Annotated in this window: 45 protein-coding genes (1 of these 45 cut by a window edge); 24 read left to right on the top strand and 21 right to left on the bottom strand. The window is 41.2% G+C overall.

What is annotated here, in order from left to right:
• The first annotated feature begins 304 nt into the window (after positions 1-304).
• The 3 genes from C7Y70_RS04315 (at position 305) to C7Y70_RS04305 (ending at position 2,338) form a co-directional block, all read left to right on the top strand.
• On the top strand, positions 305-664 hold the full coding sequence (locus tag C7Y70_RS04315; RefSeq protein WP_099293180.1) for a MerR family DNA-binding transcriptional regulator: 360 nt from the start codon (positions 305-307) through the stop codon (positions 662-664).
• Between the two features lie 62 nt (positions 665-726).
• Positions 727-1,299, top strand: a complete 573-nt coding sequence (locus tag C7Y70_RS04310) for an NAD(P)H-dependent oxidoreductase (protein ID WP_135473504.1) — start codon at positions 727-729, stop codon at positions 1,297-1,299.
• 46 nt (positions 1,300-1,345) lie between these two features.
• Positions 1,346-2,338, top strand: coding sequence for a hypothetical protein (locus C7Y70_RS04305; RefSeq protein WP_135473503.1), 993 nt, complete (start codon positions 1,346-1,348; stop codon positions 2,336-2,338).
• Positions 2,339-2,507: 169 nt separating this feature from the next.
• Here the strand turns inward: C7Y70_RS04305 and C7Y70_RS04300 are convergent, their stop codons facing one another.
• From C7Y70_RS04300 to C7Y70_RS04290, 3 genes are all read right to left on the bottom strand, one after another.
• Complete coding sequence (locus tag C7Y70_RS04300) at positions 2,508-3,245, bottom strand: 5-oxoprolinase subunit PxpA (RefSeq protein ID WP_135473502.1); 738 nt, start codon at positions 3,243-3,245, stop codon at positions 2,508-2,510.
• Positions 3,246-3,327: 82 nt separating this feature from the next.
• Positions 3,328-4,125, bottom strand: coding sequence for a putative hydro-lyase (locus tag C7Y70_RS04295; RefSeq protein WP_135473501.1), 798 nt, complete (start codon positions 4,123-4,125; stop codon positions 3,328-3,330).
• Between the two features lie 8 nt (positions 4,126-4,133).
• The gene (locus C7Y70_RS04290; RefSeq protein WP_135473667.1) at positions 4,134-5,945 is read right to left on the bottom strand and encodes a glycoside hydrolase family 3 protein; all 1,812 of its coding nucleotides are present in this window, start codon (positions 5,943-5,945) and stop codon (positions 4,134-4,136) included.
• 496 nt (positions 5,946-6,441) lie between these two features.
• Here C7Y70_RS04290 and C7Y70_RS04285 point away from each other — a divergent pair, with 496 nt between their 5' ends.
• The 3 genes from C7Y70_RS04285 (at position 6,442) to C7Y70_RS04275 (ending at position 9,309) form a co-directional block, all read left to right on the top strand.
• On the top strand, positions 6,442-7,944 hold the full coding sequence (locus tag C7Y70_RS04285) for a diguanylate cyclase (RefSeq protein ID WP_348631084.1): 1,503 nt from the start codon (positions 6,442-6,444) through the stop codon (positions 7,942-7,944).
• A gap of 279 nt (positions 7,945-8,223) precedes the next feature.
• Entirely contained in the window at positions 8,224-8,433 is a 210-nt protein-coding gene (locus C7Y70_RS04280; RefSeq protein ID WP_058559473.1) for a cold-shock protein, read from the top strand.
• Between the two features lie 108 nt (positions 8,434-8,541).
• Positions 8,542-9,309 carry an ABC transporter substrate-binding protein gene (locus tag C7Y70_RS04275; RefSeq protein ID WP_245321356.1) on the top strand — a complete coding sequence of 256 codons (768 nt, stop codon included), beginning with the start codon at positions 8,542-8,544 and terminating at the stop codon, positions 9,307-9,309.
• A gap of 206 nt (positions 9,310-9,515) precedes the next feature.
• Here the strand turns inward: C7Y70_RS04275 and C7Y70_RS04270 are convergent, their stop codons facing one another.
• The 3 genes from C7Y70_RS04270 to udk all read right to left on the bottom strand — a co-directional run bounded on the left by C7Y70_RS04270 (position 9,516) and on the right by udk (position 12,294).
• Complete coding sequence (locus C7Y70_RS04270; protein ID WP_135473500.1) at positions 9,516-10,235, bottom strand: transporter substrate-binding domain-containing protein; 720 nt, start codon at positions 10,233-10,235, stop codon at positions 9,516-9,518.
• A gap of 186 nt (positions 10,236-10,421) precedes the next feature.
• Positions 10,422-11,645: a NupC/NupG family nucleoside CNT transporter gene (locus tag C7Y70_RS04265; protein WP_099293156.1), complete on the bottom strand. Its 1,224-nt coding sequence runs from the start codon at positions 11,643-11,645 to the stop codon at positions 10,422-10,424.
• Positions 11,646-11,664: 19 nt separating this feature from the next.
• Positions 11,665-12,294: a uridine kinase gene (gene udk, locus C7Y70_RS04260; RefSeq protein WP_099293154.1), complete on the bottom strand. Its 630-nt coding sequence runs from the start codon at positions 12,292-12,294 to the stop codon at positions 11,665-11,667.
• A 191-nt stretch (positions 12,295-12,485) separates the two neighbouring features.
• Between udk and C7Y70_RS04255 the strand changes: the two genes are divergently transcribed.
• A complete protein-coding gene (locus tag C7Y70_RS04255; protein WP_135473499.1) occupies positions 12,486-13,718 on the top strand; it encodes a phosphopentomutase in 1,233 nt (410 codons plus the stop codon).
• Entirely contained in the window at positions 13,718-14,425 is a 708-nt protein-coding gene (deoD, locus tag C7Y70_RS04250; RefSeq protein ID WP_058559480.1) for a purine-nucleoside phosphorylase, read from the top strand. The genes C7Y70_RS04255 and deoD overlap by 1 nt, the downstream gene beginning before the upstream one ends.
• A gap of 293 nt (positions 14,426-14,718) precedes the next feature.
• On the opposite strand, the gene C7Y70_RS04245 is transcribed toward deoD, so the two are convergent.
• Positions 14,719-16,272 carry a hypothetical protein gene (locus C7Y70_RS04245; RefSeq protein ID WP_135473498.1) on the bottom strand — a complete coding sequence of 518 codons (1,554 nt, stop codon included), beginning with the start codon at positions 16,270-16,272 and terminating at the stop codon, positions 14,719-14,721.
• A 169-nt stretch (positions 16,273-16,441) separates the two neighbouring features.
• The gene (gene dgt / locus C7Y70_RS04240) at positions 16,442-17,908 is read right to left on the bottom strand and encodes a dGTPase (protein ID WP_210114658.1); all 1,467 of its coding nucleotides are present in this window, start codon (positions 17,906-17,908) and stop codon (positions 16,442-16,444) included.
• 119 nt (positions 17,909-18,027) lie between these two features.
• Between dgt and C7Y70_RS04235 the strand changes: the two genes are divergently transcribed.
• Positions 18,028-19,230 (top strand): ectonucleotide pyrophosphatase/phosphodiesterase, encoded by a 1,203-nt coding sequence (locus C7Y70_RS04235; RefSeq protein ID WP_135473496.1) that lies wholly within the window; start codon positions 18,028-18,030, stop codon positions 19,228-19,230.
• 372 nt (positions 19,231-19,602) lie between these two features.
• The gene (locus C7Y70_RS04225; protein ID WP_099293144.1) at positions 19,603-20,760 is read left to right on the top strand and encodes a benzoate/H(+) symporter BenE family transporter; all 1,158 of its coding nucleotides are present in this window, start codon (positions 19,603-19,605) and stop codon (positions 20,758-20,760) included.
• Positions 20,761-20,813: 53 nt separating this feature from the next.
• On the opposite strand, the gene C7Y70_RS04220 is transcribed toward C7Y70_RS04225, so the two are convergent.
• The 8 genes from C7Y70_RS04220 to C7Y70_RS04185 all read right to left on the bottom strand — a co-directional run bounded on the left by C7Y70_RS04220 (position 20,814) and on the right by C7Y70_RS04185 (position 30,765).
• Positions 20,814-22,175 carry a DUF3526 domain-containing protein gene (locus tag C7Y70_RS04220; RefSeq protein WP_135473495.1) on the bottom strand — a complete coding sequence of 454 codons (1,362 nt, stop codon included), beginning with the start codon at positions 22,173-22,175 and terminating at the stop codon, positions 20,814-20,816.
• Positions 22,168-23,610 (bottom strand): DUF3526 domain-containing protein, encoded by a 1,443-nt coding sequence (locus C7Y70_RS04215; RefSeq protein ID WP_135473494.1) that lies wholly within the window; start codon positions 23,608-23,610, stop codon positions 22,168-22,170. The genes C7Y70_RS04220 and C7Y70_RS04215 overlap by 8 nt, the downstream gene beginning before the upstream one ends.
• A gap of 12 nt (positions 23,611-23,622) precedes the next feature.
• Positions 23,623-25,623 (bottom strand): TonB-dependent receptor, encoded by a 2,001-nt coding sequence (locus C7Y70_RS04210; RefSeq protein ID WP_167850790.1) that lies wholly within the window; start codon positions 25,621-25,623, stop codon positions 23,623-23,625.
• 17 nt (positions 25,624-25,640) lie between these two features.
• Positions 25,641-26,402, bottom strand: coding sequence for an ABC transporter ATP-binding protein (locus C7Y70_RS04205; protein ID WP_135473492.1), 762 nt, complete (start codon positions 26,400-26,402; stop codon positions 25,641-25,643).
• Positions 26,403-26,617: 215 nt separating this feature from the next.
• On the bottom strand, positions 26,618-28,138 hold the full coding sequence (locus C7Y70_RS04200; protein ID WP_135473491.1) for an ABC transporter permease subunit: 1,521 nt from the start codon (positions 28,136-28,138) through the stop codon (positions 26,618-26,620).
• Positions 28,138-29,040: an ABC transporter ATP-binding protein gene (locus tag C7Y70_RS04195; protein ID WP_135473490.1), complete on the bottom strand. Its 903-nt coding sequence runs from the start codon at positions 29,038-29,040 to the stop codon at positions 28,138-28,140. Before C7Y70_RS04195 ends, C7Y70_RS04200 begins: the two co-directional genes overlap by 1 nt.
• 218 nt (positions 29,041-29,258) lie before the next feature.
• A complete protein-coding gene (locus tag C7Y70_RS04190) occupies positions 29,259-30,152 on the bottom strand; it encodes a fused MFS/spermidine synthase (RefSeq protein ID WP_135473489.1) in 894 nt (297 codons plus the stop codon).
• On the bottom strand, positions 30,145-30,765 hold the full coding sequence (locus C7Y70_RS04185) for a fused MFS/spermidine synthase (protein ID WP_099293128.1): 621 nt from the start codon (positions 30,763-30,765) through the stop codon (positions 30,145-30,147). Before C7Y70_RS04185 ends, C7Y70_RS04190 begins: the two co-directional genes overlap by 8 nt.
• 221 nt (positions 30,766-30,986) lie before the next feature.
• On the opposite strand from C7Y70_RS04185, the gene C7Y70_RS04180 reads away from it, so the two are divergent.
• The 3 genes from C7Y70_RS04180 to C7Y70_RS04170 all read left to right on the top strand — a co-directional run bounded on the left by C7Y70_RS04180 (position 30,987) and on the right by C7Y70_RS04170 (position 32,865).
• Positions 30,987-31,349, top strand: coding sequence for a VOC family protein (locus C7Y70_RS04180; protein ID WP_135473488.1), 363 nt, complete (start codon positions 30,987-30,989; stop codon positions 31,347-31,349).
• A 176-nt stretch (positions 31,350-31,525) separates the two neighbouring features.
• Positions 31,526-32,116 carry a uracil-DNA glycosylase family protein gene (locus C7Y70_RS04175; protein ID WP_099293124.1) on the top strand — a complete coding sequence of 197 codons (591 nt, stop codon included), beginning with the start codon at positions 31,526-31,528 and terminating at the stop codon, positions 32,114-32,116.
• The gene (locus C7Y70_RS04170) at positions 32,113-32,865 is read left to right on the top strand and encodes a phytanoyl-CoA dioxygenase family protein (protein WP_099293122.1); all 753 of its coding nucleotides are present in this window, start codon (positions 32,113-32,115) and stop codon (positions 32,863-32,865) included. Before C7Y70_RS04175 ends, C7Y70_RS04170 begins: the two co-directional genes overlap by 4 nt.
• 3 nt (positions 32,866-32,868) lie before the next feature.
• Here C7Y70_RS04170 and C7Y70_RS04165 read toward each other — a convergent pair whose 3' ends face one another.
• Together C7Y70_RS04165 and C7Y70_RS04160 are read right to left on the bottom strand one after the other, a co-directional pair.
• Positions 32,869-36,912, bottom strand: coding sequence for a DEAD/DEAH box helicase (locus C7Y70_RS04165; protein ID WP_135473487.1), 4,044 nt, complete (start codon positions 36,910-36,912; stop codon positions 32,869-32,871).
• A 105-nt stretch (positions 36,913-37,017) separates the two neighbouring features.
• Positions 37,018-37,578, bottom strand: a complete 561-nt coding sequence (locus C7Y70_RS04160; protein WP_099293118.1) for a short-chain dehydrogenase — start codon at positions 37,576-37,578, stop codon at positions 37,018-37,020.
• Between the two features lie 107 nt (positions 37,579-37,685).
• Here C7Y70_RS04160 and arfB point away from each other — a divergent pair, with 107 nt between their 5' ends.
• Positions 37,686-38,099, top strand: coding sequence for an alternative ribosome rescue aminoacyl-tRNA hydrolase ArfB (gene arfB, locus C7Y70_RS04155; protein ID WP_099293116.1), 414 nt, complete (start codon positions 37,686-37,688; stop codon positions 38,097-38,099).
• Positions 38,100-38,174: 75 nt separating this feature from the next.
• Here arfB and hemH read toward each other — a convergent pair whose 3' ends face one another.
• Positions 38,175-39,194, bottom strand: a complete 1,020-nt coding sequence (gene hemH, locus C7Y70_RS04150; protein WP_135473486.1) for a ferrochelatase — start codon at positions 39,192-39,194, stop codon at positions 38,175-38,177.
• Between the two features lie 80 nt (positions 39,195-39,274).
• A complete protein-coding gene (locus C7Y70_RS04145) occupies positions 39,275-40,552 on the bottom strand; it encodes an HD domain-containing phosphohydrolase (protein WP_135473663.1) in 1,278 nt (425 codons plus the stop codon).
• A 301-nt stretch (positions 40,553-40,853) separates the two neighbouring features.
• On the opposite strand from C7Y70_RS04145, the gene C7Y70_RS04140 reads away from it, so the two are divergent.
• From C7Y70_RS04140 to C7Y70_RS04100, 9 genes are all read left to right on the top strand, one after another.
• Positions 40,854-41,414 (top strand): heme NO-binding domain-containing protein, encoded by a 561-nt coding sequence (locus C7Y70_RS04140; protein ID WP_135473485.1) that lies wholly within the window; start codon positions 40,854-40,856, stop codon positions 41,412-41,414.
• Positions 41,404-42,372, top strand: coding sequence for an ATP-binding protein (locus C7Y70_RS04135; protein ID WP_135473484.1), 969 nt, complete (start codon positions 41,404-41,406; stop codon positions 42,370-42,372). The genes C7Y70_RS04140 and C7Y70_RS04135 overlap by 11 nt, the downstream gene beginning before the upstream one ends.
• Before the next feature lie 108 nt (positions 42,373-42,480).
• Positions 42,481-43,131, top strand: a complete 651-nt coding sequence (locus tag C7Y70_RS04130; protein ID WP_099293108.1) for a UPF0149 family protein — start codon at positions 42,481-42,483, stop codon at positions 43,129-43,131.
• A 288-nt stretch (positions 43,132-43,419) separates the two neighbouring features.
• Positions 43,420-45,957, top strand: coding sequence for a TonB-dependent receptor (locus C7Y70_RS04125; RefSeq protein ID WP_135473483.1), 2,538 nt, complete (start codon positions 43,420-43,422; stop codon positions 45,955-45,957).
• 165 nt (positions 45,958-46,122) lie between these two features.
• Complete coding sequence (locus C7Y70_RS04120; protein ID WP_135473482.1) at positions 46,123-46,311, top strand: ribosome alternative rescue factor ArfA; 189 nt, start codon at positions 46,123-46,125, stop codon at positions 46,309-46,311.
• A 424-nt stretch (positions 46,312-46,735) separates the two neighbouring features.
• Entirely contained in the window at positions 46,736-49,912 is a 3,177-nt protein-coding gene (locus tag C7Y70_RS04115; protein ID WP_135473481.1) for a glycosyl hydrolase family 18 protein, read from the top strand.
• Positions 49,913-49,978: 66 nt separating this feature from the next.
• Positions 49,979-51,592: a lytic polysaccharide monooxygenase gene (locus C7Y70_RS04110; RefSeq protein ID WP_135473480.1), complete on the top strand. Its 1,614-nt coding sequence runs from the start codon at positions 49,979-49,981 to the stop codon at positions 51,590-51,592.
• Between the two features lie 65 nt (positions 51,593-51,657).
• Positions 51,658-54,291: a glycosyl hydrolase family 18 protein gene (locus C7Y70_RS04105; RefSeq protein ID WP_135473479.1), complete on the top strand. Its 2,634-nt coding sequence runs from the start codon at positions 51,658-51,660 to the stop codon at positions 54,289-54,291.
• Between the two features lie 141 nt (positions 54,292-54,432).
• Positions 54,433-55,176 carry a transporter substrate-binding domain-containing protein gene (locus C7Y70_RS04100; RefSeq protein WP_135473478.1) on the top strand — a complete coding sequence of 248 codons (744 nt, stop codon included), beginning with the start codon at positions 54,433-54,435 and terminating at the stop codon, positions 55,174-55,176.
• Between the two features lie 4 nt (positions 55,177-55,180).
• On the opposite strand, the gene C7Y70_RS04095 is transcribed toward C7Y70_RS04100, so the two are convergent.
• Complete coding sequence (locus C7Y70_RS04095) at positions 55,181-56,686, bottom strand: DUF2235 domain-containing protein (RefSeq protein WP_135473477.1); 1,506 nt, start codon at positions 56,684-56,686, stop codon at positions 55,181-55,183.
• Positions 56,687-57,238: 552 nt separating this feature from the next.
• On the opposite strand from C7Y70_RS04095, the gene C7Y70_RS04090 reads away from it, so the two are divergent.
• Positions 57,239-57,279 carry the 5' end (the start) of a TetR/AcrR family transcriptional regulator gene (locus C7Y70_RS04090; protein WP_167850788.1) on the top strand. Its footprint extends 517 nt past the window's final position, so the window shows 41 of its 558 coding nt (coding positions 1-41); the start codon lies at positions 57,239-57,241; its stop codon lies beyond the right edge, outside the window.

Genomic DNA, 57,279 nt, shown 5'->3' with positions numbered 1-57,279 from the left:
CCAGAGTTCAGGTTAAATAATTACACTGTTAAACGGGTGATACGCGAAGTGCTCACTGCAAATATGTTTTAAACACTTGATGGCAATTAAAGAGCGTTTTGTTCTGTGGGTAGCATCAGGTTTGACTAAGCAACAAGTAATAGAGTGTATTAAAACGTTTTTGTAAAAGTACAGCTGATATTCCTCTCTTTTAAGGCGTAGATGCTGAGCATTTGAGTCATGACTCACGCGCAGTTATTAGCTACATATAAAACTAGTGTACTGATTTTTAAATCAATATTTTGGAAAAACAAAGGAGTGAAGTGTGTATATTGGTGAGATCGCAACCCGTTGTGGTGTATCCGTAAAAACCGTTCGGCATTATGAAGCGATTGGTTTGTTAAGTGACATTAAGCGACTAGGTAGTTACCGTATTTATGAAAACGCTGATGTAGAGTTTGTCACACTAATAAAACGAGCGCAGTTATTGGGGTTGAGCTTAGCTCAACTTAAACAGCTTAAAATTGGTCGACATGATTTGGATTGGCCTGCCGTAATGGCTTTACTCGAGGAAAAGAAGCAGCAAGTATTGATCGATATTACTGCGCTTGAGCAACAAAAAGAGCTGCTAGATTTTTATCATCGCGATATAAAGATTTGTCTGGATAACCAAGTATTAGGCTAACGGTGCTTGACTCTACCCTTTAGGGTAGGGTGTATGCTGCTACTTTTAATGGAGTAGTTAGTATGAAAAAACGTATTTTAGTGATTGATGCAAATCCAAAACAAGCTAGCTTTTGCGACGCTTTAGCAAAGAGCTATAGTCAAAGTTGTAATAGTGAGTGTGAGGTACATACGCTCTCTCTTAGTGCTATGACATTTGATCCCAATTTAACTAATGGCTATGAAAATGAGCAACGGCTAGAAGCTGACTTAGTTGATTTTCAAACACAGTTACAAAGGGCTGAACACATCGTGTTGTTTATACCCGTCTGGTGGGGTGGCCTGCCTGCAAAGTTCAAAGGTTTGATTGATCGAACGTTTTTACCTGGATTTGCTTTTCAATATCAGCCAAATAAAACAATTCCCGACAAGCTGCTGAAGGGGCGTACTGCAGAGATCATTTTAACCCTGGACACACCAGCTTGGTATTATCGCTTTATCCAAGGCAGCCCGGTTAAAAAGCAGCTCAAACACACTATTTTAGGATTTTGTGGTATCAATGTGCGTTCAACAGATTATATTGGGCCTATTGTAACGTCATCCCCTGAGCAACGTAAAAAGTGGCTTAAGCAGATAGCAAAAAAGGCAATGAAATGAGAATATTGCTTTAGATAAATGAATAAAAATAAAAAAGAGGATCAGCGTGCAGTTACGTATTGCAAAACTAATTTTCGCAGGCAGCTTACTAACACTTGCAGCCTGTTCAGGCGAAGCTGTTTTTGAATCTCCACCTATATCACAGTTTCAACATACAGACGAAACCGTAAAATCCGCAGCTGTGTCTAGTGATGGGCAGCTGAGTGTTGTATCAGAGCACGGCAAAGTGTGTGTATGGGATAATACCAACAATACACTTATCTTTGAATGTATCACTGGTGATGACGCTAATTATGTTGAGTTAGTCGGGTTGAGTGACGACAAAACCACATTCTATATCTCAAATAGAATGGCGATACATGTTTTTTCAGTGCAAACAGGGCAGTTAATTGGCAGTTGGTCTACAGGTCAAAATATAGCGCGCGACATTGCTATATCTGCTGATGGGCATTTATTACTCGTTGGCTATCGCACTGGCGAAGCGGATGTGATCAATACACAAACTAAACACAATACGGTATTTAAAATCCATCGACTTGATATTAATTCTGTAGCCCTATCAGCTGATGGGGGCACTGCGTTAAGTGGCTCAAGTGATAAACATGCTTATTTGTGGTCAACCGCCAATGGTAAAATTTTGCAAGAATATAAACTTGCGACACGCGTTAACCATGTCAGTATGAATGAACAAGGTAGCATAGGTTTTGCGATTGACTCTGTGGATGATCGCATTTTTCTTGATTTAAAGTCAGGTGAAGAACTAGCGGAACTAAATATCTTTGCTAACTTTATTGAGTTTAACGACTCACAGTTCATTAATAATGATAAATGGTTTTTAACTGGCTCGCCTAAAAGCAAAATTTATTTATGGCAGGTTGCCAGTGGTAATTTATTGGCTGAATACGGTGCGGCGGAAAAAGGCCAACGTAGCTCAATTTTAGCCGTCGGGTTTGATGAAGTCACTCAGCGAATCTTCACACATAACAGCAATGGTACGCTTGAAGTATGGCCTTATCAAAGTCAAAGCAAAAAAGACTAATGTGGTCTTGAGGTATAACCATTTTAATATCATGAGGGTGTGGTGCTATTTGCTTTTTTAGTGCTGCACATTTATTTTCAAAAATGAAAAGCGGTTTTTGTTTGTTTTACTAAGTTGTAAAGGGGGTTTCCAACGGCTAAACAGGGGGTATGAAAAACCCGTTAACTGATTAACGTTTCGCGTTTATACACAGTGCTTTAATTTCGTGTATTAAAGCGATGCCATTTGCATTATCGCCATGAACACACAAACTATCTGCGTTTAAGGTTACTTTTTTACCGCTATTCGTTGTGACCGTTCTCTCACTAAGCAGCTGATTTACTTGAGCCAGCATGGCGGCTTTATTATGTACGCTACCTGCCACATTTCGCGATACTAGGCGGCCTTCGTCTGTGTATTGTCTATCTGCAAAGGCTTCTAAAATTAGCGTGATGCCATATTGTTGTGCTAGCTGTTTATGCTGTTTTGCTTCGTTGGTTGCTAAAATCATTAACTTTAATGAAGTCGAGTAACGAGCTATAGCCTCCATGACTGTGTTTAAAATAGCGTCATCAATCATCATATCATTATAAAGTGCGCCATGAGGCTTAACATAACCCAGTGTTAGACCATGTACTTTCGCCATACCTTCTAAGGCTGCGATTTGATAGTGTAGGCAGTTGGTTAACTCATCTTTTGAAAGTCTCATTGAGCGTCTACCAAACCCTTGTTTATCTGGGTAACTTGGGTGCGCGCCAATCTCTACAGCGTTCTGCTTTGCAAGTATTAATGTTTTTGCAATCACGTCACTATCACCCGCATGAAAGCCGCAGGCTATATTGGCCATATCAATGTGTGGCATTACTTGATCATCAAGCCCCATTTGCCATGCACCAAAACTTTCACCTAAATCACAATTGAGCTTCATAACTTTTCGCTTAACGTTTATAAATTTAATAAAACATAACTAATGTTCACATGCAGCAGGGCGGCTCTTTACTGCTGTGCCACTAAAAGGAGGCTATATGTGCATTTTGAATATCAGTAATTAACATATGTCCTGGGCTATGCGTAATGCAGAAATCTGGTGCAGCTTTAGCTATTGCAACTTGCGCTGTAACACCACATGCCCAAAAAACAGGTACTTCATCCTCTTTTATGCTAACAGACTCACCATAGTTCGGCCGATTTATATTTTTAATACCAATAGCGGCAGGGTCACCAAAGTGAATGGGGGCGCCATGAAAATCAGTAAATCGGCTGCAAATTTGGATTGCACGAATAGCATCGGCAGGTTTCATTGGTCGCATACTAACCACCATATTACCGTGAAAAATACCGGCACTTTCGCTTGGAATGTTGGTGATATACATAGGTACGCTTTTATGTTCAGTCACATTGCGTATTTCAATGCCAGCGTCTTTTAAAGAGTCTTCAAATGAAAATGAACTGCCTATCAAAAAGCTAACTAAATCATCTTGCCAGTACTCTTTGATATTCGTAACTTCATCAACAAGCTGACCTTTTTTATAAATCCGGTAGCGAGGAAGATCTGTTCTGATATCTAAATCATGTGCAACATTAGGAATGTTAACTGCACCAGGGTGTTGGCTACTCGCAATGATAGGGCATGCTTTTTTATTGGCTTGGCAGAATTGTAAAAAATCAAATGCGTAACGCTTAGGTAAAATCACTAAACTTGCCTGCACGAAGCCGGGTACAAAGCCTGATGTACTGCCTGTATAATCTTCATTACGGATCATGTTGCGGATAGCGTAAGGGGTTGTCAGTGAAGCGTTATGTTGCATAGAGTCCTCTAATTACGGTTAAAGCCGTTTACCGTGACAGGTAATTTACCTGTTGCAATGTGTTTTCCAACTAATACTTTAGCAAGAGCCGTAAAAGCAGGTCCTGCTACTTTAACATTATTATCTACATCTATGTTATACGCATAAGTTGCTAGAATTGCATCAGCATATTGGCTGAATTTTGCAATATCGTAAGGAGCACGAAGACTAATAAACACCGTTTTTTTATTCGCCAGCTGTGATTGCTTTAACAGCTTTTCTAGCACAGCGCCTTGCTCCGATTTAGCAACCTTAAATTCAGGGTCATCAGCTAAATCATCTATACCGCCAATTTCAACAGCACTTTGCGCAGGCGATGCATTTGCAGCAATGATGACATCTGCTTGATTGATTGCTTTAAGTGTCGTGTTAGGATCAAAGCCCTGAAGGCTTGTGCAAGAGAAATCATAACTGTTATCGGCATGCTCTTTGATAGCCTGCTCAAGAGCTATACACTTTCGCGTGTCAGGCATAATAAGGTGTATTTTTAGATTGTTAGCTAGTTTTAAAGGAAGTGTTTGGTTTTCATTTTTAACCTCAGTGATAGCCGCTAAGGCTAGTTGAGCTTCAACCGCACGATGCGTTGGCTTACCTAAAGTACGTTGCGCTGCTTTAATGGCACTAGACTCATCGAGCACAGTGGTTAGTTTAAACTTTTCTTTTAGGTGTAAAATCCTTTGTGCTGATAAAGCGACTTCCTGAGCATCTAAGTTACCCTTTTCTACCTCTTTAACAAGGCGTTCTATTAGTTCTTTCAGCTCGATTAAGTCATCAGGTTGGCGAATTTCGATTGGCATTAGAGCGATATCAACACCTGCCGAAAATGTATTCACGACGGCTTCAACGGGTTCAAAAAAGTGGCTGATCCCGGCCATATCAAGCGCATCAGTTATAACAACTCCTTGGTAGTTTAATTCACCCCGTAAAAGGTCAGTTATGATCTTACGTGACATTGTGGCCGGCTTTATCATGGTTTTGCCGTCTTTACTTACAAAAGTGCTGTCATCAAGCGCGGGATATTGAATATGAGCTGTCATGATCATGCCAGGATTTTGGCTTTTAATAATATCTTTAAATGGTGGTAAATCTTGCTGCCAAATTGTATTTTTATCGTGCTTGACTCTAGGCAGACCAGTATGACTGTCCACGTTTGTATCCCCGTGGCCTGGAAAATGTTTAAGCGACGTGATTACACCGTTATCTTCAAAAGCAGCTACTTGTGCGCCACCAAGTATACCAACTAAAGTTGGATCTTCGCTGTATGAACGCACATTGATAACAGGATTATCAGGATTAATATTCACATCAATTGTAGGCGCGTAATTGACGTTGACACCAATTGCTTTGAGCTCATCAGCAATTACGTGCGCTGATTGTGACGCAAACTTTGTACCGTGCGAAGGGTAAGTAGCGCCGATAGACATGTTACCGGTAAATGAAGTGCCTATATGACGCGGTATCCTAGCAACACGTCCACCCTCTTGATCTATTGATATAAATAACGGGGCACGTAAAGTTGATTTGGCTGCGGCTTGTTGCATTTGATTATTGAGCTTTACAATTTGTGCAACATTTTCAATGTTTTCAGCAAAAAGAATAACGCCACCAATATTATGTTGGGTGATCGTTTGCGCTAAATCTTGAGGAAGTTCAGTCATTGGCTGGCGACATCTATTTTTACTGCCTTTCTCACAGTAATAACGAAAATCAAGCATCAGCTTTTGGCCAATTTGTTGTTCAAGCGTTAAGTTTGTTGCTGCGATAGTCGATTTCATTGAAATAATGCACCCTAATCCAAAGGTAATTGATGTAATGGCAAGCTTAGTTAACACTATTAGCTCCAAAGCTGTCTTGTTTAAAGCTACGTGACAGAGAGACTTTAAACTTTAAAAAAATTGAATGATTTACGCTGCTAAAACTTTAGTTGCTTCGATAATCAGCTGTAAATGAATAAAGCAATATCTTATTAATTCTATCCTAAAACCTAGCTTAAAAACTAACGGATCATAGCGTAGAGTACGATTAAAATATCAAAAAAGTATATGTTGAACAAAGTGGGAGTAATTACTTGAGTTTTTGTTCTAAATCAACTGTAGGTATGCTTGTCATAGCTTTTATTAATACATTTTGCTAGTATTTGTACACTTTGTAGCCAAGGAATGTTAAGGCGAATTACTGTAAAAGTTGAGTATTATTTTGCATCGCTTCAAGAAACATTTAACAGTTAAATTAGACTTAAAAAAGTTAATCCTTTTTTTAGCTATCTCTGCCACCATTGTGACATTTTTGAATGGCTTTTATTCTAGCTATCAAGTGCAAAAGCAACAGTTGCAGCTACAAACTCTTAAAAGCCAAAGTGCTTATGCCGCAAAGTTGGGGCTAGCAACGGATCGATTTTTACAAGCTGCACAACAACAACTTGCCTACTCAGCCAAGGTTATTGCTGATGATTTCTATAATGTTACAACCTACCAGCAAGAGGTCGAGCGTTTAAGGCTACAAACTAACAGTTTTAATTCGACGGTGATTGTTGAGGCAAAAGGCAAAGTGCTTGACGTATCACCAGCGAGTTTGCAGTTAAAGGGTCATCAACTGCAAAGCCAAGGAGCAAAACAAGCGCGGTTAGTCAAAAAGCCCATGATAAGCGAACCTTATATTTCTGCGGCCAATAACTTAATTATCTTTATTTCACACCCAATTTTTAACAAAGACAATGAATACCTTGGGTATGTTGGTGGCAGTATTTATTTAAAAGAAGCCAGTATTTTGCATAGTTTGCTACAAATTCACTTTCATGAAGATGGTTCATATTTGTATGTCGTTGATAAAAACAGACGATTACTTTATCACCCTGATAAGTCGCGTATAGGTGAACATGTGTACGATAATAATGTCATCGAAGCGGTGCTAAAGGGCCAAAGCGGCACGCAAGAGTTAACAAATAGCCAAGGCTTAACAGTGTTGGCCGGTTATGCTCCTTTAACACAAGCTCATTGGGGGATTATAACTCAGCGTCCGTTAGCTAAAACACTCGAGCCACTTGATGGGTTAATGGTTAGCGTACTTTACCGCACGATACCAATAGGTTTAGCCACTTTTATTTTCATTTTGCTGCTTGCCCGTTTTATAGCACACCCTCTACGCGATTTAGCACACACTGCTAATATGTTAGATGATCCCGCTGCATCTTCAGCGCTTAAAAATGTGAAATCATGGTACTTTGAAAGTGCTGAATTACGTAAAGCAATGCTCAAAGGTGTTGCTGTGTTGCACAATCGAATTGGTGCATTACATCAAGAGGCCAGTACCGACCCTCTAACAGGACTCAATAATCGACGCAGCCTGGATACTATTTTGGCGCAATTAATAGATACTAATACCTCTTTTGCAGTATTAGCGCTCGATATTGATTACTTTAAACGCGTCAATGATCAGTATGGCCATGACATTGGGGATATTGTTCTTCAATCGTTGGCGGGAATTGTTTCTGATGTAACTCGCAGTAGTGATTTTGTTGCGCGCACAGGTGGAGAAGAGTTTATTGTTATTTCACCTAATGCTGATGCAAATACAGCCTATGCCTTGGCTGAGCGCATCCGTTTAAGTGTTGCACAAACAGAGATACCCCCAGTGGGATATATTAATATATCAATCGGTATAGCGGGCTGGCCTGCTGATGAATTACCGATAGAATCTATATTGAAACATGCCGACCAAGCACTCTACGAAGCTAAGAATATTGGGCGCAACCGATGTGTGCTTGCCCCTGGATATGAATAGTATTGATACATAAGTCGCTTAAAAATAGGGGGCTCTTCAGTTTTTTATAACTGAAGTAGTTATTTATCTGCACAAATACAAAGATAACATTTGACTAATCTCTATAACTCTATATAGTAGGCCGCAGCTAGAAAGAAAGCATGTAATTTATAAATCTCCATTTCGTTGTTGTATAAGTAATACTTGTAGTACCGTCCTGAAGTTTTTTTAAGTACCATCTCATTTTTTGCTACACCCGCCCACATGGGCAATTTTTTATTTTTATATCAGGATATTACTATGTCTAACATCGTATCAGGTACAGTTAAGTGGTTCAACGAGTCTAAAGGTTTTGGTTTCATCGAGCAAGAAAATGGTCCAGACGTTTTCGCACATTTCTCAGCAATCAAAAGCGAAGGTTTTAAAACTCTTGCTGAAGGCCAACGTGTAGAGTTCACTCTTTCACAAGGTCAAAAAGGTCCTCAAGCAGAGAACATCACTGCTGTATAATTTTACCTTCTAGGTAGAATTCAAAAAGCAAGCTAAGGCTTGCTTTTTTTGTGCTTAAAAATTGACGATATCACGCTCACTGCCTATTATTAATAATTAAATGTGTGTTTGTCGGAGCAAATTATCCGTAACGTTTTTGTATTTCTTTGTTGCTTATTTTTTCCGGCTATAGGCTATGCCAAGCCTTTAATTACTATATATACAGAGCATTTCCCACCGTATAATTTTTCCAATAAAGGTCAGCTGCAAGGTATTAACCTTGATATCACTCGTGCCTTATGTAAACGCGTTAACGTTGATTGCCAGTTTGAGTTATTACCGTGGACACGGGCTTATTATTTGGCTCAAAAAAATCAAGCATCAGGACTAGTTTCGACAGCACGCTCACCTGAGCGGGAGTCATTATTTCAATGGGTCGGTCCTTTAGCCTCTTCACGTACATTTTTTTATCGACTTGCAAGTAGCGACCACATAAACCCGACTGAGCTGAGTCAATTAAGTGCTTACACGTTAGGATTGGCACGTGGTGATGTGTATGAGCCATTAGTGCATAACATTGGTTTTGTAAAAGATAAAAACCTCTTAAACTTTGCCCATCATTACGAGTACATTAATTTATTTTTTAAAAATAAAATAGATTTGATTCTCGGTTCAGAATCTTTGCTTGATTATCAATTACAGCAATATGGCCACAATAGCGCTGACGTAGTTAAGTTGATTGAATTACCCGTAGATAAACTAAAAGGGAACTACCTGGCGTTTAATAAATCGGTGCCCAAAGAGATTGTGGATAAATTTAATCACGAGTTGGCAGCATTAAAAGAGATTGATGGCCTTGAGCAATTTAGGCTGCCTTATTTAAAAAAGCATGATTAAAATAAACTAATTAGCCTGAATCTTTGATAATAAACCCACCTTAAGCGGCTACTTTAAGCGCTACCTGCGTTGAATTAACTTGTAATAGCCTAGCTATTGACGCATAAACTAGCCTTGTTATGGCTAAAAGTCTTCGGTTGGAGATAGATAAATACATTTGTTATTTAATATCAATATGATGGTACACCTCTTAACCAGGGCTTAGGTTAATTATTGTTTATTAATTTTTTATATTCGATTGTTTCTTTCACTTCACTGAATGCCTTTCTTAATGATTCCACTATTTCATTTTGGGTATTTATATTTGCGGCTAAAAAACCTCTGACCTCAAGCTCATCAATTGGGTATGTGAAGTTGAGTTTATTGTGATCGATAGCTAAGTGATCAGCCATATCCTGTATGAAGTTTTCATCATCGATGATTAGATCTACTTTGTTCGCAAGTAATAAGTGATAAGATTTCTTGATATCTGAAGTTATCAGTAAATCAAAGCCATGCCTTGATAAAAATTGAAAAGCCAAGTCATGCCGTTGAACCGCTACTTTGTATTTTTTTGCCTGTTCTAGATTCGTTATTTTAATACTCTTTCGCTCTGAGAGCTTCACAAAACCTAATTTAAATTGCGCCACAGGGCCAATCCAGTGAAATAGCTTTTCTCTCTCAGGGGTTCTAGCTAGGCTGTATATGAGCGTGTTATTTACCTGGCTGGCAAGCTTGTATGCACGGGCCCAAGGATAAATAGAGAAGGAAGCGTCTACAGTAGCTGTCTCTAATATCATTTTTACAATGTTGGTGCTGGTACCTGCAACTTCATCATTTATTCGAGTTTGATTAGGCGGTGAAAGTTCAGTCACCACTTGGACTTGGGGCTGGCATAGGCTTAATACTGGAAACAGCATTAGCAATGAGTAAAACAGTACTCGCATTAATTAACCTTAATTTGCCGTGATGGGATCAGTATAGTAACAAAGGTGAGAATATGAAAAGTTATAGGTATTAAAACGATAAAAGGGCCTTGCGGCCCTTGGTGAAGTATCGTTCAAGTCAGATAATGCTTTAACCCCTTAAAGCGTTATCCTATTGTTTTGCAACTAAGGCTCATCTCAAAGTTTCTAAGCTAGCGAGAGGAAAAAACCTGCAATTGCGGCGCTCATAAGGTTAGCCATAGATCCTGCTAACACTGCTCTGAGCCCTAAGCGTGCGATATCCTTTCGCCGACTAGGCGCCATACCGCCTAATCCACCTAGTAAAATAGCTATCGATGATAAGTTAGCAAACCCACATAACGCGAATGTGACAATCGCTTGTGTGTGCGCACTTAACGTATCGCGATAATTTATAAAGTCTAAGTAAGCAACAAACTCGTTCACTACTAACTTTTGACCAATAAAACTGCCGGCTATAATTGCTTCACTCCACGGTACACCAAGTAACCAAGCAACTGGAGCAAATATATAACCTAAAATTTCTTGCAGTGTCAGTGTCGGGTAATCAAACCAGCCACCAATACCACCTAATAAACCGTTTAAAAGCGCGATTAAAGCAACGAATGCTAATAACATGGCACCAACATTAAGTGCTAAATGCATACCGTTTGCTGCGCCTGATGCAGCTGCATCAATCACATTTACTGGCTTATCTTCATTATCATCAAGATCGGCCAATGTGTCTTTTGGGGTTTCGGTCTCTGGCACAATCATCTTGGCCATTAAGAACCCACCCGGTGCGGCCATAAAGCTGGCAGCAATTAAATACTTAAGTTCTACGCCAATAATAACGTAACCGGCCATCACAGAGCCTGCTACAGTGGCTAGGCCACCCACCATCACTGCAAACAATTCCGACTTAGTCATGGTTGCAATAAATGGCTTTACTATTAACGGTGCTTCAGTTTGACCAACAAAAATGTTGGCGGTCGCTGAAAGCGATTCTGTACGCGATGTTTTTAATAGTTTTTGTAAACCACCGCCGAGGATTCTTATAATCCAGTCCATAATGCCAATGTGATAAAGCACTGCAACAAGCGCAGAGAAAAACACAATAACCGGCAAAACTTGTACCGCAAAAATAAACCCTAAGGTATCTTGGCTGGCAAGAGGACCGAATAAGAATGATATTCCGTCATTGGCAAAACCAATTACCGATGATACGGCTTTTGACATGCTTACTAAGGCGTTTTTACCTGCTTCGAAAAACAGCACAAACCCGCCAATAATGAACTGCATGGCAAACGCAATACCCACCGTTCTTAAACTAATCGCTTTGCGGTTGGTTGATGCCGCAAAAGCAATGCCTAGCAGCACACACATGCCGACTAAGCTCATAAATGTTGTCATGTTTAGTTATTTCCCGTTGTTATTTTTGCAGTAAATATTTTATTTTACTTTTAATTATATCAATCGCAACACGATTCATGCCGCCACGTGTGACCACTAAATCAGCCTTGTGCTTTGAGGGCTCAATAAACTGATAAAACATCGGTCTCACCGTCGCTTGATATTGTTCAACAACGGACTGTAATGTTCTGCCTCGTTGCTCCATATCACGTTGCATACGGCGCATTAGGCAAATATCAAGCGGTGTATCAATAAACACTTTGATATCAAATTCTTTATTTAGCGCGTTATCGCTAAGCAATAAAATCCCTTCAACTATGAGAATTTCTGCTGGCATCACGGTGCGTGTTTTGTCGCTACGCGTGTGCTGGGCGTAATCATAAGTCGGAACTTCGACTGCTTCTCCATTGCGTAATTGAGTTAGGTGTTTACACATCAACTCATGTTCAAACGCATCTGGGTGGTCGTAGTTCGTTTGCGTTCGATGGTCAAACGGCAAATGCGATTGATCATTGTAATACGCATCTTCTTCGATCACGGCGATAGCGCCTGGTTCAAGCTCATTAACCAATTCATTGTAAATAGTTTGGCTAAAAAGAGATTTGCCCGACGCAGAAGCGCCAGCAATAGCTATTATTGTTCGTGTCACTAAAGTTCTCATCCACACATAAGGATACATTGTTGGTAGATCACAATAGCAAAAAAGACACGATTAATCTCTCTTGCTTCGCTCTAAGATGTGAAATTTATAATGTTTAGGTTTTATGAAACAGGACTTATGTCCTGTACGGTAAAAAGCAACAGCGGATAAAGTAGCCACATTGGATAAACGAGGTGAGTATGGCAAGAGCAATTATATTAATGGCTGATAGCTTAGGCATAGGCGCTGCTCCTGACGCTGATAAATTCGGTGATTTAGGCGCAAACACATTTGCACATCTGCTGAAAGCTTACTCAGAAGAAACGGGCGAACAACTTTCACTGCCTAACTTATCGCTATTAGGATTGGTTGATGCGTGTGAAGCCGCAGGCAAAGAGCCTTGCTTAATTAGCGACCGTCAAACACCCATTGCAGCATGGGGTTATGCTAAAGAACTCTCAAGCGGTAAAGATACACCATCAGGTCATTGGGAAATGGCGGGTGTACCTGTGTTATTTGATTGGGGTTACTTCCCGAATACACAGCCTTGTTTTCCACAAGAATTTATTGACGAGTTAATTGCTCGTACCGGTATTCCTGGCATTTTAGGTAACTGCCATGCATCAGGAACCACTATTTTAGAACAGCTAGGTGAAGAGCATATCAAAACAGGTATGCCAATTTGTTACACCTCAGCTGATAGCGTGTTTCAAATAGCCGCGCATGAACAAACTTTCGGTCTAGAAAAACTTTATCAGGTCTGCGAAATCACACGGGCGCTGCTTGATGAAATGAACATAGGACGAGTGATTGCGCGGCCATTTTTGGGTTCAAATAGTCAAGACTTTGCTAGAACGGGCAATCGTCGTGATTATTCAGTATTACCGCCAGCACCAACATTGCTAGATAAATTAGCAGATGACGGCGGCGAAGTAATTAGCATTGGTAAAATTGCAGACATTTATGCACACCAAGGTATTACCCAAAAACATAAAGCCCCAGGCTTACAAAATTTACTTGAAAAAACGACAGAGGTAATGGCCACTGCGCCAGATCATAGTTTGATTTTTACAAACCTCGTTGATTTTGACGAAAAGTTTGGTCACCGTCGCAACCCTGTAGGGTATGCCAAAGCACTTAAAGAGTTTGATGACTTTTTACCGACTATACTTAATCAGCTAAATGATGATGATATTTTAATAATTACAGCGGATCACGGTTGTGACCCAACATTCCCGGGCAGTGAGCACACCCGAGAATATGTGCCTGTAATTGCGTACCAACCAGGTCTTGAAAATACGGCCCTTGGTGAACGTGCTAGTTTTGCAGACATAGGTCAAACCCTTGCCCAGTGGTTTAACTTACCTGCACTTGACTATGGTGAAGGCTTTATCGACAAGCTAAAAGCGCCAATTGTAAAAGGAAACGAATAATGAGTACTCCGCATATCGAAGCGAACAACGGTGATTTCGCAAAAACGGTTTTAATGCCAGGCGATCCACTACGCGCGCAATATATTGCAGAAAACTTTCTTGATAACGCAGTTAAAGTAACAGGCGTTCGTAATATGTATGGCTTTACCGGTACCTACAAAGGTAAGCCTGTAAGTATTATGGGGTCTGGGATGGGTATTCCATCTATGTCAATTTATGCCCGTGAATTGATTGTTAGTTACGGCGTTGAAAACCTTATTCGTATCGGCACATGTGGCGGTATTGGTAGCGACATTAAAATTCGTGATGTTATCTTTGCACAAGGTGCCAGCACAGATTCAAACGTAAACCGTGCTCGCGTACGTGGTTATGACTTCTCGGCTATTGCAGATTTTGACTTACTTTTAAACGGTGTAAATGCTGCTAAAGAGTTAGGTATCAAAGCGAAAGTAGGTAACGTTTTTACCACTGACACCTTCTATCAAGCTGACAATACTTTTTATCAAGAGCTTGATAAGTTAGGTATGTTAGCTGTCGATATGGAAACAGCAGGTATGTATGGCGTTGCAGCTGAATACGGTGCAAAAGCCATGGCGTTATTCACCGTCAGTGACCACGTGATCACTGGTGAAGCTACACCGAGCGATGAGCGTCAAAGTACATTTAATGAAATGGTTAAGATTGCGCTTGAGTCAGTAGAGGCGTAATCAACAAAGTTCCTTGGTAACGTATTCACTCGTTTGGAGACACGCCCAAACACAGTGAGACTAACCTCCCAAAGCCGCATTTATGCGGTTTTTTTTATGCCTCAGTTAGCGCAAAAAAGGCTCACCTCGTTTTATACCAATTCGCTTAATTAAGTGATCTATTTTGAGAGTAGAAAAACGTGTGATAACCCGGCAAAAAATTCACTATTTAGTTGTTCTAAATAAGAGTTTTTTAACGCAGGTAGCGACACGTTTAGCCCCGCAAAATGATTAAGTATTATTGCGTATTGGTCTTATTCATCGGTCTTCAACTGCTTAGCACGTTCTTCTGCTGCAATGAGTTCAGCTGACTTTGGAACCGCTTTTTTGGGCTCGATAGTTGGTTTTTCCTTTGTGTTAGGATCCCATGTTGGGTCTAACGATAGGTTTGCAAATGGATTGGCTTTAACTTGTTTTTCAGGTGTTTCATCTGCACTTGTTGAAGAACTGTCTTGCTCAGCAATTTGTGTATTTAATGTATTGAGCGCTTGTTCAATCTCATGCTCTTCGGTGCTGATGTTTTCAGGCTGTTCAAATGTTTGCTCAGGCAGCTTCTGATCTAACGCATCTTGATGGCTACTATGCTCACGTGAATGTTCTTGCGTGGCATCAGCTAGATCAGCGGGAGAGTCTTCCTTTAGAGTATCAATAGGAGTCTTTTCAACTAGAACTTGCGCGGGCGATTCTTTTTTCTGCCCAGGCAAGGGGGCATCAGGGTCAAATGTACGTACTTCAGGCTCTTTAAAGTCATGTTCGTTTTTAATACGTGACATTGGTGACTCATCGGCAGGTTCATAGTTTGGTTCGTCGTGCGTTACCGGTGCAATAGGCTCTATCTCGCGGTCGCTATCTTCATTCAGCTCATCATCTGCTGTGTCGGCTTCGAGTTGTTCTGTTGAGTCTACTGAGGGCGTATTTACAATCTCAGGTTTAACTGTGTGTGCGTTGGGCTCATCTATGTCTTGCTCAATGGGCAATTCCTTTTCAGGTGCTGCTGCATCTGTTTTTAATGCACCCATTTCTGTTTTTGAATCCGATAGTGGCGTTGGCTGCGAGTCTTGCTGGGTCGGCATTGTGGCAGGCGTTACCACTGTGTTACTGGTAAGGGTTGTGGGTGAACCAGCTGATTGCTTTTTAATGCGAAGTTTATAAATCACTAATCCAGCAATCAGTAACACTAACACGATAATAAGCATCGGCGTGGTCAATGATGTTGATTGGCCACTTGCGGCTATGACAGGAGATGCAATAGCTGGAGTAGCGGCTGTGCTGGTTTGCACTTTAGCTGCTTTTATAGCTGGCTTCGGTTGCGACTCAATGGGAGTCTCTTGAGCGTTGGGCTTTCTTTCTTGCTCATTATCGACCTCAACCAGCGGGTTTTGATCAGCCACAGTCTTTGTTTCTTTTATATCTGATTCAGATAATTTAAGCTTTGATTGAGCTGGTGTGTCAATTTCGTCAAGGGGGTTTACAGTTTCGTTTATAGATAGCGTATCTTCTACGGGGCTTTGCTCGTTAACATTATTGAGGTCATTGCTCGTATCTTTGTTTTGTTGAGTGCTTTGACTGTTTATAACCGGTACTGGCTCTGTAACAGTTTGCTGAGGTTTATTTTCAACAGGTGGTGGATTACTGCAATTTTTATTAAAGTCCCTTCGTGCGTTTCGGTAACTGCGACTGCTTTTATCATCACTAAATTGTTGCATCTGTTGTTTATACAAAATACACATCGCTTCGTTGTATTTTGCCGTAGTGCTAAAACTACAGCTAAGCAACGTCAAAAAGAAAAGACGTATAATAAAAGTCATTGGCGCTCATTTAATGATAAAAAAACAATAGTCTTAGTTTAATATTACTCTGGCAAATTATCTAGCAAGCAATTAGCAACGCCCGTTCGAGAATGTTACTCAAGCAAGCAAAATTTAAATAAACTGATTAAGGTTTTGCTCGTCACCAGTTTATTTAACAGAGCTAATATCAGTCAATGGCCATTAATGAGCGGTATTCATCGTACGCAAACTGGTCAGTCATACCACTTATGTAATCTTGAATAAGGCGACAACGATAGTAAAACTCATAGGCAGCAAAGTGATCGGGCTCGTCGGTTAAGGTATCTATCGCTTTTTGATAACTATTAAGGTGTTTATTAGAAAGCTTCTTTATTAATCTAGACTCAATCAAAAATGTTGCATCTCCTTTTATTATTCGTTTAAATTCATCGTAGTTAAGGGCTAATAAAGGCTTATAGCAGTCAAGCAATCCGGTAATAATACGATATCCTTGTAACTCTAATTTCCCCACTTCTTGGTGGTTGAATACATGTTCAAGCGCCACTTGCTTTAATGTTTTAGTAACTGCATGTAAGTGGCTATTGTCTTCAAGAAGAGCATGGTTAAAATCACCATGATAGATAGCCTCAATATGTTCAATAAAGCGACTTGCCGCATGGTTGACAAGTGGGTGCAGTAACGACACCCTCAAATAAATAAAAAACTCACTATTAAAATTATAAGGTTGAGCGGCGGCTTTATTGAGCGCGTAATCAATTGCTTTCTCAACGAAATTTAAATGTTCAGTATCATCAATAGTTAGATTAATAAGGGTGCGTTTATATTGGTGTTTTAATTTATCGCATAACAACTCAACACTGATAATGCCTTTTTCTACAGCGTCTTCTATGTCTGCTAAGCAGTAGGAGATATCATCCGCAGCTTCCATAATATAGCTTGCTGGGTGACGACAGTATTGATTGATTTCAAGCTCATTTTGCAGTGCTTCAATAAACGGCTTCTCGCTGAAGTAGTATCCTACTTTTTTCATTAGGTAGTTTTTATCTTTTGGACTGTCTTTTTTTGCCATACTCGCTGGGCGAGTATATTTTAAAATTCCTGCCGTTTGACTGTAGGTTAAGTTTAAGCTGAGCAATGAATGCACAATACGAATGCCTTGTGCATTGCCCTCAAAGTTTTGAATGTCTTCAATTAAGTGCTTAAAAATAACATTAATACCAGTATTAGGGGTTTGGCAGCGCTCTGGTGCAACACTGGCTAAATGAGCCTGAAACCACTTATTAATAGCCGCCTCACCAAAATGACCAAACGGCGGGTTGCCAATATCGTGCATTAGGCAGGCCATTTCAACTAAGCTTTCTAATGGTCGCTCTAAATCCTTTAAGCCATAATCAATAATTTGCTCTTGGGTTAAAAAGTGAAAAATTCGTTGCACGATGAACCGACCCACTTGCTGGACTTCAAGTGAGTGTGTCAGCCTTGAGCGAACCGCTGCGTTGCGCTCCAATGGGAATACTTGAGTTTTTTGCTGTAAGCGCCTAATGGCCGCACTGTTGATTATTCGACCACGATCGCTTTCCAATGCCATGTTTAGGTTAGCTGTGCTACGCTCGGTTCTGGCGGGTGTTATTTTCTTTTGAAAGTCGATCATAATAAATCCATTCATATTTGGTCTATGTCTTAAATCTAACAGCTTGAAATAATAGGTAAAGGTATTTTATTGTCGGACAAATTTTTTTATCATGTTAGTGACACACCTTTAGGAGCATTTTAATGCGTCAGCTATTTCTCTACTTATCTACCATCACATTGTTACTACTTAGCTTCACAGCCAAGGCTAATGAAGAGCAAACCGTTGTGCTTATTTCTCTTGATGGTTTTCGTTGGGATTACATTGAAAAGCACGGCGCTAAAAATATCGCTCATATTGCAGAGCAAGGGGTAAGAGGCCAAAAAATGCGGCCCGTCTACCCAACAAAAACATTTCCAAACCATATATCGATGGTTACGGGTTTATTGCCAATAAACCATGGTGTTGTTGAAAATCGTTTTTGCGATTCAAAACGAAGCGACTGCTACAGTATGGGTAAGGGAAAAGACGACAGTACGTGGTTAAGTGGCATTCCACTTTGGAATTTAGCGTCGATGCAAGGGCTAAAGTCGGCAACCTATTTTTGGCCTGAATCTGACGCCCGCTTTAACGGCATGTTACCCGATTATTATTACCATTACTCAAAACACAGTGATTATCAAAAAAGAATTGATCAAATCGTGCAATGGCTAACACTGCCAAAAGAACAACGGCCACGTTTAGTGATCAGTTACTTCTCTTTAGTAGACAGTGCTGGGCACGAGTTTGGCCCTGATGCAATGCAAACCCAAAACGCAGTTCAACAGCTAGATAATTTAATGGGGCAGCTACATAGTCGAATCAACAAATTGTCGATTAATGCTAATTTAGTACTAGTGTCCGATCATGGTATGAGCCAAGTCGATCCTGAGCAAAGTATTGCGTTAAAAACCTTGCCAAAAGATGATGCGTTTATGCTAAAAAATACTGGTCCTCGGGTACTTATTTATGCCAATCAAGGTACTACACGAGCACAAATATCAGCTTATAAGCAGCGGTTAGTTAAAGCTGCAAAAGGGCGTTATATCGTGTTAAGCGATAGTCAGCGAGAGGCTTATCACTACAAAAATAATGGCCGAACGGGTGATATAATTTTACAAACTGCTGCACCTAAGGCATTCGCAAACAAAGAACATATTAATTATTTAGGCACCCATGGTTATGCTTATAGTGAGGATATGGCGGCAACATTTGTGGCGCAAGGGCCTGCATTTAAGCAAAACCTAGTTCTTAAAGAGGTTAACAATCTTGATATTTATCCGCTTATTGCAAACGTGCTAGGACTAAAAATACTCAACGAAATAGACAGTGACGGAAAAACACTGCTCCCCGCTTTGGTTGAATAATAAATATTTTAATTGTTTACATGTTTATACCTAAGCCACCTCAAGATGCAGTTGGAATTAAAAGCGATTTAGGCAAGGCATTGATTGCAAATAATGTTTGTTCCCTTGTTAAAATCAATAATGCAGTATAAACCGCTTTTAAACCAACCCGCAGGGCGTTTCAGCGGCACTTACTCTCACCGTTGTAACTTTTTAAGGAACTGGCATTGTTGCAAAGTAACGCCTTAATATTAAGCCCCTGTGAAACGCTGAATTCTGCATTTTGAGGTGGTTTGGGTATAGACCTTAGTCATAGTTTTAACTTTGTTCCTAGCACCGTGAGTTAATCTATGTATAAATAAGTGCTAAACACATTTCTATTCTAGGCGCTTTATGCAGCTATCAGATCAATTATTAAACCGGACAACCGCAGGGTTGGTCGCGGTGATAATCGGTTTTACCAGTTCGATAGCATTGATATACCAAGTTGTAATCGTACTCGGGGGGACCCCTGATTTAGTGGCAAGTTGGATACTGATGTTAGGTCTTGCAATGGGTGGCACCTCCATTGCTTTATCTTATTATTACAAGCTACCCATTCTAATTGCATGGTCAACAACTGGCGCAGCATTGTTGATCACGAGCGCACAAGGTTTTAGTTTGAATCAGGCTGTAGGAGCATTTATGCTCAGTGCTCTGTTGGTTTTTATATCAGGGGTGACAGGGTGGTTTGAAAAAGTGATGCAGCGTATCCCCAGTCAAGTAGCCTGCGCAATGTTAGCCGGTGTGTTGGTCACGTTTGGTATTGATGTCTTTAACTTTATGGGTGAAAAACCGCTAATAATCAGTGCCATGGTTTTAACCTATTTGCTGTGCAAGCGACTAATGCCTAGGTTTACTATGTTGATGGTGCTTGTTGCAGGCTTTGTTATGGCAGGAGCTACAGGGCAGATTGATACCAGTAGTTGGCAATGGAAAATGAGTGAATTTACTTTTATTGCGCCAGAATTTAACGTACAAGCCATGATCAGTATAGGTATTCCACTGTATATAGTCACTATGACGTCACAAAACCTGCCTGGCATTGCTGTTTTAAAGGCGCATAATTACCCCGCGCCTATCTCAGCATCACTTAACGTGACGGGTTTTACGAATATATTAATAGCTCCATTTGGTGGTTATGCCATCAACCTTGCGGCAATAACAGCTGCAATATGCATGAGTGAAGATGCTGATAAAGACCCCAATAAGCGCTATTGGGCCAGTATTGCAGGGGGAATTTTTTATATTTTAATGGCCATAGGTGCGGCTACTTTAGTTGGGTTAGTGGCCAGTTTGCCGCAGGCGCTTATTCTCGCTTTAGCAGGCATTGCATTGTTCACCACGATAGCATCTAGCTTACAGCAAGCATTGTCTGATAGTTATTACACAGAAGCTGCAATAATCACATTTTTAGTAACCGCTTCAGATTTAAGTTTCTACTCTATTGGCTCTGCATTTTGGGGAATTTTGGCGGGAGCGCTCACGCTGTGGTTAATACCTAGGCGGTGAATTTAAAGTGATAACATGCTGGCAAAGCACGTTATCACTTGAATGTTAAAGGCTTAAGTAACCGCGAGGTGCCTAAAGCGTATGCGAATAATAGCCGTGAACAAGCCACACAGAATCACAAATAAAACAATGCCATAATATAATTCATTGCTTCTGACAGGGCTTATACTTGGCTCAAACGCTGGAAATAGATCAAGATCAGCATTTGTCACCGGGGTGTCATTAAATAAATAGGGGTAAATAAATTCACTGACCTGTTTATGGTATGCGCTCACTTGCAACAGATAGCGTTGATAAGCAAGTGTATCAGTGCCTGAAAACGAATTGAGGGCGCGTTGATACACTAAGTTTGGTGACAACCAATCAATGCGCGATAAACTGTTATCACGGGCTTGCTGTAAAGCAAGGTGCGCCTGCCAATGCTCTTGCACAGCTAAATCACTGAGTTGATGCATGGCATAATACCATTTCCAATGAAACCGCCCTTCGAAGCTAAGTTTCTCACTAAACTGAGGGTACTGTTTACTAAAGCGCGTCAGCGCTGCTTGCATGTCTTGATCCCAGCCATCATTTAAGATTAAACGTTGTTCAACACTGGCTTGTAAAGCCGGTTGTTGCGTGTATTGTTGGTTTAAAACTAAATGGATGGCTCCGGGGATCAATACTGCAAAAACAAGCCAAACGCTAATAAATGCAAGGCTATTGAATAACCCTGTTAGGTTTAAACTCACAATAACGCCTGCAATTAGAAACCACAGAGCACAATACGCAATGCTCAGCCCAACCACCGATAAAAACACCCCGTTTAGCGGTAAAGAAAGCAACACTGCAGCCACGATAAATAAAATAACAATTAGCCCTGATACCATATAAAAGCGTAACAATAGTGCGCGTATAAGGATTTTTTTTGCTGCATTGCCAGCAAACGCACTCAGCAATCTAAACCGCCCTGATTGACGCTCATCACTGAGCAAGTTAACGCACAACACACCAATTAGAATGGGAAGTATATAAGCAAGTACAAAGCCTAAATCAAACCCTCCAGCACGATGTTTACTGGGGTTGATCACCTCCTTGTTATAAATTTGACCCTGTAAGGCCAGTGCGTTTATTTTCATTGCCGCTAAGTTATTTTGACTCTGCCCAGTAAACAGCGCAGCCCAAGGCGACAATTGCCATTGTGTAGGTGCTTTAGCATAGTAAGCGAGCGATCCCATCTCGGGCAGGTTGCCCCTTTCTTTTAAATGAGCGCGTTCTTTGTCAAACACAATATTCGCAATGACTTGGTCCTTACGTATATTTTTATAGGCGTTGGCCCCTAAAAAAATCGCCAGCAACGCACTAAGTACAAACACCAATAAACTAATTTGGTTGGCGCGCGGCGAAAGTAATCGTTTAAGTTCAAATTTAAGCATGAATAAACGCCTTACGTTGGATGCGTGGTGTGATCAACACAGCCAGCAGTATTAAAGTGATAAGTCCAAATGAGCTAACCGCCACAAAACTGTGCTTTAAAGACCAACTAAGAGAAGCAGGCTGATAATCAAATTTAGGAAAGTTCTGCCACATCGATGACGATACGCGTTGTTCGCGGTCGTTGTGGTGATCAATCTCGTGGGTATGTATCTTATTTAAGCCTTGAGTTCGTTCAAACCGATGCTGTTCGGCTTGTTGCTCAAAATTAAAAAAGTGCCTGCTGTCTACGCCACTAATTGTCATCGATAAGTCTCTGACCGCTAAGTAAGGGTTAAGCCAGTAAAACTTGCTAATAAATGCCTGTTGAGCATTAAACTGATCTAGCTGATGTTGGTAATGGCGTTGATAAATTTCAGAACTAATACGCTCACCTTCTTGCATGATGAGACCTCGATAGTTAACTGGCAAATCTTCTACTGTCTCTACTGCATATTTCTTCAGAATTTGTTGTTTGAATTCATTAAAATGGGGATCGTTCGGGTTGTGGCTATTCCCCACTTTACGAATGTCGCTCTGTACAGCGAGAGACAGCATATTACGGCTTTTATGGGGGTGTAATTGCTGTGCTATATCAGCCAACGTGCGAGGGGTCAGCACGAGCAATACAAACCATAACGTTACTAATGCCGTTAAACTGTGCTTTGGCAATCGAGTGAGGCTTGATACTAAAAGCACAACACTTATCCAAAATACGCAATAGGCCAAGTACAGAACAAATAACAGCCCAATTCTATAAAACACATCACTAGTAAACACAGCATCGCTGGCCAATGACAACACAATAGAGACGATAAAAACAGGTAATAAAAATGCACCGCTTAATAGTGTATAAGCTAAGCCTTTTCCGCATAATAAATGCGAAAACTTAACACCCATAGCCAACATTTGTTTAAGCGTACCGCGCTCTTGGTCGCCACTTATTGTAGAGAACCCCAATCCAATTAACACTAAAGGCCAAACAAATAAAAGCAAATTAGCCACGGATAATTCAGAGAACCTAAGTAAGGTTGCAGCTTGATCATCTTTGGCAAAGTTTGCACTGTTTTGTTTGTGGGCCTCTAAAAATACGCTGTTACCTACCCAGTTATTCACACCAATATCAAAATAACTCAACGCACTGGGAGGGCGAAAAGCAAAGTGACCAAAGTGTGCCACCCTGTGTGGGTGTCTATCGGGTTGTGCTAGCCACTGTTGCTCAACTAACTGTTGTGAACTAATTTGCAACGCGCGGCTTTGTTGGTACTGCTGCCAACTGGTAAATAAAGCAACGGCGAGTAACAGTTGCATCAAGGCAAACAACAACCAAAGCGTGTTATTTTTTGTTTTTTGTTTTAGCTCGTGTTTACACACGTGCCAACTTATTCCATTAGACATGTAGCATTCCTTTTAAAATCGATATGACAGACTTAAATTGACTGAACGACCATCGCTAGGAGAATGGATTGTTTCATCGCCAACCAAGTAAACATAGTCCGAGTAACTGTCAAATAGGTTGTTGACTCTAAAGCCTGCATTACCCCAACCTAAATCATAATTAATGGCTAAATCAACGAGCTTATAATCGCCGTATTGCTTGTTTTGTACGACGTTACTTACGTAATAATCACCTTGAAAATGCCCGTAGACTGCCGTTTTTAGCTTCTCACTTGGGCGATAAATAACACCGGCCGTAGCTGTAAACTCCGGCACGCCTAATAACCAGTTACCTTTTTGCGCTATTTTAGTTTCACCAGGTTCAACCAGTTTGGCTTCCTGACGGGTATATGATGCAAAGCTGGACCATTTAGAGTTTATATCTGCACTAAAGGCGAGGTCCCAACCTCGTCGTTTAGTTTCACCAATATTATCAAAGCCGCCCGAACCATCTGTTTTTGGCGTTAATTCATCTTTAGCATCTTGCTGCCAGATAGACACTCGCGTATTCAACCACTCAAATAACTGCCACTTTGCGCCGGTTTCATAACCATAGTTTTTAGAAAACTCAAAGCCAGGGTTGTTTTCACTAAGGTAGGCTTTACTACCTGTGGGCGCTTGAAAACTAACGCCATAGTTCGCAAAAATATTCAGTGAATCGGTGAGTTCATACAAGGCATTTAATTTGGGTTGTAAAATCACCCCATCATCGTTGATTGCTTTGGTTTGTTGGTTGATACCATCAACTAAGTCGCCCGAAAAGCTATCGAGGCGAAGGCCACCGCTTAACAATAGTCGCTCACCTCGGTACTGAAGTTGCGTAAATCCACCGACATTATTGTAATCAAAGTCCCAATCACGAAATTGCAATTGGCGGGTTTTCTCAATAGTTCTAAAACGCTCATTGGTATTGTCTTGCGCTTGATAATCAAGGCCCATGGTTAATAACCAAGATGGGTTCAGCACAGCGCTTAACGTTGCAATAGCACCGTATTGGCGATCCTTCTCTAGTCGTTCTTGTTGAGCAGAAGAGGCGGTATATTGAATGTAGCGATGGCGATCAAATTGTTGAATATAGGTTTTGACACTTAGATGCCACTGCTTATCCAACGTATGATCAACATGAACACTAAGGTGCTGAGTTTGTTTATCACCACTGTCATGTTTAGCGTAATCAGCTGATTGGGTTGCATCGCGTTTTGCCGCTTCCTCTGTAAGGTACCCAGGTGCATCGGCTTCATAATCAAAATATCGTGCAACTACACCTACTTCGGTTTGATTGGTTGGTTGATAGAACCATTTGCCAGATAATACATGCTTTTCTAAGTTACTATGGTCACGATACCCTTGGGTTTCACGTACACCGACAAAGTAATGCTGTGAAAAAGTGTCCTTCACATCACCAAAGTAACCTTGTGCCTCATAAGTATCAAAACTACCTACAAGTACTTCTACTTCTTTAGCATCATCACGGCGACTGCGCAGATTAAGATTGCCCGCTAAATTATGCAAACCGTAGCGCGCATCATGATTGCCTTTTACAACTTCAATTGATTCTACTTCCATAGGAAATAGCGCATCCATTTCGCCTAAGCCTACGTGTAAGTTACTAGGGATGCCATCAATCAGTAACTTGGTGTGTGGCATTGAGCCTTCAGCATTAAAGCCACGAATAGCCACATCAGTGGAGATGATACCTTGGTTAAAACGTGAAAAATAAACCCCAGGAACCTTTTTTAATAAATCCACAGTGACATTTACATGTTCATTTTGTAATTGGTCGCGGTTAATTATGTCGACTGAGCCGACTAATTGTGCCTCTTTTGCAGCATTATTGTGGTTGATAACTTCAATCACTTCACCAATAAATAAGGTTGAATCTTTGTTTTGCTCATCGTCAGCGTACACGGCTGTTGAAATGCTCAAACTAGTTAATAGCGCAAGGCTAATTGGCGAAAGGCGGGTACTACACATGTTCATTTTCCTACTAATTATACTAGTTCAGGTTTGAGAGAGTTTGTATTGTTAAGTGAAGCGGGCTTAGGTAATGGATCACCTAAGATGATGTGATGGTAATGTGCTTCAAGTTCATCAAGAGTCAGGGTGTTATTATCGAGTAAGGTACACAGTTTTCCTTGTTTCATAATGCCTATTTGCTTTGCCAGGCTATGCGCGCAATACAGATCATGTGTCACCATTAAAATTGCAGCACCACGGTGTGCTAGCAACTCTATAATTTTGATAAATTCACGGGTCGCACTTGGATCAAGCCCTGATGTTGGCTCATCAAGTAACAGCACTTTTGCTTGTCGCAAAATAGCAAATGCAATGCCTACTTTTTGTCGCATACCCTTTGAATAGCTGCTCAAAGGCTTTAACCACGCACTTTTTTGCAGACCTGTTTGAATCAGTGCATCTTCAACTTGTTCGTTACTAATAACTTGTTTTGTAAGTGAGGCTAAGTATTGCAGGTTTTCAATCGCGTTGAATTCTTCAAATAAATTTACTTGCTCTGGGAGGTACACAAGTTTTTGTTTACTTTTTTCTGGCTCCATTTGCACATCAATATTATCAATGGTTATCCGTCCTGAATCAGGTGTAATAAAGTTTAGTAGCAGATTTAACGTGGTGCTTTTACCCGCGCCATTAGCGCCAAGTAAGCAAGTTACTTGCCCTGCAGGAATAGATAAGCATAAATCGTTTAAGGCATTGTTATCACCAAACGATTTACTTAGGTGACTTATTTCAATCATGAGAATCCTTTATTTTGTTATATCGTAACATTTGTTATGTTATAACAGTTTTTGTTTTGGGACAACAATAAGAATAATTCTCAAGAAAAATAAACTTACCTAAGAGTATGATTGGCTAGCGTGGAGTCAGAGCAATGGTTTTTGCAAAGTGGTTCAGGCGAGTATGTATCTACCTACACTCGTTTAAGAGGAGTATAGGTAGATTAATTTGCTAACTAGCGTGTTTGTTTTACACTCATTGTTAGTGTAACCATGGTGGCTGCACAGGCTAAAAAGTAGTAAGGCATTCCAGCATGCCAACTGGCTTGGCTATTAACACCTATAAAATCAAGGTATAACCCAGTTTGAATTGGGCCCAAGTACCAAATAGCTGGAAACAGCACTTCAAACATGCGTTTTGTTTGGGTAAATGCACCACAAAAATAAGCAAGCGAAACCATAAACACAATGCCAATGCATAGCTGTATTATCAATAACCATTCAGCCATAATAATCAGTCGGGCAAAAGCACCAAAGCAAGCGATTAAAAGCACAGTACACCCTGCAATTAAACTGGCTGTATTTTGTAATATGGGGGTGCGTTTACTGTAAGTCATTATTTCTAGTGTATTTGCTTGCTTTTCCAGCTGGCCCAACGGCGAAATCACGAGCACACACCACAGCAATGAAAGGGGTATTAAAGCACTTATTAATAACTCCTGGCTTACGAACAGCTGACCCATATTTAAAACAAGCAAACCAATAATCCAACTATTCGTCTGTCCCTTGAGCATAAGTTTAAGCTCTAGCCTAAAAAAACGCGTGAAGGCAAATGACTTTGTTGCGGTTATAAATAGGGTATCAAGCAAGGTTGCGACTTTTGCAAGGTGAATTGAAAGGGGAAAGTTTTTTTTCATCCGTTTTGCCGGTGTATGGCTAAAACGATCAAAACACCAAAACGCAAGCGTCAATCCTATTAAACTTAAACCCAATAAAGGTAACATTCCTACAAGGTAAGCTGAACTTGGGGTAAACCCATCCCATAAAAAGGTATTTACAGCATTGTTGGTTGTAATACCTATGTTAGACATGCCTTGCTCAGTAGGGAAGCGAGTCGCTACTTCAGATTCTAAGTTTTCAAGTATTGCGCCGATCCCCGACACTCCCTCGATACTCTGAGTAATAAAGCCAACCCATAAGAAAAAATAAGCCACATTGCCTAAGCCGCCTCGCAGCCACTTTATTGATTCGAACAAGATAGCGATGGATGAAATAGCGAACAACAAAGGGAGCACAAACACCAGCTGCGGCCACAAAAAAGCCCATACATCGAATTGATAGCTCTCACCGTAATACATTTGAATAAATAAACTCGTCAATAACATAACGAAGACGATAATCAGCAAAATAAATATATTGACGGCCCACTTAGCAAATACAAATGCTTGCTTGTTTATAGGAGTTGCTGCAATTAACTCACAGGTGTGTGATTGGCGGTCTAATTCAAGCGCATTTTTGACTAAATAAAAACAAATAATAGGTAAAAACATTACATTGAGCATGGCAAGGCACAGCCCAATCCAGGCACTATTATAAATGCCGCGATAGCCATTAATAACCAGTGTTTGATATTGCGCATCAGGGGGTGGAAAGTACAGCAATGTTAATACTGACATTAAGAGTAGCGTTACAATGAAACGTTGTTGCCGAGTACGTTGTTTAAAGTCAGCGAGAATACATTGGTATATTTGATTCATTAGCCAGCTCTCTGTGCGTTTGCTGTAGCAAATTGATCACGGGTGAAATACAAATATGCATCTTCTAACGTGGCTTCTCTGAGCGTTGCTTTGGCATGCGGACTAAACGGGGAAACAATATTAAGCGCCAGTTTGTTTGCTCGTTTTACACTATGGCTAACAATAAACTCATCCTGAAAGCGCTTAAATTCGTTGTGCTCAACGCTCAGTGTCCAACACTTATCCGCTATTTCTTGTTGCAATTGTGCAGCGGTAGATGAGCGAATAAGATGGCTATTTTTCATAATCGCAACATGGTCAGCAATTGATTCAACATCAGAGACAATATGCGTTGAGAATATAATACAACGGTCAGTAGAGAGCTCTGTTAACAACTGCCTGAAATTCGAACGTTCATGTGGGTCAAGGCCTACAGTAGGTTCGTCAATAATAAGTAATTGGGGATCGTTTAATAAAGCTTGAGCAATACCTATTCGCTGCTTCATACCGCCGGAATACCCTTTTAAAGGTTTGTTTGCTGCGTGGGTTAAATTTAGTTTATTAAGTAAGTCGTCAATAACGTTTTTGCTTTGGGCGTTGCAAAGCCCTTTTAATCCTGCCATATATTGTAAAAACTCAACACCAGAGAGCAGGTCATACACGCCAAAATATTGAGGCAAATAGCCCAGCTCTTTACGTAATAATTGGGGCGCTTTAACAATATCCTGGCCTTTATACAAAATAGTCCCTTGTGTAGGTTTTGTGATGGTGGCTAGAATTCTCATTAAACTCGATTTACCCGCTCCGTTAGGGCCAAGCAACGCTAAAATGCCTGGTTTAACGTGCAAAGACAGATCATTAATAGCCCATTGTTTGTCTTTACCTTTTTTATATTGATGGCTCAATGATTGAATATCTAACATTGGTGAATGTCTCTTGTTATGAAGTTAATTTACTCAGCAATGATTGGGCCGTTTTTATAACTTATAATTATCAATAGCTTAATGTTAAGCTTGATTGATTAAAACGCAGTTAATCACCACTTTCGCTAAATAATAGTGAAAAGCGTCAATCAAATACCTACTCAATAGTAAGGGGTAGGTGTTGTGCTGTCGCCGACGTTGGTCGGCGATAAAGCGGGCTAAAAGTTAAGTAGGTTCGCTGGCGAGTATTGGTCGGTTAATACCTTAGTATTTGCAGGCCAATCTTGATTGTCCTTGGTCGAGGCCATTCCTTCACTGATTGCAGTCAAGTCGATACCATAAGGTGATAGTTGTGGGCTTAGTTTATTTATTCGACTGGCAAGTTGCTGCTGTGAGGGCATGTGCTTAAACCCTGCAAGTATGATGCGATTACTATTTTCAGTGGTCGAGACATTAATAAAATCGCCAAACACCGCATGGTATGTCGCTGATTCATGCTGGTATAATTTACTTGATGAAAATGTATTTGCAGCCACAATTCCATTGGGTGCAAGCACACTTTTAATTTCTTCGAAAAACTCTTTAGTTAACAAATGCTCAGGAATATAATCGCCATTAAAAGCATCAAGAATAACCCAGTCATATTGTTGTTTTTTTATCGCGGCACGTTTAATAAAAATACGGCCATCTTGTACTTTTGATGTCACTTTATCGTTTTCTACAAAAGCAAAGTAATCTCTGGCTACTTTAATCACGGCTGGGTCAATTTCTACGTTTTCAATTGTGGCTTTAGGGTAGAGTTCGTGTATTACATTAGACAGTGTTCCTCCACCTAAACCAATGATGAGCACATTTTTAGGATCATCAATCATTAGTAAACTCGCGAAAGTAAGTTTTGTGTAGTTAAAAACAAGTTGCTTAGGCTTACTTATATACATACAGCTTTGACTGCTCATACGGGTTTTTTCATCAAATTTTAAACACCGCAAATCGCCATTTTCTTCGACTAATATATTTCGATACAAGGACCGCTCACTATGAATGATTTCTGCGCTTGCTTGGGAGGCAAATAGGGCTGTTGCAACGAAATATAAAGCAGTGAGTTTACGCATAAACCACCTCTTTCTTTGCTAACGAATCAACAACTATCGCAACTAACCCTAAGCTTCCTATTAACGTCGCGAACCCAATGATGATGCTATTTACATCAAATGCGAGCACCATGTAAAAAGAGGTAATTATAGTGCCTAAAGCGCTGCCTAAGGTACTTACAAAGTACAAGCCGCCAGCAACTTGGCCGCTTCTCTCACGATCTGTTACGAGCAATCTAACAGAGTAGGGTGAAATCATGCCGAGGATAATGGTTGGAATAAAAAATAATGCGGTAGATGCGAGCAAAGAGCCATAACGGCTATCTTCTATATGACTAAAAATAAACGCCATTATAGGCTGTGCGAATAGTGCGATTGGAAGCACCATAATACTTGCAACCAAAAAAATCAGTCCATACTTTGTTAACGATGGTTGTCGAATCGACATTTTACCGCCAAGTAAGTAACCAAACGATAGGCTCAGCATAAACACGGTAATAATACTGCCCCAAATATGTACACTACTACCAAAAAATGGCGCCAAAATCCGCCCGCCTAGCAACTCGATTCCCATAATACTAAAGCCACTACTGAAGGCTAAAAAGTAAATTAATGCGTTAGTTTTATTAAACATTTGTCGTTTCTTATTGTTGTTATATTTAACCCATCTTAACGTGATGAGCATAGCTTCGCTATACTATTCTTATACACAGTGAAACATCTTGTTTACACAACTTATATTTTTAATCGGAATGATCTTAGTGAATAATTCGCTATTTTTTTTAACTGCTTGTATTCTTAATACAGAAAAAAGCGCAGGTCAATTAACGTTAACTAGTTATTAAGGATTAGGTTTTGGCAAATCATGAACAACTCAATTATGTTGAGTTTGCAGCAAAAGATTTAAAACAAACAAAAGCGTTCTTTAGTGCTGTATTTAATTGGCAGTTTACGGACTATGGCCCTGAGTACACCGCTTTTAGTAAAGAGTTTGCAGGGCTTGATGGTGGATTTTATCAAGCACCTTTGTCTGCGAACACGTCAAATGGTGCGCCACTGTTGGTGTTTTACAGTAATGACATAATGGCAACACAGGCTAAAGTTCAACAACATGGGGGAGATATAAGCAAAGCTCTTTTTGACTTTCCTGGTGGCTGCCGATTTCACTTTTTAGACCCATGTGGCAATGAGTTTGCCGTATGGTCCGAAAAAGTATAACGATATTCGATAGATCATTTTTTTACTAACTCGAGCAACTTTTATGGCAAAAACACACAGTAAAGTGTTTAACGCAGCCCCTATTTATAATGCCCAGATTGAAGAATCGCTTTGTAATAGGCTTGTGAGTGAAGTTTGCCCATTAACTGTGTATTAGTAAATAGGGCAATTCAGTGATGCAAAGTAATTTAGTTGAACAAGTTAGTAATTGCATGATCTGCGAATCTCAATTGCCATTAGGCGTGCGCCCAGTGATTCAATTTAATGCAAAAGCGCGCATTTTAATTGCCGGTCAAGCACCAGGACTCAAAGTGCATCAAACAGGTAAGCCGTTTAATGACGCCAGCGGTGAACGATTGCGCCAATGGTTGGGTATAAATACAAAGGTGTTTTATGATGCAACGAAAATAGCGATATTGCCAATGGGCTTTTGTTACCCAGGCAAAGGCAAGTCAGGTGATTTACCTCCGCGCAAGGAGTGCGCACCTGCATGGCGAGAACCGTTATTAAATGCATTACCAAACATAAAGTTAACGATTGTTTTGGGTAAGTACGCACAGGCATACCATTTGCCAGAGTATAAAAACACACCGCTAACTGAGTTAGTAAAATCATGGCGTGAGTATTGGCCTAGTAAAATAGTTTTGCCACACCCAAGCCCACGAAATAATAGTTGGTTGAGTAAAAATAGCTGGTTTGAAGCGGATGTATTACCCGCACTTCAACAGCAGGTTGGTACTATTTTACAGTCCCAAGGTGATAAATGATCAATACACAATTTTGTAGCACTGGTTTTTTTCATATTCCCGGTTTTTATACTGAAGCAGAGCTTTGCGAAGTGCGCGAGGTGGTAAAATGTTTTCATCAGCAATGGATCCCCGACAACCACTACTTTTACAAAAGCAAGGCGGTTAATAGCGCCTATTTAACGGCGAACACTTATCTAAATGACGCGCAGCGAATGGTGCTATTTAAATTTATTGCCAGCTTTAAATTAATGGCTCAGGTTGATTCTATTTTAACGCGTGCTGCTTTTATAAATACCCAATTGTTCTTTAATCCGGTGAACCCAGAGCAAGAGAATTATTGGCACCGGGATATGCAATATCACTTAGATATAAAAGAACAGCAAGCCGCGTTAACGGGGCCAGAAGTTATTCATTGTCGTGTCGCTCTGGAAGATGAGCCCGGTATTGAACTTGTTCCTGGCACACATCGACGCTGGGATACACCCCAAGAGTTGGCAACACGTTTAGCGATAGATCACAGCAATACCCACGATGACCTTCCCACGGGGCACACAATAGAAATGCAAGCGGGTGATTTACTTATCTTTTCAGCCAACATGATTCACCGTGGTCTTTACGGAAAAGACCGTTTAGCGCTCGACGTACTATTTGGTGAGCCACAGCCAGATGTACTGCATTTTGTTCAGGATATTTGCCTACCTAGCCCTGAAATGCTTGACGAGTTAGAAGATGCCAGCCCCTTTGCCGTAACACTTGCGCATCAGTAGCGCTTACTGAGCTTGATGAGCTAAAAGAGCCAGCAATTGGTCTTTTGATAATTGACCAACGTCACCACTTCCAGCCAGCAGTTTGTCAGCTAACGCTTGTTTATGCTCATGCAGTTGAAGAATTTTCTCTTCAATCGTATCTTTTGCAATTAACCGATATACAGTAACGGGGCGAGTTTGGCCAAGCCTATGTGCTCTATCTGATGCTTGTTGTTCAACAGCAGGATTCCACCATGGGTCAAGGTGCAATACATAATCTGCCGCTGTTAAATTAAGCCCTGTTCCACCTGCTTTTAGACTTATCAAAAATAGCGGGGCTTTACCTGCTTGAAACAGCTCAACTTGTTGTTTACGTTTGCTGGTACTCATGCTGCCATCTAAATAGCAGTAATCAACGCCTCGTTTTTGTAATCGTTGCTCTACGAGTTTCAATACATCTACAAATTGGCTGAAAATGAGCGCTTGGTGATTATTCTCAAGCAGCTCGGTAATAATTGCTTCGGCGGTATCGAGTTTACTTGAAGGCATTTTACTGTTTTCAAGCAATAACTGTGGTGCTATACAAGCGCGGCGTAGCTTAGTTAATGATGCCAAAATGGTAATGTACTGACTGTCGTCTTGATTGGCTTGTTCTAGAGCATTTAAACGCGTTGCTTCGTAAAGTGCTTGTTCTTTTTCAGATAATGCAAAGGTTAAGTTTATTTCGGTTTTTTCTGGTAGTTCAGTCAGCACTGTTTGCTTAGTTCGGCGTAGAATAAACGGGGCGATTAAGGTTTTAAGTGTATCGGCTTGCTGTTGGTTTTTATCGGCATTACCAAAACGCTTTTTAAACATCGGCAACGTGTGCAAAAAGCCTGGCATTAAAAAGTTGAATAAGCTCCAAAGCTCGCCTAAATGGTTTTCAATAGGGGTGCCGGAAAGGGCAATTTTAAATTGTCCGTTAAGTGCGAACGCGGCTTTTGCACGCAAACTTAATGGATTTTTAATTGCTTGTGCTTCGTCAAACACAATATTAGTAAATTCAAGCTTAGCAAGTTGTTCACCAATTAATGGCAATAGCCCATAACTGACGATAATCAAATCATTCGCACGTGAATTACTTAACACTTCTTCACACAGGGTGGCGTTAGCAATGGTTTTTATATTTAATGTGCAGGCAAAGCGTTCGGCTTCGGCTTGCCAGTTATGACACACCGATTTAGGGGCAACCACTAAACTTGCGCCTAAGTGGCTTCGCATTTGTAATACGCTGAGTGTTTGAAGCGTTTTACCTAAGCCCATGTCATCGGCTAAACAGGCATTGAGCCCCCAATTAGCAAGTTGCATTAACCATTTGACGCCAATGATTTGATAGTCACGTAACACGTTAACCAAATGTGCAGGCAAAATGGGCTCGACAGTTTGATCAAACTTAGCTAATCGCGTTTTCCAGTTTTCACCAAATGTAACATCCCCTAAATCAGCCAGTGTTTGATGTAGCGGTAACGCGCGGGCGTTAGCTATACGTAGCTGTGAAGTGTCTGCGTTATCGTGTTGCATGCCTTCTAAACGATTGAGCAAGTTAGTTAAACGTTGATCTAGGATCAGCGATTGCTCATCATCTAAATTAATAATACTGCCACGGCGCGGTGCTTTGAGTAGTGTTTGCAGTGTATAAATATCGCCACTAGGAAGTGAAACATCGCCACTGACACTAAGCCAATCGCTATCGTCATTAAGATTTAGTGAAAGGTGTTTACTGCTCGCCAGCTTCATGCCTTGGCTGCTTTCGTCCCAGCTAAGTACCAGGGCTTTACTTTTGTTGGCCTGTTCGAGGGTTTCAATTGCTTGGCTTATATCTTCGGGGATAAAAAATTGCTGTAGTGATGAATTGAGCTGGTGATTTTTATCTACAAACACACCGTTAAGATTTTTTAGCAATTTTTTGAATGTGCGTTTTTCAGCTTTTAGGTCGCGTTTAACTACAACACTATTGCTATCAGTGTCGTCATTATAAACAATGCTGGTTGCCCCTTCACCAGGTTCTAACCACGGCCCATCAACAGTATGAGGCATAACATAAAAATTGACGTCTATACCCATATGCGTAAGCTTAATGACAGCACTGAACTGGCAATCACCTAGGCGCACATTATTTACTTCGGCAAACTCACTGCGTTGGCTACTTATATGATGATCACTGGATAATGCTTTAAGTGCCGCGTTAAGTTGCGGTAGGCGCTCTTCGGTCAGGTTATTAGGTTGCTGCTCAAATAATTGCTGTAATTTTTGTTGTTTTTCATCCACTGCGAATACTTGGTAGCTATTGCCATGACTGTGAGTAAGTAAAAAATCACCATCATAATCGTCGATTGTTGGCTGTAATACCAGCTTATAGCAGTCGTTTAGATCTTTGGCTATTTCAATAATAAACTCACCTTTTATTAGGGTAAGTGGAGCGCTGCGATGATCTTCTAAGTTATTAAAGCCTATTAAAGTTTGCAGCACTGTCGCAGTTGCTTGTACTTCTTGATAACCAAAGCCGGCATGGTTATAAATAACGTCTATTAAATTGATATCAGCTTCAGTTAAGGCTGCCTGATATTGCTCATTCTTAAGATCGTGAATGGCTACTTTGCGGCCTTTAGTCCATTCATTTTTTGCATTAAGTTGCTGTACTCTTGCTTGTACTAGCGGCAAATCAAGGTGGGTCAGATCAAGTTGCCATATTACACGCATAGTGTCTTTTTGTTCGTTGATTTGGCTGACTTCATCGAGCCAGCGTTGCCATTGTGGTACCCGCGAAAAGTGTTGCAAAATACCTTCATTAGGCAGTGCTGAATCATCAAAGAGCCACTTGGCTAAGTGTAAACATTGCTCGCCTACCCAATGTGAGTGATCAGCAAGCGTATTTAATAACTGTTTAAGTAGCGCCGATTGACCCCGTAATTCATCTATTTGTTCATCGTTGGCATATTTGACCAATGCAATTAAAAAACAAAATAATGCCGCAACTGCGTTAGGATTCGCCATTAAGTTGCTTAATCTGTTGACGAGTCGATAGCTGGGAAAGTGTGAAATAGGATCATTATCAAGCAAATAATCAACGGCAATGCTGGTATAAGCGTCTTCACCAAAGTGTTTGTAGTACCACTTTTTACACGTGGTTAATTGTTTCATATCAGCAGCACTGCCATTAATTAGCAAACTGAGCGTATAAAGCAGTCCTGTCATTTCAGAAGGATAATAGCCCTTACCAAATCTCTTTCTAAAACGGGTGAGCGCACTTTTGTAGTGGGTTAATGCTGTTTCTGGTGCATCGCCCTTAATAGCAAGGGTGTTTGCCTCTAAAAATAATGCGTGTTGCCAATCTGCTTGGCTATCGAGTAACTCATCGTATTGTTTGTCTTGTAATAATACTGCAAGGTTTTCATTAAAATAATAACGTGTGTGCTCACACATCCCGTCACACGAGTTTACTAATGTAGGCCAAGGGTTTGGTGCCATTAAATTAAAAAATTGCGCGTGAGCGAAGTGAATTAGGCATTCTTGTTGCCATTGTTTGGGTAATATTTGCCACAATGCATTAGCGAATTGAGATTGGCCCAGCAAATGTACAAACTGTTCGCCCAGATCAAATTCGGCATTAATAATAGAGCGCTTTTTGGGGTTATTAAAATGCTCTAGTATCAAGGTAATAAAGTTTAGTGCTTTGTCTTGTTGATGATACACATGGCTAATTTCAGTCAATAATGGCGCAATTAAGCTTGTTTGGTGTTGCTGTAAATTTATGATTATAAAAGGGACTGCGTCTGTGGTTACTTTATAATGCGGGCCAAAAGGGAGTTTCCACAGTAAACTTTGTTCTACTAACTGAGTTGTTAGTGAGTTTAGCTCAGTTTTAGAAAACGAATAGCCGGCTTTTATGTGACGAAATAGCCGCTGAGTGATTTGCTGAACTGAGTGTTGAAAACCATACGAGGAGGCGCTTAACAGGTGCGCAAGTAAAGCGCAAAGGGATTTTTGTTCATCTGGTGTTTGTACGCTTGGTAGAGTATTCAACGGCATAAATTTACTAAAGTCTGATCACAAATTGTGTTCAGTATAAAGATGCAACTATAACAAGCAATAAAAAAGCGACCCTAAGGTCGCTTGTTCATTTTTATGTAATGATTATTGCAAATCAGCATATAATCGTTTTAATTGCGGCAGATATTCTTGAACAAGCTCAAGATTATGAGCACTGACAGCCGTTGCATCTTGGCTCTTTGCACTTGCAGAGTTACCTACCATGCCCATCGTTGAAGTTGCGCCTTTATCTTTAGTCGCACCCATACTTTGCAGTCCACCCATTAGCTGATTTACTTTTTCTTTATTTTCAGGTGATAGGTCACTTTTTATCGTTTCAAAGTAAGCCATTGATACTTCAGAGCCTACGCTAAGTAACTGCTCAGGGGTTAAACCATACTGATTGGTAAGTGTTGCAAATTCTTTGTATAAGTCATTATCTTTAATCTTGCCTAATGCGCTCAAAGCTAACGCATTGTTATTGCTATCTGAACTGCCAAGTAAACTTTTTAAATTAGCACTTTTAAGTGCATCCTGATCATCTGACCAATCAACGACTGCGGGAAGTGCTTGAATGTAACTTTTTAGCTCATTTTCAGTCATATCTTTTGCAAAGCTTGAAAAACTCATTGCAGTCAAGCTTAGTGCCATCACTAGTTTTTTCATGTTAAATTCCTTATAAAATAGTCTACTTGATTAAGCAAAGCGCCAATATGTGGGCTCAACTACTAACAAATGTTACACTTTCATTTTGACAAAACTATCTGAACCTAATGTTAATTATCTCAAATACAGTAACAATCGATGAGTGGGAAGTAGAACTTACTGCAATTAGAGCGCAAGGGGCTGGCGGGCAAAATGTGAATAAAGTGGCCAGTGCTATTCACCTTCGTTTTGATATAAAACGCTCTAAACTGCCTGACTTTTACAAGCAGCGACTGCTGCAACTCAATGACAATAGAATAACAAAAGAGGGAGTGATTGTTTTAAAAGCGCAAAGCCATCGCACCCAAGAACTCAACAGAGAGGATGCGTTAAAGCGTTTAAAAGATTTGATTGTGTCAGCTACTAAACTACAACGTGCTCGGCGCGCAACAAAACCAACGAGAAATTCGCAGCGCAAGCGCATGGATAAAAAAACCAAGCACGGACAAACCAAAGCGCTGCGCGGCAATATAAAGCTTTAGAGCCTATTAATGGGGAGCGCCCACATACTAGGCTCTATATGGCTGAAAACCCAGCCTCGAAAATAACTGCTTTAGTTAAAGCATCGGTTTTAATACATTAAATAATGCATTAATGTGATCATCTCGGTCGTTCAACGCTGCAATGTAACGGTACTTTTCACCGCCTGCATGCTCAAATATTTCACGATTTTCACTTTCCAACTCCTCGAGCGTTTCAAGGCAATCAGCACTAAATGCAGGGCTGATAATAGCGATGTCTTTAATACCCTCACCCGGTAACGACTCAAGCGTGGCGTCAGTGTATGGTTTTAACCATTCAGCTTTACCAAATCGGCTTTGAAAAGTGCTAATTACCAAGTCTTTATCAAGGCCTAGCTTTTCAACAACAAGGCGCGTGGTTTGTAAGCACAGGCAATGATAAGGGTCACCGTTATCTAAAAACTGCTTCGGCATACCGTGGTACGAAAAGACTAACTTCTGTGGAGTACCGTTGGCTTGTAAGTCTTCACTTACGCTATTGGCAAGCGATTCTATGTACCGTTCGTTTTTGTGGTAACCATTAATAAAATGAAGTTCAGGCACCCAGCGCCACTTTTGCAGTACTTTGGCTACAGCATCAAAAGTTGAGCCTGTTGTCGGGCTTGAATATTGAGGATACAAAGGAAAAACCACAATACGCGTTAGGCCTTTGTCTCTAAGTTGCTCAAGGCCCGCTTCAATAGATGGGTTACCATAACGCATTGCCATGACTACTTCAGTATTGGTGTAACCTTGAGCTTTAATGAAGGCATCAAGCTTATCGCGTTGCTGGCGAGTAATATGTGTTAATGGCGAGCCATTTTCCGTCCAAATACTTTCGTATAGCTTTGCAGAGCGCTTAGGTCTAATACGTAAAATAATACCGTGGAGGATTATCATCCAAATAAGTCTAGGGATCTCAACGATACGAGGGTCAGATAAAAATTCTCTTAGATAAATACGCAAAGCTTTCGCTGTGGGGGCGTCTGGGCTACCTAAATTGGTGAGTAAAATTCCGGTTTTTTGATTAAAACGCTGATCATGAGGGTTATCGGTAACGGCTGAAAATCGCGACACGCACTGCTCCTAAAATAGACAGTAATTAGATACATTATTATGCTATTGTAACGAAGAAAAGGCTAATAAAGATCACTAAATCACGATGATTTGATCATGATCCTAAATGGTGATGGTTTTTTAGCTTCTAGTTGCTGTAACTTCTCAATAGACTTAGCACTAAATGTATGATCTTTTGGTAAAAGCATAATACCAGCATGACTTTGCAACGCATGACCTAAAACCATACCAACTTGTAATTCCTGCGCGCTTATTATCTTCATTGAGCCCACTTGAGACTGCTGTTTTATACATGTTAACTGGCATTGCTCTAGTGCAGATACAATTTTAGGATGATAAAAATTTCCACTGTAGCGAGTTATCACATCAATTGCATGCTGGTGGCGCTTGCCAAGTGCTAAGTTATTGTTTTCGTATGCGTTCCAATAATCTCGAGCAACAGCCAAAATCATTGCACTGAGAGGGATTTCATTTCCTTTTATACCTTTGGGAATGCCATTGCCGTTATAATATTCATATTGGTGATAAATAGCCTCAGAAACCTCATGTAAATGAGTTGCGGGCATGAGCATTAATTGTGCAGTACTTGGGTGGGTATAAAAGTTTTTTCGTTGTTGCTCTGTTAATTCATTGACTGGTTTTTTATACAGATCAGGGTCCATAGCAAGCAAGCCTATTTGTGCTAAATAACCTGCCATTGAGGCCATTTCAATATTTTTTGGCGGCAGTTTTAACTGTTTGGCAATTTCAGTGCAGGTATTAGAAATGTTTTGCGCTTTAGTGCCATCTAGGTATGGGTTGGCGTTAATAAAGTTATACAAAACCTCAACGGTGCTCTGATGCTCGTTAACCTCGTGTGCATTGGCGATTTCTAACTTTTTTAAAACCAGCTTAATTTGTTTAGTGCGTTTCTCAACACGTTGCTCTAGCGAATTGTTAAGCTCTTTAAGTTGCTTGTTCTGCTCTGTTATTTTTTGCTGCAGTCGTTGATTTTGCTTTTTTAATTTATATTTCTCGACGCTGTCAGTCACAGTGCTCAACAGCAAGCTATTTTGCCAAGGTTTTTGAATAAACCCATGTATTTTGCCCTTGTTTACAGCATCAAGCGTTGTTTCTATATCGGTAAAGCCTGTCACCAAGATTCGTTGAGAATCTGGAGAAATCGCCTGAGCCTGATTGAACAGATCAGCGCCATTTATCTGTGGCATACGCATGTCACTGATAATTACTGCAAACTCGTGCTGTTTGATCTGCTCTAGCGCTAAAAGTGGATTTGTAAAAGTTAACACATTTTCGTGCTGACTTTTCAACAGCCTTGATAAAGACCGCAGTACGATTTCATCATCGTCTACACACATTATTTGAATAGCTGGCGTCTCCACAAACAACTCCTTTATTTTTATACACTTTAAACATAGCGTGTGAAACCCAGTTTATAAACGTGTAAAAAAAATAAATTGTGCTAATTTTATAAATACAAGTAACGCAAAGACATCAAAATGTATTGTGCCACTATTATAGTAGGTGAACTTCACTCATTTATTTAACTCATTGGAGATGATTCACTATTATTTATTTAATTTTTTTAGCTGTGCGAATAAAGGGCATTTATCCGAGGGCATTAATAGTTCATATGCGTTACTTGGACTGTAAAGTACGATGAAGGGGAGTATTTTTTGTGCTCTCAAAACGATGGTTGTACAGCATCGAGACGAATCTTATTGGGATAGGCTGCTAGATAAATATGCGGCTGAAGGGCGCTGTTACGTTGCTGTGAATGACTACCCCGATACAGAGCTCTATGCCATGGTTGAAGATATTTGCGAGACACTGCAAATCGCACGTGATGAAGTGTTAGCCTTATTTGGGCGTCATTTATTCGCACATTTAATGTTTCATTATGAAGTCGTTGTGAGTCGCTTTGCCCATTTTGAAGCCCTTATTTTAAATATAAACAATGTGATCCACAAAGAAGTAAACAAGCTGCATCATGGCGCTAATTTACCCACCATGCGTTGTATGATGATCACATCAGGGCATATTGAAATACATTACAATTCACCGCGCAAATTATGCATATTAGCAGAAGGCTTAATTTATGGAGCTGGTGATCATTTTGATATGTCGATCAAAATAACGCACCCGCTGTGCCAGCATAGAGGTGATGATGCATGTATTCTGAATGTTTTCTACACACGAATGGAAGAAAATGACGTCTAAAATTGACGATTTTGAGCAAGCATATTATCAAGAGCGAGCGGCTCGAATTAAAGCTGAGCAATTGATAGAAGATAAAAGCCAAGTGCTATCAGCATTAAATCAAGAGCTGGTAAAAAAAGTGGCAGCGCTTGAACGTCAACAACAGCTCTTCATTCAAGCCGATAAAATGGCAACGCTAGGTACTTTAGCGGCTGGGGTTGCACATGAGATAAATAACCCACTTGCCTATGTGATGAGTAACAATGAGTACCTACTTGAAACTCGGTTAGTGGTGGATAAACTGCTGCTTTTAAATGAGCAATTTGCATCAGGAAAATTAGACGCAAAAGAGCTAAAGGCGGCCTTAGAAACGTTACGCCAGTCGCAGTCACTTATTGAAATAGGGGCAGAGATTAAAGAACTGATTGAGGACAGTGATGAAGGCCTGCGGCGAATTAATACCATAGTGCGCAACCTACTAAACTTTTCACGCCCTGCAGATAACGAAAAAGACCTTTGTGATATGACAGACGGCATAAAAAACGCCTTAAAGCTGTTAAATAATCAACTAAAAAACTACAACATAACAAGCCATTTTAGTCCTTTGCCACAAACAATGTGTAATCTATCGATGATTAATCAGATTATTGTTAATTTACTCATTAATGCCAAACATGCGTGTGATGTGCATGATGAAAGAGATGGGCATATTCATGTGCATGCAGGCTATGAGAACAACAAAATCGTCATATCAGTCACCGATAATGGTTGTGGAATGAGCGATAAAGTAAAGGTGCAAATATTTAATCCATTCTTTACCACAAAACCCGTTGGTACCGGCACCGGCATGGGCATGGCATTAGTGTATACAATGGTAACTGCACACTCAGGAACAATTGAGATAGACAGCACTGAACACGAAGGGACAAAGGTAAGTTGTTTTTTCCCTGTATTGAGTCATTCGCTTTTTAATGACTAGCAAATGAAAACCGTTCTCATGTTAATTTGTTAAAATATTTGAATAAGTTAGTTTAACCCTCTAATGTGTTTATAAGCGTATAGTATAGTTAAATTTTTAGGGCTAATTATGATCAATGAAGATGGCTTAAACGTTCTTGCAAGTCTTTTGCAGCAGCACTGTGAATCAAATAAATTAACAACAGACCATGTTTTGGGCTTTATGAGCGGTTTACTTGCGTGTTCAGAGTTTTATGGTGAGTCAGAAATAGCTAGCTATATTGCAGGCTCTGATGAAGCAATATTCGACAAACTAATGAATGACTCAAAAGAACGCGATGCCATGAATAGCGTGTTAGATAATGTGACAGAAGCGCAGGTTGCGCAAACACACATTTTAAATACACTTTATGCCCCAGCGCAGGATGCTCAAGCGCCTAGTTTGGCATTGCAAAATTGGTGTACGGGGTATTTAGCAGCATACATGCTCAACCAAGATGTATGGCAGCAAGACTCAAACTTTTTACTCAACGTAGACAAACAGCAAGCAAAGCCAAAAGAAGATGGTCAGCTATTTGTTGATAACTTTCAAGCAAGCCTTAATTTACTCGCTACTTTTGCAATGTGGGATAAAGCGTTAGAAGAACATGCTGAACCTGCAGCGCTTAGTGCAGGGTTTACCACTTTGTTTGCAGGTTTAGATGAAAGTTTAGTCTCAATTGCATCAATGGCCTTAATGCTCGAAGACGAAAAGCTTGCCTTGTTAGAAGAAGAAGGCTAATCCTCAACACGTGAAGAAAAAGCATGATTTGAATAATCATGCTTTTTTTTGAGTAAAATTCAATCAAATAAATTTTTTATTATAAAATTTAGATAAAAATTGCATATTTCGACCATTGTCGTAGCTAAATGTGTTTCTTTTTAGAGACAGATATTGCTAGGATGCTTGGTAAGGCATTATTCAAGTTACGTATCTAGCGTGACTAAATGATGAACTAAACCAATAATTTTAAATTAGCTCACTCGTGCCGCAATCCATGAGTCAGTGAATTACAGGGTCGAACACAGTATGACAACATTTCGTTTTAGCTCACTAGCAGTGGCAGTTGCCTTTGCAATGAGCGCCCCGGCTGTAATAGCGCAAGAACAGCCAGTTCAAGCAGAAAAAAATATAGAACAAATCTCCGTATTGGGCTCTCGTGTATCAAACCGCACAGTTACCGAGTCTTCTTCGCCAATTGATTTAATCGATGCGGATACGCTAAACAAAGGTGGATTCACAGAGTTGGGTCAAAGCTTACAAGCTACGGCTCCTTCATTTAACTTCTCGCGTACCCAAGTATCGGATGGCTCCGACCTATTTCGTCCCGCGACTCTCCGCGGTCTACAGCCTGATCAAACCCTTGTACTCGTAAATGGAAAACGTCGTCATAATCAATCAATATTTGGATTAGTTGGCACCGTGGGAGCAGGTGCGGCCGGTACAGATATGAACGCTATTCCATTATCAGCATTAAAAGGGGTTGAGGTTTTACGTGATGGAGCCGCAGCTCAGTATGGCTCTGACGCCATTGCAGGCGTAATAAATTTATCCTTAAATGATTCAACGGGTATTACCAAAGGTTATGTCCAAATGGGCAGCACTAAAGAAGGGGATGGTGATACGTTAACCATTGGTGTAAACCGTGGTTTTGATATCTCAGATGCAGGCGGTTTTATTAATTTTTCCGCTGAGTATCGTGATGCTGACGGAACTAACCGCGCACAACGAGACATTGGAGGCTCATCAGATGTGCCATACGGAACCTTATCCGATGACGTACGCTGGGGGCAGGGTAATGCAGATAGTGAATTCACATCATTGTTTTACAACATGGCGCTACCCATGGGCGATGTTGAACTTTATTCATTTGGTGGTTACTCCGAGCGCACCGCGCTGGGCAATGGTTTTTACCGTAATTTTGATGCCGCAGCTAAAAACGTAACTCAAGTTTACAGCGATGGGTTTTTACCACGCATTTATAATGAAGCGCAGGATATTTCAGTTGCGCTAGGGGTCAAAGGCGACTTAAATACGGATTGGAGCTACGACGTATCCGCTGTGTATGGTGAAAACCAATATGACTTCACATCACGAAATACATTAAATGCCTCATACGCGGCTGAATACCTATTTAATAACCCCAATGCGAGTGATGCCGATATCGCTGCAAATTCAGGCCCAAATGGAGGGTATTCAGGTGGGTTTAGGTTTGATCAAACCACTATCAATGCAGACCTTAATGGTATTATTGATATTGGCACAAGCGAGCCGATATATTTAGCTGTAGGTGCAGAATACCGAGAAGAGAACTACCAAATAGTGCCAGGCGCTGAAGCATCCTATGCCTGTGGTTTGGCAAACATGGACACTTCATACCCTGCGGTAAACGATTCAAATCAATTTGCAGAGTGCGGCTTCCAAGCATACAACGGGCTTCGTCCTGAAGCGTCAAATAAGCAAGGGCGTGAAAGTTATGCCATCTATATTGATGCTGAAACAATGCTAACAGATGCGTGGAATATCAGTGCAGCATTACGCTATGAAGACTTTTCAGATGCGGGTGATGACCTAATTGGTAAAATAGCCTCACGCTATGAATTTTCAGATGATTTTGCTGTGCGAGGTGCGCTATCGACCGGCTTTAGAGCACCGTCATTACAGCAAAGTGCATACACTGCTTACACCACGAATTTAGGTGCTGGCGGTGTACTTGAGCAATCGTTTATTGCCACTGCTGGCTCTGAATTCCCAGCAGCATTAGGGGTTGAAAGTTTAGCCTTAGAAAGCTCTGAAAATATCAGCTTTGGTTTTGTTTATGATGTAAGCAGTGAAATGTCACTTACAGTTGATTTTTACCACACCGCTATACAAGACCGTATTACATTGGGTAGCTTCTTATCAGCAAGCGATGTTGCCTTTAGCCCTGCGGCTGTAGCTGCATTAGCTAAAACAGGTGCCGACCAAGCTGCTTATTTCTCAAACTCAGTAGACTCAACCACCAAAGGGGTTGATATTATTGCCTCATACCGTACAGATTTGTACGACGGTAATTTTTCAGCAACGTTCGCAGGTAACTTAAATACAACCGAAATCGATAATGTTAATGCGCCTGCTGGCATACCACAAAGTATTGCCTTAGATGATATTCAACGTAGTTTTTTAACGGATGGTCAGCCAGGTGAACGCGGCACGTTAACATTTGATTATGAGCGAGATGCAGCAAGTGCCATGCTACGTTTCAACTACTATGGTGAGACTGATGTGAAGTACTTTGGTAATGATCACATTGGTTTACCTAATGAGTTATCACCTACGGGTGAGTTTAAAGCCACCAGTGTTGTGGAATCGGCGGTGTTAGTTGATGTAAATGTTGGCTATGAGTTAAATGAGTCACTCAGCCTAAACATGGGGGTAGATAACTTATTTGATGTGACGCCTGATGAGTTAGGTCAAGATGAAGTACTTGATTTTATAACTAACCAAGCGTTCAAATACCCCGTAAGGGCTTTGCCTTATGGCTTTGATGGCATGACCTATTATGCAAAAGTGAGTTTTAGCTTTTAATCACTCGCTACATAATTTTAAGCGCAGTATCTACTGCGCTTTTTTTCGAACATAAACCGCTAAAATGTATTTAAAATGCTTGCGCTGTTGAAATTAACGCCTACAATCGCCATTTCAATTTATGTGCATATGCACATAAATACTTTTTAAATTTAAAGGTCAGATATGAGTAAAAAAGTAAAAACAAACAGTAAGCTAGACACCGGTCGTGGCGTCATCCGTGATAACGCATTAGCCGCATTAGTCACATCAAAAGTGTTCAAACCACAAGTTGTGAAAGCTAAAAAAGGCAAAGGTTCTTACAGCCGAAACAACAAACACATAGGACGAGAGTCTTATTTAATGGCTGCTTAAAAAAGTAGTAATCAAATAAGGTTTTTTGCCAATCCATAAAAATTAATAAAGCCCCGCTTAGATAAATTATTTCTAATGCGGGGCTTTCTGGTTATATAAAATAAAATCCGGCCTCACTTTGTACCCTTTACGTTCACGTAAACCCCAGCTTCAGCCCGCGTAAACACTCACCATGCGGCGTTAATTTAATGTTAATATAGTGTTCATTTTGGTTGTGTCACATTACACAAAATTTGCAGATACAAATGCGATTATTGATACTTTAGGGTTGGATTTTCACTTGGGCTTAACCTTTTTTGATTGTAAAAAGGGTGGTTTTTGTACCTTTATTTTCTAATATTAAGTTGACGTATATGTAAACTGTGTTAATTTTGAATGTAGTTGTAAAATAAATGTTATTTTTAACCCCTGGGCGGAGGAGCAGATGAGCTCACGTAATATACTAATAAATGCCTTTAAGTTAAGTGCCCTATCACTTAGCGTTATTGGCCTAAGTGCGCATGCAGCAGTTGACTGTAGCGCGCTGACGTCATGGCAATCAGGTCAAACACACACTGGCGGAAGCCAAGTTCAGTCACAAGGAAACGCGTATGAAGCCAAGTGGTGGACGCAATCTAATCCTGTGGAGAATGCTGGCGACTGGCAAGAGTGGAAATTATTGGGTAAGTGTGACAGCGCTGTCACAGAAAATGAAAGCCCTGTTATAGCCAGCTTGAGCCCCGCTGAAGGTTCTCAATTTGCCGATAAAGACAGCGTTGTCATTTCGGCGTCAGCAACAGATGCTGATGGCACAGTCGCCAATGTTGAGTTTTTTGTTGATGGCACGTCAGTACTGGTTGATTCCACAGCACCGTTTAGTGCAAATTGGCAGGCTACCCCTGGTTCACATCAAATTAGTGCGGTAGCAACAGATGATCAAGGCGCAAAATCACCACAAATTACACAAACAATTAGTGTGAGCGATGCCGTTGTAGTTGACCCTGTAAATCAAGCACCCGTTGCTGCTATTTCATTTAGCACGCTACCGGATCAACTGGTTGTTGGTTCGCAGGTGGTGTTTGCACTTTCTGGAACTGATAGTGATGGCCAAGTAACGGCTCTAAGCTTTGCAGCAAACGGGGTGGATGTTCACCAATCAAGCTCACCACAGAGCAGTTTTGCATGGCAAGCAACGGCACTTGGTCAGGCAACTTTCACCCTAACAGTGACCGATAACGACGGTGCAACAGCGCAAGTAACAAAAGTATTAACGGTTGTTGACGAAAATACCGGCCCAGTTGCGGGCAGTGATTGTCGTCCCCAAGGTTTGTATCAAACACCCGGTGTAAATACGCCTTACTGTACAATCTATGATGCAGATGGTCGTGAGATCATGGGCCCAGATCATCCACGCCGTGTAATTGGATACTTTACTAGCTGGCGTAATGGCGCTAATGGTCAACCCAGCTATTTAGTGAACGATATTCCGTGGGATAAAATCACCCACATCAACTATGCATTTGCCCATGTTGATGCAAACAACAAAGTATCTATTGGCGATCCTACTTCAGTAAATAACCCTGCCACTAATATGGAATGGCCGGGCGTAGTTGGCGCAGAAATGGACCCAGAGTTTAACTACAAAGGTCACTTTAACCTGTTAAACAAATACAAAAAACAGCACCCAGATGTAAAAACACTCATATCTGTGGGCGGTTGGGCTGAAACCGGCGGTTACTTCGATGAAACAGGCCGTGTTGCAAGCGGTGGTTTTTACACCATGACCACCAATGCTAATGGTTCAGTTAACCATGCAGGTATCAATGCATTTGCGCAAAGTGCAGTTGAGTTTATTGAAAAATATGGTTTTGATGGGGTTGATATCGATTACGAATATCCATCATCAATGAATGACTCAGGCCATCCTGATGACTTCCCAATTTCAAACGCACGTCGTGGTGGTTTAAATGCCTCATACCAAGTGCTAATGAAAAAAGTACGTGAGGCGTTAGACCGTGCAGGTGAGGCTGCGGGTAAACATTATTTACTAACGATTGCATCCCCATCTTCAGGTTATTTGCTACGCGGTATGGAAACATTCCAAACTGTTAAATACCTTGATTACGTTAACATCATGTCGTACGACTTACACGGCGCATGGAACTCACACGTAGGCCATAACGCGGCATTATTTGATACTGGGTTAGACTCAGAGCTTGCGCAATGGAATGTATACGGCACCAAAGAGTTTGAAGGCATTGGTTATTTAAATACTGATTGGGCAGTGCGTTACTTCCGTGGTGCGATGTCAGCAGGTCGTATCAATATTGGTTTACCTTACTACACTCGTGGCTTTAAAGATGTATCAGGCGGAACAAACGGTTTATGGGGCCAAGCGGCGCTACCAAACCAAGCTGATTGCGCTAAAGGTACTGGCGTAGGTGAGAAAAACAAATGCGGTAATGGTGCGTTAGGCATTGATAACCTTTGGCATGATAAGAACGATGCAGGGCAAGAAATGCCAGCTGGTTCAAACCCACTATGGCATGTTAAAAACCTTGAAAACGGTATTGTTGGCTCGTATTTAGGCGTGTATGGCTTAACACCTGATACAGACGCTGATGACCGCTTAACGGGTACTTATACTCGTCACTATGACAGCGTTGCCGTAGCCCCTTGGTTATGGAACGCAGATAAAAAAGTATTCCTCTCGATAGAAGATGAAGAGTCGATGGCAACAAAGGTTGATTACGTTATCAACAATGGCCTTGGCGGTATTATGTTTTGGGAGCTGGCAGGTGACTTTGACTATGACTCAGCCAAAGGCGAGTACTTCATGGGTTCTACATTAACTTCATTAGCATACGACAAGTTTAATCAAAGCGGTGTTGCATATGATGTACATGGTGGAAATCCAAACTTCACAGTGCCTGCGGAAGCAGTAGATGTAACATTTACAGCAAAAGACTTCCCAATTGGCGATGATAACTACCCAATCAGCCCAACGTTTGCATTTACTAATAACTCAAGTCTTGATTTAAGTGGTGCAAAAATCTCATTTGATGTGCCGGTATCAACCTCAGCTATTTTTAAATCTAACTGGAATGCACAAGAAAAACTGGGCATGGCAGTAGAAGTAAATGGATCGAACGCAGCGGGTAATAATATTGGCGGTTTTGAGAACGAGTTCCACCGTTTCTCAATCACACTGAACAATGAATGGGGCGGTCAACCAAAAGACTTTAGTGCAGGTGCAACCGTAAATGCGCAAGTGATGTACTACATGCCAATCACAGGACCTAGTAACTTCACCATTGAAAAAGATGGCAAAACTTACGCATTCAAAGCTGAATACCCAATGCTACCAGATGCAACCCCAGGCAATGGTGGTGGTGACACAGGCGGCGGTAATGGAGGCGGTGACACATCAGGTACGTGTGAAGGTGTAGCCGTTGCTGATATTGCGGTTTATCCAAACTTCCCTCAAACCGACTGGGCAGGCAACCCTAGCCATGCTGCTGGCGGCGATCTAATGGTGCATAACAATGCAGTGTATAAAGCCAAATGGTGGACCAGCTCAGAGCCAGGCACTGCCGATTGGAGCAAAAGCTGTAGCTTGTAAACAATAACAATAAAAGAGGGTGAGCATTCACTCACCCTTAAATATAGTCTTTTTGAGGACAACACAATGACATCAATCAAATTAAACACATTGTCGCTCTCGGCAATTGCCAGCACTGTGCTACTGAGCATAGCGCCTGCACATGTTAATGCGCATGGTTACATGGACAGCCCCAAAGCCCGCCAATCATTTTGCCAAGCAGATGGCGGTTATTGGTGGCCAGAAGATGGCAGCAGTATTCCAAACTTAGCATGTCGTGCTGCTTATTTAGAATCAGGCACCGTACAGTTTGTACAAGAAATTGAGTTTTCGGTTAATACCCCTGATTATCTAAACCAAGCCGCAGTTGAGGCAAAAGTACCGAATGGGCTTTTATGTGCCGGTGGCGATAACGCAAAGCGTGGTATGGATTTACCCTCACCACACTTTCAGCGTAGCGATGTAGTGCCCAATGCCAATGGTGATATTCAAATACGTTACCTTGCATCAACCCCGCACAACCCAAGCTTTTGGCAGTTTTACATTACCAAGCCAAGCTTCAATAGCGCAACTGACGTACTAACTTGGCAAGACTTACAGCTAGTACAAGAGCACGACAACATTGAGGTTGTTAAAGACCCCGATGGTAAACGCTACTACGAAATGAATGTTGCAATTCCGCAAGACCGCAGCGGCGAGGCCATTTTATATAGCCGTTGGCAACGTAATGATGTGGTCGGTGAAGGCTTCTATAACTGTAGCGACATCAACATAGTAAATGACGCAGGCCCGACTGATCCAAATTCGTGGACTAGCGTCGGTTATTTTGTTCGCCAAGGGCAAAACGCCATTGCAGGCGACACCGTATGGGCGCGATTATTTGACGAAACAGGCCAAGAGGTGATCAACCAACAGCTTAAAATCAATGCCGACAATCAAACAAATTGGCAACAAGCATTGGCTGAGCAGCTTAACCTCGATTACGCGCATTTAGTGCAAATTGGTGTGCAAAACCAAGCGGGCGACATTACGTTTGATGCAACCGACGTACTGATAAACCAAGTGTACAGCAGCAATGCAAATTATACCTATGCCTTGAGTGTGCAAGGTGCGCCAACAAACACCGCACCCATTGTACATACCCCAGATAACCTCGTAGTTGATGAAAACACCACAACAGCAATTCATCTGCATGCCTTTGATGATGAGCAAAGTGAGCTAACTTACAGCTGGACAGTGCCTACACCGCTAAGCTTTACAGGCTCTGGTGCCAACATCAACTTAACCACTTCAGAGGTATCAGCAAACACCGATTACACCATTGCAGTATCTGTATCGGATGGTCAATTAAGTACCCAAACCAGTTTTAGTATCACGGTTAACGATGTACCGGTGGTCGATCCGGTTGACCCTGTTGATCCAACAGTACCTGAATGGGACAGCACTCAGATCTATCAAGCAAACGATAAAGCCCGTTTTGCTAACGTGATTTACACCGCTAAATGGTGGAACAAAGGCCAGCAACCAGATACCTCAGCGGCATGGGAATCAGCCTCAGTAGCTGACACAGCAGACACTTGGAATACCAGCAAAGCCTACCAAGCTGGCGCAGAAGTAACGTATCAAGGACAGCGCTATCGCGCTAAATGGTGGACTCAGGGCGATACGCCAGGGCAAGCCAATGTATGGACCAAACTTTAATAAAGCCTAAGTTTTGCAGTTCAAACTTATTAAATAATTACATAAATAATGGATAAGAGAGACCTATGAATATCAAACAACTAAGCGCAGCCATCGGTGTTGCTTTATTTGCAAGTACAGCATCTGCTGCACCATCTACACCAAGCATTAATTGGGAGCCACAACAGTACTCATTTGTACAAGTTGATTTAGAGGGCACAGGCTCATACAAGCAACTTGTTTCGCGCGTTGATGAAGTAACGATCAATATTGAGTGGAGCGCCTGGAGTGGTGACGGTGGCGATAGCTACAAAGTTTATTTTGATGACATGCTAGTCAATGAAGGCGCACTTGCAGCAGGCAGCAAAAAAGGCACTATCACATTCCCATATAACAAAGCAGGCCGTCATACAATGTATGTAGAGCTATGTGAAGGCGGTACTACGTGTGCGCGCAGTGAAGGCAAGCCTATTGTTATTGCTGATACTGATGGCGGTCACTTGGCGCCATTACCAATGGATTATGATCCTAATAACCGTGATATTGGCACAAAAGAAGGCTTAGTAACGGGCGCTTACTTTGTCGAGTGGGGTATTTATGGCCGCGATTACGATGTAACCAATATGCCAGCACAAAACTTAAGCCACATTCTATACGGCTTTATCCCAATCTGTGGTGAAAATGCTTCGTTAACAGGTGGTCCTAAGCGTGCGCTTGATACAGCTTGTGCCGGCTCTGCAGATTACGAAGTGGTTATTCATGACCCTTGGGCTGCAGTACAAAAAGCACTGCCAGGTGTTGATGCAAAAGACCCAATTCGTGGTACTTACTCGCAGTTAATGGCGCTTAAACAACGTTACCCAGATCTAAAAATTCTACCTTCAGTGGGTGGTTGGACTTTATCAGACCCATTTGCTTCATTTACTGATAAAGCAAACCGCGACACGTTTGTTGCGTCAATGGAAGAGTTTTTAAGAACATGGAAATTCTACGATGGTGTTGACATTGACTGGGAATACCCAGGCGGACAAGGTGCTAACCCTAACTTGGGCGACCCGGTAAATGATGGCCCTGCGTATGTGGCATTAATGCAAGAGCTACGTGCGATGCTTGATAAGCTAGAAGCAGAAACAGGTCGTACATACGAGCTAACATCTGCAATCGGTGCAGGTTACGACAAAACGGAAGATGTTGATTATCAAGCAGCTAGCCAGTACATGGATTATATTTTTGCTATGACCTATGACTATTACGGCGCGTGGAGCAATGTAACTGGTCATCAAGCAGCATTATACTGTTCTTCACATTTCCGCCCTGGGCAGTGCGATGGTACAGGTGTCGATGGTGAAGGAGTGCCTTACAAAGGCCCTGCCTACACAACAGACAATGCCGTTCAGGAACTGTTATCGCAAAATGTCGATTCTAAAAAAATAGTTGTTGGCGCAGCAATGTATGGCCGTGGTTGGGAAGGTGTTTACCCACAAAACACAACAATTGATGGTAACCCGATGACGGCACCAGGTAATGGGCCATTAAAAGGCTCAACAGCGCAAGGCGTTTGGGAAGATGGTGTTATCGATTATAAAGGCATTAAAACCTACATGCTTGGCGCATCAGGAAAAGGTATTAATGGTTTTGAAGCCGGTTATGATGCAATGGCAGAAGCTGCTTATGTGTGGAACCGTAGCACCGGTAAGTTGATCACTTATGATAACCGTCGCTCAGTTCTTGCGAAAGGTGCGTATGTTAATCAATATAACCTAGGTGGTTTATTCGCTTGGGAAATCGATGCTGATAATGGCGACATCCTTAACGCAATGCACGATGGTTTAGGCGGTGTGGTTAATCCACCAAGTAACAAAAAGCCAGTGCTTTCTGTGTCTTCAACAGTGTCTGTAAACGCTGGCGAAAGTGTAACCGTAGCAGCGTCTGCAACCGATGCTGACAACGACCCACTAAGTTTTAGCTGGGCAGCAGACAGTGCATTAGCTGTATCTGGCCAAAATAGTGCATCACTTGTGATTACAGCACCAGCTGTCACGGTTGATACACAGTACGTTGTAACGGTTAGTGTATCTGATGGCGAAGCAACCGTAAGCCGCGACGTGACCGTAAACGTAATTGCACCTACAACAGGTGGTGGTGATAACACCGCGCCAAGTGTTGATGCAATAGCTAATGTCAGTGTTGAAGAAGGCGCATCTGCTAACGTATCAGTTGTTGCAACTGATGCACAAAACGATGCACTTTCATACACATGGACAGTGCCAGCAGGTTTAACACTTGTAGGCAGCGGAGCAAACGTTAGTTTAGAGGCTGGTAACGTTGAAGCTGATACCAACCTAACCGTATCGGTGGCTGTGAGCGATGGTGAACTAAGCACATCACAAAGCTTTACTGTAACGGTAACAAACACAGATACAACAGAACCACCAAAAGGTAGCTGGGATGCAGCTGCGGTATACGTAGGTGGCGATGTAGTGACTTATAACGGTGTTGAATACAAAGCAAAATGGTGGACACAAGGTAACCGTCCTGATTTAGGCGGCGTATGGGAAGCAACAACTCAACCTGTAGATGGTTCAGGCAGTGTTGTTTGGCAATCATCTGGTGTGTATAACAGCGGTGATGAAGTGTCTCACAACGGCAACAAATACCAAGCTAAGTGGTGGACTCAAGGAAACGAGCCTGGCTCAGCTGACGTATGGAAGTTACTTTAATTTAAACAAAGGCCACCTGACCTACTCTCAGGTGGCAATTTAAGTAACTCAATTATTCAAAGCAGCTTTTAAGCTGCTTTTTTTGTGTTTCCGCCAGATTGTTGCATACTTATAAAATAAACGAAGCAATGCAGAGAGTTCATTATTAAATATCTGTGTATTATTTTTATATTATTAGCACCCCTTAGCCTTGCGTGTGAAAAAACACTCAAAGTAGGTATTGGCCAACCATGGCCTCCTTTTGTATTTAAAGGGGAGAGAACACTCAGTGGCATTGATATAGATATAACGCGCCTAGTGCTAAAAAAAGCGGGGTTTTGTAGCCAGTTTGTATTATTACCCTCATCAATTAGAGGCTTAGTGGAACTAAAAAAAGGCACTGTTGATGTATTACCTGCGGCAAGTTATAGCGACGAAAGAGCACAGTACAGCCATTTTTCACTGCCCTACAGGCGAGAACGCATGCGCCTATTTTGGTATGAAAACAGCGCGTTTGTAAAACATGACCTGCAACACTTAATGCACAGCGGCAAAACTTTTGTGATTAACAGCGGAGGCTATTACGGCGAGGAGTTTGCACAGTTAAGTCAACAAACAGACTATAAAAGCCTTATCGTGCCAGTAAAAATGATTAATCAACGGTTGTTAATGCTAAAAGCAAAACGAGTCGACTTTATGATAGACGACGAAGTTTCCGGCTTATATTTAATGGCGGAGAAAAATATTGAAGGCATTACACTGCACCCCTATATTGTAAACGACAACCCTATTCATTTTATGTTTAGTAATAAAACAGTGAGCACAGCACATAGCCAAAAAATTGATGATGCAATTAAACAGCTCGAAACACCGATTACCAACATTATCAATCACTACACGCAATAAAGCCTTACCCTAAACGCGTTACTTTTACTTTTATTTTCCCCGCATTAGCACCATAAAAACGCATTAAGTCATTAGCAAAAGGCGTAAACTCGCCTGAATGGTGCATTTTAAACTCGCCGCCGACGGCAATCTCAAAAGCGTCGTTATCAGTGAAATCAATTGCGCCACCTAAAGCAAACCATGGGGATTGTGGTAAACGCCTAAAGGGTTCGAGCAGTGCCATAGGGATTTCTTTCACCCCTAGTTTTACGTTATCACGGTGCCAGCCAGCAGCAGTACATTTTACCCCATCATCAAACCAGTATTGATCAGGGTAGGGAGTAAAACGGTAAGTTGCACCTTGCTCAAGCATTAAGCCCGTTGCATTATACTGCTCAGACGCAAACACCACTACATCGTGACTTTGGTCTATTTTTAACACCGCCATATTTTGATTCATCAGAGCAATATGGGCGCTCAAACCGGTAAAATTTAGTGTCGTGTTATCGCTGTATAAAAGCTGGTAGTTCACGCTTTTTAATGATTCAGGGCGATAGCTGGTTAAATGATGAATCCGTTTTGCCACACTATGATGAACCACAGGCGGTATATCACTTTGTTGTTCATTCACCAATACACAGCACTCCCGATCAACAAGTTTAAAAAATGGGTTAAACCAAAAGTAATTTTGCTGGTGGCTAAGTGCTAATGGATCTGGCGTGACGGTTACATCGTCTTGGGCAATCAATGCATTTTTAACGTTTGGAAAGAGCAACTCATAATCAATATCTTGGTTGGTAATAAAGCCCACAGGCAAGGGCTTTTCGAGCAACCACTCAATAGCAAAGCGAAGGCAAATGTCGGCAAGGCCATCACGGTAATACCCTCCACCTATATCTGAGTGCGCACCGGCAAACCACACTTCATCAACATGAGCTTGATGATTAATTAAAGTTGGCTCAAAAGCACGGCGTTTTTCATCAAGCGACACGCAATGCAAGGCAGCACTCACATTGTTAGCAAGGGTATGGTTTTCAAAAATAACGTGCTCAGCACCACGCGTGGCTTTAGTCATTTTAGAAAGGCCAATCGAGGCAACGGTGTCAAACACACACAGGTAAACTTGGTCGGTTAAAAAGCGTTCAAGACACTTAGCAAACCGACGAGCCAACGCCGCGCCGCGGCTAAAGCCCGTTAGTAACACACAATCGCCCGCTTGGTAATACGTTTTAAAATCACTCATGGCGTGATTTAAAATACTGGCAACATCGTCATCACGTGGTGCCAGTGTTTGATTTAATAAACGTTTTAAACGGCTGCCTTGTGTGCCTATACCTTGGTAGTAAAAACTAAGCTGGCTATCAAACTCGGTTGCGGGCTCGTTATTGAGTGTGCCACCTAATAATAAATGCAACTTGAGAATATTTGAGATACTGGCATCTTCTTTAAAATGCTCAGAACTAAATTGCTCCGCATCACGGGGTTCGTTCCCTGTGCCATCAAAATTGAAAATCAGCGTTTTACCCGTCATAGCATCAATCCTTATGTGGTTTGATACAAAATATAGCCTTTTTATTAAGCTTTGAAGACATTTTTTAAGGACAGCGATAAATAATTAAATTCAGCGCCAACACAAAGCAGTATTGCCAAAAAATACCAAACAACTCGCGACGATGATTAGTACAAAAGCACATAACAAATAGCGCCTAATACTTAACTGCCCGCATCTTGCTGTAAGCATGATCAAATAAAGCCAACAATATAGGGCAATACATACAGATTGGTCACGCATGCGAATAAAAGAGTGGTGGCTTACTTTTACACAAACACAGGCTTTAAAAGCACAATAAAGCAGCGTGTGCACACAGAGTAAACAAAAATGTGATACTAAATATACTCAACCAAACCACAATGGTGTAATAAAAATCTGATGACAGGGTAGCAAAAGGCACTTGGCTATAGGCAGTTTATTATTTATTTTAGTTATGGATTACAAGATCTTAAACGATCAACGCGATCTTTTTTTGTTACATGATTAAAAAATAACTTGCCAGCCTACCTACTGGTAGGTAATATGCTTGCCATGAACACGACATACACAACTATTTTGCAACACGCTAATGA

The organism is Pseudoalteromonas sp. KS88, assembly GCF_004766475.1.
Lineage (GTDB): Bacteria > Pseudomonadota > Gammaproteobacteria > Enterobacterales > Alteromonadaceae > Pseudoalteromonas.
This window is presented reverse-complemented; position numbering and strand designations above follow the sequence as displayed.

Coding starts and splice junctions, on each gene's coding strand:
- C7Y70_RS04235 (WP_135473496.1), top strand. CDS start 18,028: ATGCGTCAGCTATTTCTCTACTTATCTACCATCACATTGTTACTACTT.
- C7Y70_RS04190 (WP_135473489.1), bottom strand. CDS start 30,152: ATGCGTAAACTCACTGCTTTATATTTCGTTGCAACAGCCCTATTTGCC.
- C7Y70_RS04165 (WP_135473487.1), bottom strand. CDS start 36,912: ATGCCGTTGAATACTCTACCAAGCGTACAAACACCAGATGAACAAAAA.
- C7Y70_RS04245 (WP_135473498.1), bottom strand. CDS start 16,272: ATGACTTTTATTATACGTCTTTTCTTTTTGACGTTGCTTAGCTGTAGT.
- C7Y70_RS04300 (WP_135473502.1), bottom strand. CDS start 3,245: ATGAAGCTCAATTGTGATTTAGGTGAAAGTTTTGGTGCATGGCAAATG.
- C7Y70_RS04185 (WP_099293128.1), bottom strand. CDS start 30,765: ATGTTTAATAAAACTAACGCATTAATTTACTTTTTAGCCTTCAGTAGT.
- C7Y70_RS04175 (WP_099293124.1), top strand. CDS start 31,526: ATGCAAAGTAATTTAGTTGAACAAGTTAGTAATTGCATGATCTGCGAA.
- C7Y70_RS04205 (WP_135473492.1), bottom strand. CDS start 26,402: ATGATTGAAATAAGTCACCTAAGTAAATCGTTTGGTGATAACAATGCC.
- C7Y70_RS04135 (WP_135473484.1), top strand. CDS start 41,404: ATGACGTCTAAAATTGACGATTTTGAGCAAGCATATTATCAAGAGCGA.
- C7Y70_RS04095 (WP_135473477.1), bottom strand. CDS start 56,686: ATGACGGGTAAAACGCTGATTTTCAATTTTGATGGCACAGGGAACGAA.
- C7Y70_RS04145 (WP_135473663.1), bottom strand. CDS start 40,552: ATGTGTGTAGACGATGATGAAATCGTACTGCGGTCTTTATCAAGGCTG.
- arfB (WP_099293116.1), top strand. CDS start 37,686: ATGTTAATTATCTCAAATACAGTAACAATCGATGAGTGGGAAGTAGAA.
- C7Y70_RS04120 (WP_135473482.1), top strand. CDS start 46,123: ATGAGTAAAAAAGTAAAAACAAACAGTAAGCTAGACACCGGTCGTGGC.
- C7Y70_RS04210 (WP_167850790.1), bottom strand. CDS start 25,623: ATGTGTAGTACCCGCCTTTCGCCAATTAGCCTTGCGCTATTAACTAGT.
- C7Y70_RS04295 (WP_135473501.1), bottom strand. CDS start 4,125: ATGCAACATAACGCTTCACTGACAACCCCTTACGCTATCCGCAACATG.
- C7Y70_RS04225 (WP_099293144.1), top strand. CDS start 19,603: ATGCAGCTATCAGATCAATTATTAAACCGGACAACCGCAGGGTTGGTC.
- C7Y70_RS04310 (WP_135473504.1), top strand. CDS start 727: ATGAAAAAACGTATTTTAGTGATTGATGCAAATCCAAAACAAGCTAGC.
- C7Y70_RS04195 (WP_135473490.1), bottom strand. CDS start 29,040: ATGTTAGATATTCAATCATTGAGCCATCAATATAAAAAAGGTAAAGAC.
- C7Y70_RS04110 (WP_135473480.1), top strand. CDS start 49,979: ATGACATCAATCAAATTAAACACATTGTCGCTCTCGGCAATTGCCAGC.
- C7Y70_RS04265 (WP_099293156.1), bottom strand. CDS start 11,645: ATGACAACATTTATGAGCTTAGTCGGCATGTGTGTGCTGCTAGGCATT.
- C7Y70_RS04280 (WP_058559473.1), top strand. CDS start 8,224: ATGTCTAACATCGTATCAGGTACAGTTAAGTGGTTCAACGAGTCTAAA.
- deoD (WP_058559480.1), top strand. CDS start 13,718: ATGAGTACTCCGCATATCGAAGCGAACAACGGTGATTTCGCAAAAACG.
- C7Y70_RS04170 (WP_099293122.1), top strand. CDS start 32,113: ATGATCAATACACAATTTTGTAGCACTGGTTTTTTTCATATTCCCGGT.
- C7Y70_RS04115 (WP_135473481.1), top strand. CDS start 46,736: ATGAGCTCACGTAATATACTAATAAATGCCTTTAAGTTAAGTGCCCTA.
- C7Y70_RS04140 (WP_135473485.1), top strand. CDS start 40,854: ATGAAGGGGAGTATTTTTTGTGCTCTCAAAACGATGGTTGTACAGCAT.
- C7Y70_RS04125 (WP_135473483.1), top strand. CDS start 43,420: ATGACAACATTTCGTTTTAGCTCACTAGCAGTGGCAGTTGCCTTTGCA.
- C7Y70_RS04255 (WP_135473499.1), top strand. CDS start 12,486: ATGGCAAGAGCAATTATATTAATGGCTGATAGCTTAGGCATAGGCGCT.
- C7Y70_RS04130 (WP_099293108.1), top strand. CDS start 42,481: ATGATCAATGAAGATGGCTTAAACGTTCTTGCAAGTCTTTTGCAGCAG.
- C7Y70_RS04215 (WP_135473494.1), bottom strand. CDS start 23,610: ATGTCTAATGGAATAAGTTGGCACGTGTGTAAACACGAGCTAAAACAA.
- C7Y70_RS04220 (WP_135473495.1), bottom strand. CDS start 22,175: ATGCTTAAATTTGAACTTAAACGATTACTTTCGCCGCGCGCCAACCAA.
- C7Y70_RS04270 (WP_135473500.1), bottom strand. CDS start 10,235: ATGCGAGTACTGTTTTACTCATTGCTAATGCTGTTTCCAGTATTAAGC.
- C7Y70_RS04105 (WP_135473479.1), top strand. CDS start 51,658: ATGAATATCAAACAACTAAGCGCAGCCATCGGTGTTGCTTTATTTGCA.
- C7Y70_RS04160 (WP_099293118.1), bottom strand. CDS start 37,578: ATGAAAAAACTAGTGATGGCACTAAGCTTGACTGCAATGAGTTTTTCA.
- C7Y70_RS04200 (WP_135473491.1), bottom strand. CDS start 28,138: ATGAATCAAATATACCAATGTATTCTCGCTGACTTTAAACAACGTACT.